At 65.5% G+C, this 54185-nt stretch carries 56 protein-coding genes, 1 pseudogene and 2 riboswitches; of the genes and pseudogenes, 48 read left to right on the top strand and 9 right to left on the bottom strand.

Features of this window, described 5'->3' with window-relative positions; translation table 11 throughout:
- The 7 genes from cysD to Q0105_RS16030 form a co-directional block, all read left to right on the top strand.
- Nucleotides 1-582 (top strand): sulfate adenylyltransferase subunit CysD (cysD, locus tag Q0105_RS16000; RefSeq protein WP_298213126.1); only part of this gene is annotated, 582 nt, incomplete at its 5' end.
- Nucleotides 582-1955: a GTP-binding protein gene (locus Q0105_RS16005; protein WP_298213127.1), complete on the top strand. Its 1374-nt coding sequence runs from the start codon at nucleotides 582-584 to the stop codon at nucleotides 1953-1955. The genes cysD and Q0105_RS16005, both read left to right, overlap by 1 nt.
- Nucleotides 1956-2072: 117 nt before the next feature.
- On the top strand, nucleotides 2073-2402 hold the full coding sequence (gene fdxA, locus Q0105_RS16010) for a ferredoxin FdxA (RefSeq protein ID WP_087745494.1): 330 nt from the start codon (nucleotides 2073-2075) through the stop codon (nucleotides 2400-2402).
- Nucleotides 2403-2517: 115 nt separating this feature from the next.
- Nucleotides 2518-3567 (top strand): NAD(P)/FAD-dependent oxidoreductase, encoded by a 1050-nt coding sequence (locus tag Q0105_RS16015; protein WP_298213128.1) that lies wholly within the window; start codon nucleotides 2518-2520, stop codon nucleotides 3565-3567.
- 97 nt (nucleotides 3568-3664) lie between these two features.
- Nucleotides 3665-4027 (top strand): nuclear transport factor 2 family protein, encoded by a 363-nt coding sequence (locus Q0105_RS16020; protein WP_298213129.1) that lies wholly within the window; start codon nucleotides 3665-3667, stop codon nucleotides 4025-4027.
- A 22-nt stretch (nucleotides 4028-4049) separates the two neighbouring features.
- Nucleotides 4050-4931, top strand: a complete 882-nt coding sequence (locus tag Q0105_RS16025) for a helix-turn-helix domain-containing protein (RefSeq protein WP_298213130.1) — start codon at nucleotides 4050-4052, stop codon at nucleotides 4929-4931.
- A 37-nt stretch (nucleotides 4932-4968) separates the two neighbouring features.
- A riboswitch (TPP riboswitch) is annotated at nucleotides 4969-5073 on the top strand.
- A gap of 74 nt (nucleotides 5074-5147) precedes the next feature.
- A complete protein-coding gene (locus tag Q0105_RS16030; RefSeq protein WP_298213131.1) occupies nucleotides 5148-6428 on the top strand; it encodes a cytosine permease in 1281 nt (426 codons plus the stop codon).
- An 83-nt stretch (nucleotides 6429-6511) separates the two neighbouring features.
- On the opposite strand, the gene thiD is transcribed toward Q0105_RS16030, so the two are convergent.
- Nucleotides 6512-7372 carry a bifunctional hydroxymethylpyrimidine kinase/phosphomethylpyrimidine kinase gene (gene thiD, locus Q0105_RS16035; protein WP_298213132.1) on the bottom strand — a complete coding sequence of 287 codons (861 nt, stop codon included), beginning with the start codon at nucleotides 7370-7372 and terminating at the stop codon, nucleotides 6512-6514.
- A gap of 68 nt (nucleotides 7373-7440) precedes the next feature.
- Nucleotides 7441-7591, top strand: a riboswitch (TPP riboswitch).
- Nucleotides 7592-7644: 53 nt separating this feature from the next.
- On the opposite strand from thiD, the gene thiO reads away from it, so the two are divergent.
- From thiO to thiE, 4 genes are all read left to right on the top strand, one after another.
- Nucleotides 7645-8760, top strand: coding sequence for a glycine oxidase ThiO (gene thiO, locus Q0105_RS16040; protein WP_298213133.1), 1116 nt, complete (start codon nucleotides 7645-7647; stop codon nucleotides 8758-8760).
- Nucleotides 8757-8954, top strand: a complete 198-nt coding sequence (gene thiS, locus Q0105_RS16045) for a sulfur carrier protein ThiS (RefSeq protein WP_298213134.1) — start codon at nucleotides 8757-8759, stop codon at nucleotides 8952-8954. Before thiO ends, thiS begins: the two co-directional genes overlap by 4 nt.
- Nucleotides 8955-9182: 228 nt before the next feature.
- On the top strand, nucleotides 9183-9992 hold the full coding sequence (locus Q0105_RS16050; protein ID WP_298213135.1) for a thiazole synthase: 810 nt from the start codon (nucleotides 9183-9185) through the stop codon (nucleotides 9990-9992).
- Entirely contained in the window at nucleotides 9985-10896 is a 912-nt protein-coding gene (gene thiE, locus Q0105_RS16055; RefSeq protein WP_298213136.1) for a thiamine phosphate synthase, read from the top strand. Before Q0105_RS16050 ends, thiE begins: the two co-directional genes overlap by 8 nt.
- A gap of 63 nt (nucleotides 10897-10959) precedes the next feature.
- Here the strand turns inward: thiE and Q0105_RS16060 are convergent, their stop codons facing one another.
- The gene (locus Q0105_RS16060; protein ID WP_298213137.1) at nucleotides 10960-13092 is read right to left on the bottom strand and encodes a hypothetical protein; all 2133 of its coding nucleotides are present in this window, start codon (nucleotides 13090-13092) and stop codon (nucleotides 10960-10962) included.
- Nucleotides 13093-13227: 135 nt separating this feature from the next.
- On the opposite strand from Q0105_RS16060, the gene Q0105_RS16065 reads away from it, so the two are divergent.
- The 5 genes from Q0105_RS16065 (at nucleotide 13228) to Q0105_RS16085 (ending at nucleotide 18845) form a co-directional block, all read left to right on the top strand.
- Nucleotides 13228-14751, top strand: coding sequence for a 3-hydroxyacyl-CoA dehydrogenase (locus Q0105_RS16065; protein WP_298213138.1), 1524 nt, complete (start codon nucleotides 13228-13230; stop codon nucleotides 14749-14751).
- A 21-nt stretch (nucleotides 14752-14772) separates the two neighbouring features.
- Nucleotides 14773-15552: an oxepin-CoA hydrolase, alternative type gene (locus tag Q0105_RS16070; RefSeq protein ID WP_298213139.1), complete on the top strand. Its 780-nt coding sequence runs from the start codon at nucleotides 14773-14775 to the stop codon at nucleotides 15550-15552.
- Between the two features lie 151 nt (nucleotides 15553-15703).
- The gene (locus Q0105_RS16075; protein WP_298213140.1) at nucleotides 15704-16423 is read left to right on the top strand and encodes a Crp/Fnr family transcriptional regulator; all 720 of its coding nucleotides are present in this window, start codon (nucleotides 15704-15706) and stop codon (nucleotides 16421-16423) included.
- A gap of 24 nt (nucleotides 16424-16447) precedes the next feature.
- Nucleotides 16448-17533 (top strand): phosphotransferase, encoded by a 1086-nt coding sequence (locus Q0105_RS16080; protein WP_298213141.1) that lies wholly within the window; start codon nucleotides 16448-16450, stop codon nucleotides 17531-17533.
- Nucleotides 17534-17570: 37 nt separating this feature from the next.
- Nucleotides 17571-18845, top strand: a complete 1275-nt coding sequence (locus Q0105_RS16085; RefSeq protein WP_298213142.1) for an acyl-CoA dehydrogenase family protein — start codon at nucleotides 17571-17573, stop codon at nucleotides 18843-18845.
- A gap of 39 nt (nucleotides 18846-18884) precedes the next feature.
- Here the strand turns inward: Q0105_RS16085 and Q0105_RS16090 are convergent, their stop codons facing one another.
- A complete protein-coding gene (locus Q0105_RS16090) occupies nucleotides 18885-19625 on the bottom strand; it encodes a hypothetical protein (protein WP_298213143.1) in 741 nt (246 codons plus the stop codon).
- Between the two features lie 188 nt (nucleotides 19626-19813).
- On the opposite strand from Q0105_RS16090, the gene Q0105_RS16095 reads away from it, so the two are divergent.
- Nucleotides 19814-20398, top strand: coding sequence for a hypothetical protein (locus tag Q0105_RS16095; protein ID WP_298213175.1), 585 nt, complete (start codon nucleotides 19814-19816; stop codon nucleotides 20396-20398).
- Nucleotides 20399-20485: 87 nt separating this feature from the next.
- On the opposite strand, the gene Q0105_RS16100 is transcribed toward Q0105_RS16095, so the two are convergent.
- A complete protein-coding gene (locus Q0105_RS16100) occupies nucleotides 20486-21415 on the bottom strand; it encodes an adenylate/guanylate cyclase domain-containing protein (protein ID WP_298213144.1) in 930 nt (309 codons plus the stop codon).
- 265 nt (nucleotides 21416-21680) lie between these two features.
- On the opposite strand from Q0105_RS16100, the gene Q0105_RS16105 reads away from it, so the two are divergent.
- Nucleotides 21681-22043 (top strand): hypothetical protein, encoded by a 363-nt coding sequence (locus Q0105_RS16105; protein WP_298213145.1) that lies wholly within the window; start codon nucleotides 21681-21683, stop codon nucleotides 22041-22043.
- Nucleotides 22044-22074: 31 nt separating this feature from the next.
- On the opposite strand, the gene Q0105_RS16110 is transcribed toward Q0105_RS16105, so the two are convergent.
- From Q0105_RS16110 to Q0105_RS16125, 4 genes are all read right to left on the bottom strand, one after another.
- Nucleotides 22075-23058 (bottom strand): LD-carboxypeptidase, encoded by a 984-nt coding sequence (locus Q0105_RS16110; RefSeq protein WP_298213146.1) that lies wholly within the window; start codon nucleotides 23056-23058, stop codon nucleotides 22075-22077.
- A gap of 55 nt (nucleotides 23059-23113) precedes the next feature.
- Entirely contained in the window at nucleotides 23114-24514 is a 1401-nt protein-coding gene (gene tadA, locus Q0105_RS16115) for a tRNA adenosine(34) deaminase TadA (RefSeq protein ID WP_298213147.1), read from the bottom strand.
- Nucleotides 24515-24571: 57 nt separating this feature from the next.
- On the bottom strand, nucleotides 24572-24823 hold the full coding sequence (locus Q0105_RS16120) for a hypothetical protein (RefSeq protein WP_298213148.1): 252 nt from the start codon (nucleotides 24821-24823) through the stop codon (nucleotides 24572-24574).
- 122 nt (nucleotides 24824-24945) lie between these two features.
- Complete coding sequence (locus Q0105_RS16125; RefSeq protein ID WP_298213176.1) at nucleotides 24946-26019, bottom strand: branched-chain amino acid ABC transporter substrate-binding protein; 1074 nt, start codon at nucleotides 26017-26019, stop codon at nucleotides 24946-24948.
- Between the two features lie 263 nt (nucleotides 26020-26282).
- Between Q0105_RS16125 and Q0105_RS16130 the strand changes: the two genes are divergently transcribed.
- The 13 genes from Q0105_RS16130 (at nucleotide 26283) to ccmI (ending at nucleotide 38559) form a co-directional block, all read left to right on the top strand.
- A complete protein-coding gene (locus Q0105_RS16130) occupies nucleotides 26283-28292 on the top strand; it encodes a U32 family peptidase (RefSeq protein WP_298213149.1) in 2010 nt (669 codons plus the stop codon).
- Between the two features lie 533 nt (nucleotides 28293-28825).
- Entirely contained in the window at nucleotides 28826-30448 is a 1623-nt protein-coding gene (locus Q0105_RS16135) for a cytochrome D1 domain-containing protein (RefSeq protein ID WP_298213177.1), read from the top strand.
- A gap of 91 nt (nucleotides 30449-30539) precedes the next feature.
- Nucleotides 30540-31133 carry a NapC/NirT family cytochrome c gene (locus tag Q0105_RS16140; RefSeq protein WP_298213150.1) on the top strand — a complete coding sequence of 198 codons (594 nt, stop codon included), beginning with the start codon at nucleotides 30540-30542 and terminating at the stop codon, nucleotides 31131-31133.
- Between the two features lie 71 nt (nucleotides 31134-31204).
- Nucleotides 31205-32032, top strand: coding sequence for an ethylbenzene dehydrogenase-related protein (locus Q0105_RS16145; protein WP_298213151.1), 828 nt, complete (start codon nucleotides 31205-31207; stop codon nucleotides 32030-32032).
- 60 nt (nucleotides 32033-32092) lie between these two features.
- Nucleotides 32093-32701 (top strand): cytochrome c biogenesis heme-transporting ATPase CcmA, encoded by a 609-nt coding sequence (gene ccmA / locus Q0105_RS16150; RefSeq protein WP_298213152.1) that lies wholly within the window; start codon nucleotides 32093-32095, stop codon nucleotides 32699-32701.
- Complete coding sequence (gene ccmB, locus Q0105_RS16155; RefSeq protein ID WP_298213153.1) at nucleotides 32698-33399, top strand: heme exporter protein CcmB; 702 nt, start codon at nucleotides 32698-32700, stop codon at nucleotides 33397-33399. The genes ccmA and ccmB overlap by 4 nt, the downstream gene beginning before the upstream one ends.
- The gene (locus Q0105_RS16160) at nucleotides 33396-34136 is read left to right on the top strand and encodes a heme ABC transporter permease (protein WP_298213154.1); all 741 of its coding nucleotides are present in this window, start codon (nucleotides 33396-33398) and stop codon (nucleotides 34134-34136) included. The genes ccmB and Q0105_RS16160 overlap by 4 nt, the downstream gene beginning before the upstream one ends.
- Complete coding sequence (gene ccmD, locus Q0105_RS16165; protein ID WP_298213155.1) at nucleotides 34123-34302, top strand: heme exporter protein CcmD; 180 nt, start codon at nucleotides 34123-34125, stop codon at nucleotides 34300-34302. Before Q0105_RS16160 ends, ccmD begins: the two co-directional genes overlap by 14 nt.
- On the top strand, nucleotides 34299-34736 hold the full coding sequence (ccmE, locus tag Q0105_RS16170) for a cytochrome c maturation protein CcmE (protein WP_298213156.1): 438 nt from the start codon (nucleotides 34299-34301) through the stop codon (nucleotides 34734-34736). The genes ccmD and ccmE overlap by 4 nt, the downstream gene beginning before the upstream one ends.
- Nucleotides 34737-34740: 4 nt before the next feature.
- Complete coding sequence (locus tag Q0105_RS16175; protein ID WP_298213157.1) at nucleotides 34741-36708, top strand: heme lyase CcmF/NrfE family subunit; 1968 nt, start codon at nucleotides 34741-34743, stop codon at nucleotides 36706-36708.
- Complete coding sequence (locus Q0105_RS16180; protein ID WP_298213158.1) at nucleotides 36705-37229, top strand: DsbE family thiol:disulfide interchange protein; 525 nt, start codon at nucleotides 36705-36707, stop codon at nucleotides 37227-37229. Before Q0105_RS16175 ends, Q0105_RS16180 begins: the two co-directional genes overlap by 4 nt.
- Nucleotides 37226-37696 carry a cytochrome c-type biogenesis protein gene (locus Q0105_RS16185; protein WP_298213159.1) on the top strand — a complete coding sequence of 157 codons (471 nt, stop codon included), beginning with the start codon at nucleotides 37226-37228 and terminating at the stop codon, nucleotides 37694-37696. The genes Q0105_RS16180 and Q0105_RS16185 overlap by 4 nt, the downstream gene beginning before the upstream one ends.
- Nucleotides 37693-38559, top strand: coding sequence for a c-type cytochrome biogenesis protein CcmI (ccmI, locus tag Q0105_RS16190; RefSeq protein WP_298213160.1), 867 nt, complete (start codon nucleotides 37693-37695; stop codon nucleotides 38557-38559). The genes Q0105_RS16185 and ccmI overlap by 4 nt, the downstream gene beginning before the upstream one ends.
- A gap of 242 nt (nucleotides 38560-38801) precedes the next feature.
- Here ccmI and cobA read toward each other — a convergent pair whose 3' ends face one another.
- A complete protein-coding gene (cobA, locus tag Q0105_RS16195) occupies nucleotides 38802-39608 on the bottom strand; it encodes a uroporphyrinogen-III C-methyltransferase (RefSeq protein ID WP_298213178.1) in 807 nt (268 codons plus the stop codon).
- On the opposite strand from cobA, the gene Q0105_RS16200 reads away from it, so the two are divergent.
- The 17 genes and pseudogenes from Q0105_RS16200 to Q0105_RS16280 form a co-directional block, all read left to right on the top strand.
- Nucleotides 39607-39744, top strand: coding sequence for a hypothetical protein (locus tag Q0105_RS16200; protein WP_298213161.1), 138 nt, complete (start codon nucleotides 39607-39609; stop codon nucleotides 39742-39744). The genes cobA and Q0105_RS16200 overlap by 2 nt on opposite strands.
- Before the next feature lie 131 nt (nucleotides 39745-39875).
- Nucleotides 39876-40208 carry a cytochrome c gene (locus Q0105_RS16205; protein ID WP_298213179.1) on the top strand — a complete coding sequence of 111 codons (333 nt, stop codon included), beginning with the start codon at nucleotides 39876-39878 and terminating at the stop codon, nucleotides 40206-40208.
- On the top strand, nucleotides 40205-41395 hold the full coding sequence (locus Q0105_RS16210; RefSeq protein ID WP_298213162.1) for a cytochrome D1 domain-containing protein: 1191 nt from the start codon (nucleotides 40205-40207) through the stop codon (nucleotides 41393-41395). Before Q0105_RS16205 ends, Q0105_RS16210 begins: the two co-directional genes overlap by 4 nt.
- A gap of 1 nt (nucleotide 41396) precedes the next feature.
- The gene (locus Q0105_RS16215) at nucleotides 41397-42392 is read left to right on the top strand and encodes an Lrp/AsnC family transcriptional regulator (protein ID WP_298213163.1); all 996 of its coding nucleotides are present in this window, start codon (nucleotides 41397-41399) and stop codon (nucleotides 42390-42392) included.
- Nucleotides 42379-42858, top strand: coding sequence for an Lrp/AsnC family transcriptional regulator (locus Q0105_RS16220; RefSeq protein WP_298213164.1), 480 nt, complete (start codon nucleotides 42379-42381; stop codon nucleotides 42856-42858). The genes Q0105_RS16215 and Q0105_RS16220 overlap by 14 nt, the downstream gene beginning before the upstream one ends.
- The gene (locus tag Q0105_RS16225; protein ID WP_298213165.1) at nucleotides 42848-43339 is read left to right on the top strand and encodes an Lrp/AsnC family transcriptional regulator; all 492 of its coding nucleotides are present in this window, start codon (nucleotides 42848-42850) and stop codon (nucleotides 43337-43339) included. Before Q0105_RS16220 ends, Q0105_RS16225 begins: the two co-directional genes overlap by 11 nt.
- A complete protein-coding gene (gene nirJ, locus Q0105_RS16230; RefSeq protein ID WP_298213166.1) occupies nucleotides 43332-44567 on the top strand; it encodes a heme d1 biosynthesis radical SAM protein NirJ in 1236 nt (411 codons plus the stop codon). Before Q0105_RS16225 ends, nirJ begins: the two co-directional genes overlap by 8 nt.
- 76 nt (nucleotides 44568-44643) lie before the next feature.
- Entirely contained in the window at nucleotides 44644-46179 is a 1536-nt protein-coding gene (locus tag Q0105_RS16235; RefSeq protein WP_298213180.1) for a cytochrome D1 domain-containing protein, read from the top strand.
- Nucleotides 46176-46751: a cytochrome c oxidase subunit 3 gene (locus Q0105_RS16240; RefSeq protein ID WP_298213167.1), complete on the top strand. Its 576-nt coding sequence runs from the start codon at nucleotides 46176-46178 to the stop codon at nucleotides 46749-46751. The genes Q0105_RS16235 and Q0105_RS16240 overlap by 4 nt, the downstream gene beginning before the upstream one ends.
- A gap of 170 nt (nucleotides 46752-46921) precedes the next feature.
- Nucleotides 46922-47194 carry a cytochrome C oxidase subunit IV family protein gene (locus tag Q0105_RS16245; protein WP_298213168.1) on the top strand — a complete coding sequence of 91 codons (273 nt, stop codon included), beginning with the start codon at nucleotides 46922-46924 and terminating at the stop codon, nucleotides 47192-47194.
- A gap of 177 nt (nucleotides 47195-47371) precedes the next feature.
- The gene (locus Q0105_RS16250; protein WP_298213169.1) at nucleotides 47372-47806 is read left to right on the top strand and encodes a cytochrome c; all 435 of its coding nucleotides are present in this window, start codon (nucleotides 47372-47374) and stop codon (nucleotides 47804-47806) included.
- A 15-nt stretch (nucleotides 47807-47821) separates the two neighbouring features.
- On the top strand, nucleotides 47822-49273 hold the full coding sequence (locus tag Q0105_RS16255; protein ID WP_298213170.1) for a cbb3-type cytochrome c oxidase subunit I: 1452 nt from the start codon (nucleotides 47822-47824) through the stop codon (nucleotides 49271-49273).
- 22 nt (nucleotides 49274-49295) lie between these two features.
- Nucleotides 49296-50102 (top strand): CbbQ/NirQ/NorQ/GpvN family protein, encoded by an 807-nt coding sequence (locus Q0105_RS16260; protein ID WP_298213171.1) that lies wholly within the window; start codon nucleotides 49296-49298, stop codon nucleotides 50100-50102.
- A gap of 9 nt (nucleotides 50103-50111) precedes the next feature.
- Nucleotides 50112-51131, top strand: a complete 1020-nt coding sequence (locus tag Q0105_RS16265; RefSeq protein ID WP_298213172.1) for a 4Fe-4S binding protein — start codon at nucleotides 50112-50114, stop codon at nucleotides 51129-51131.
- A gap of 1 nt (nucleotide 51132) precedes the next feature.
- Nucleotides 51133-53022 carry a VWA domain-containing protein gene (locus Q0105_RS16270; protein ID WP_298213173.1) on the top strand — a complete coding sequence of 630 codons (1890 nt, stop codon included), beginning with the start codon at nucleotides 51133-51135 and terminating at the stop codon, nucleotides 53020-53022.
- Nucleotides 53023-53165: 143 nt separating this feature from the next.
- The gene (locus Q0105_RS16275) at nucleotides 53166-53909 is read left to right on the top strand and encodes a Crp/Fnr family transcriptional regulator (RefSeq protein WP_298213174.1); all 744 of its coding nucleotides are present in this window, start codon (nucleotides 53166-53168) and stop codon (nucleotides 53907-53909) included.
- Between the two features lie 139 nt (nucleotides 53910-54048).
- A pseudogene (locus tag Q0105_RS16280) lies at nucleotides 54049-54185 on the top strand (PLP-dependent transferase); the annotation flags it as partial.

Below are 54185 nucleotides of genomic sequence, written 5' to 3' on the forward strand. Positions count from 1 at the left end.
TCGCGCAACGTGCACCAGTCGGTCACGCTGCTCGAAGCGATTGAAGAGTTCCGCTTCGACGCGCTGATCGGCGGTGCCCGCCGCGATGAAGAAAAGGCCCGCGCCAAGGAGCGCATCTTCAGCCACCGCGACAGCTTCGGCCAGTGGCAGCCCAAGGCCCAGCGCCCCGAACTGTGGACGCTGTTCAACACCCGCCTGCAGCCCGGCGAGCATTTCCGCGTGTTCCCGATCAGCAACTGGACGGAGCTCGATGTGTGGCAATACATCGACCGCGAGAACATCGCCCTGCCCTCGCTGTACTACACCCACCAGCGCCAGGTGGTGGAACGCAAGGGCCTGCTTGTGCCCGTGACCGAACTCACCCCGCCGCGCGATGGCGAGCAGGTTGAAACCCGCCAGGTGCGCTTTCGCACCGTGGGCGACATCACCTGCACCTGCCCGGTGGAAAGCCCTGCCGCGTCTGCCGCCGACATCGTGATCGAAACCCTGGCCGCCGACGTGAGCGAGCGCGGCGCCACGCGCATGGACGACAAGACCTCAGACGCCTCGATGGAAAAGCGCAAGAAAGATGGGTACTTCTGATGACCACTATTAATTCGATAGCTGCTAGCGCTTATCCAACAAGCGCTACAGGCATAAATGACCACAAATCCGCCCTCAAATTCATCACCTGCGGCAGCGTGGACGATGGCAAGAGCACGCTGATCGGCCGCCTGCTGGTGGACAGCCGCGCGGTGCTGCAAGACCATCTGGCGGGCGTGCAGCGTGGTGGCGAGACCGACCTGGCCCTGCTGACCGACGGCCTCAGCGCCGAGCGCGAACAAGGCATCACCATCGACGTGGCCTACCGCTACTTCGCCACCGAAGAGCGCAAGTTCATCATCGGCGACGCCCCCGGCCACGAGCAGTACACCCGCAACATGGTCACCGCCGCCAGCAGCGCCGACGCCGCCGTGGTGCTGGTCGATGCCACCAAGCTCGACTGGAAGAACCCGCACCTGGCCCTGCTGCCGCAAACCCGCCGCCACAGCCTGCTGGCGCATTTGCTGCGCGTGCATTCGCTGGTGTTTGCCGTGAACAAGCTCGACGCGGTGGAAGACCCCGTGCTGGCCTGGAAACACATCCAGGGCGCGCTGCAGTCCTTCGCCCAGGCGGCCGGCATCACCGTGCGCGCCACCGTGCCGGTCTCTGCCCTCAAGGGCTGGAACGTGGTGGATGCCCACCACGGCTGGTGCGGCTACGAAGGCCCCACGCTGCTGCAGGTGCTCGAAGCCCTGCCCAACACACCCGCCGACACCGCGCTGCCGCTGGCCTTTCCGGTGCAATGGGTTGAGAAATTCTCGTCCTCGTCCGACACCACCCAGGGCCGCCGCGTGTTCTGGGGCCGCGTGGCGGCAGGCAGCGTAGCGCCCGGCACCGCCGTGCAGGTTTTCCCCAGCGGCCAGCTCGCCACCGTGGCCCAGGTGCTCGACCATGCGCGCCGCCCCACCGGCGTGCCCGCAGGCACCAGCGCGGGCATCATCCTCGACCGCGAGGTGGACGTATCGCGCGGCGACTGGATTCTGGCAGCGCCCACCACGGCCGCTGCAGCCCCTGCCGACGACGACTTTGGCGACACTCCCGCCGCCACGCCCGCCTGGCCCGGAAGCCGCGAGCTCGCCACCACCGTGGCCTGGATGGACGACGAACCCCTGGTCGCGGGCCGCGTGTACTGGGCGCTGCACGGCCACCGCTGGGTCAAGGCCAAGGTGAAAGCCGTGGTGCACAAGCTCGACGTCAACACCCTGGCCGAAGAAGCCGCCACGCAGCTCGACCCCAATGCCATCGGCCATGTCCAGCTCGTGCTGCAAGAGGCCATTCCGGCCGCGGCCTTCAGCCAGGCCCGCGTGCTGGGCTCGCTGATTCTGGTGGACACCGCCAGCCACAAAACCGCTGGTGCGGTGCTGGTGAACTGATCCAGATCAGCCCAGCCAGGCCCAGACACCCCTCTTGCGAGAGGGGCCCTGTAACCAATCGTCGGTGAAAGCTTCTAAAATCAAGGGTTTTCACCGACCCACACAACAATCCCTCCCATGACCCACGTCGTCTCTGAAAATTGCATCAAGTGCAAGTACACCGATTGTGTGGACGTGTGCCCCGTGGACTGCTTCCGCGAAGGCCCGAACATGCTCGTCATCGACCCTGACGAATGCATCGACTGCGCCGTCTGCATCCCCGAGTGCCCGGCCAACGCCATCTTTGCCGAAGAAGACCTGCCCGCAGACCAGATCGCCTTCATCAAACTCAACGCCGACCTGGCTTTTGCCGACGGCTGGAAGAGCATCACCAAGCGCAAGCCCGCCCTGCCCGACGCCGACGAGTGGAACGGCAAGCCCGGCAAAGTCAACGACCTGGTTAAGTGATCTTCCACCCCCACCAACCGTTCACGCTGAGCCTGTCGAAGCGCTGCGCAGGGCTTCGACAAGCTCAGCCCGAACGGTGTTGGCCCATGGGCGCCGCAAACCTGATGGCGCAAAAATGATCCAAGAAACCGACGCCGTCGTCATTGGCGCAGGCCCTGTGGGCCTGTTTCAGGTCTTCCAGCTCGGGCTGCAGGGCATCACCGCCCATCTGATTGATGCCCTGCCCCACGCGGGCGGCCAGTGTGTCGAGCTGTATGGCGACAAACCCATCTACGACATTCCGGGCGTCCCGGTGTGCACCGGGCGCGAGTTGGCGGATTTGCTGCTCCAGCAGATTGCGCCCTTCAAAACCCATTGGCATCTGAACGCGCTGGTGGCGGCGCTCACCGCACAGCCCGACGGACGCCTGCTTGTCGAAACGTCGCAAGGCGCGCAGCTTTTGGCCCGCAGCGTGTTCATCGCCGCAGGCGTGGGCGCTTTTGTGCCGCGCACGCTCAAAATCGAGGGCATCGAGCGTTTTGTGGGCGCGCAGGTCCACTACCAAAACATCCCCGCCAACGTGGACCTGACCGGGCGCCATGTCGTCGTGCATGGCGGCGACGAGCCCGCCGTGGCCCGCGCCGTGGAACTGGCAGAACAAGGCCAGGCAGCCCGCGTCAGCCTGCTGCACCGCCGCGATGTATTCCAGGCCCCCGACGCGCTGCTGCAACGCCTGCAGCAGTTGCGCGACGCAAAACGCATCCATGTCGAAACCGCGCAGATCACCGGCATTGAAGCCCCTGGCGACCGGCTGATGGCCTTGCAGGTGGTGGATGCCGATGGCAACACCCGCGCCTTGCCGCTGGACCTGCTCATCCCCGTGCTCGGCATCTCGCCCCGCCTCGGCCCCATCGCTGATTGGGGCCTGGCCATGGACCGCAAACAACTGGTGGTGGACACCGAAGCCTTCCGCACCAGCGTGCCCGGCATCTACGCCGTGGGCGACATCAACACTTACCCCGGCAAACGCAAGCTCATCCTGTGCGGCTTCCACGAGGCCACGCTGGCCGCGTTTGGCGCGGCCGAGGCACTCAAGGGCGACAAGGTGGCACTCCAATACACCACCACCAGCCCGCGCCTGCACCAGTTGCTGGGCGTGGCGCCCATGCCTTCCGCTCAGGCGTAGCCGTTGGGCGTTGCGCCCACAAAAAAGCACAAAATGTCAAAAGGGCGCATGGGCGCTCGGCACGATGGTGTCTCCATTCACCCATCAGGAGCACACCATGAGCCAACAACATTCCCTTCAAGCCATCTGGGACACCTACACCGCGTCGTGGAAGGCAGAATCGGCCGCAGACAAGGAGGCCTTGTTTGCCCAGTCCCTCGACCCTGCCTGCACCTACAACGACCCGTTGACCGCCGCTCAGGGCTGGGCACAATTGACCGCCTACATGGACGACTTCCACCGCCAGGTGCCCGGCGGCCATTTTGTGACCCACTACTTCGCCAGCCACCACCAGCAGAGCATCGCCAAATGGAACATGGTGGACGGCAGCGGGCAGGTGATCGGGGAAGGTGTGAGCTATGGCCGGTACAACGACCAGAACCGGCTCGTTGCCATGACTGGTTTCTTTGAAACCCCTTGAGCGCCAGTGGACTGAAACAACCGTGCTTTATCTCCGGCAAATACAGGAGGGCATCGATTTCATCGAAGCGCACCTGGAATCCGATATTCAGCTGTCCGAGGTAGCACGGGCGGCAGGCATGAGCCAGTGGCACTTCCAGCGGATCTTCAAGGCGCTCACTAACGAAACCCTCAAAACCTACATCCGCTCGCGCCGATTCGCTCGCGCGCTGGAGCAGTTGACCAACACGCGGCTGAGCATGCTCGACATCGCGCTGACGGCGGGGTACGAGACACAAGAGAGTTTCACGCGCGCGTTCAAGGATTGTTTTCGGCTCACGCCGTCGCAGTACCGCAAGATGGGCAATCGCTCGCTGTTCGTGCGCAAGATCAGGCTGGACGAAAGCTACCTCGCGCACCTGCGCCACAACATCTCCCTGGTACCCGACATAAAGGAGCAGCCCGCCATGCAATTGGTGGGGCTGCCTACGCATTACTACGGCATCGATTCTGAAAAGAACAACCTGGGCGAGAAACTGCCGCCCTTGTGGGCCAACTTTCTGCCCCGGTTGGAAGAGATTCCCGACACCGTGCCCGGCGTCTGCTACGGCGTCGTGGCACCGGCAGGGCCACACACCGAAGAGCTGCGCTACCTGGCATGCATCGAGGTGCAAAGCCTCGGCACGCTGCCACCGGGCATGGTGGCCATGGAAATCCCCGCATCGACCTACGCGCGTTTTACCCACCGGGGGCCTGCGCAGAATGTCAATGCGACGGTGAACTACATCTATTCGAACTGGCTGCTGTCTGCCAACCAATCGCACACCCAGGGGCCGGATCTGGAAATCTATGACTCGCAGTACCACCCGACGGCCGACGACTCCGTGATGCACTACGCCATCCCCATCACCCTCGCCGGGCGCTGACTCGCCCCCTACAATGGGCACCGCGCTCCTTCGGGTGCGCCACCGCTAGGGGTGTCGAAACCGGCCCGCCGGAGTCGACTGAGAGAGTCCCTTTGAACCTGATTGAGATCATCCTCGCGCAGGGAAGCAAGTCCGCCAACGCCATGCCCTGGGCCTCGATGCCGGGCACCAGCCCTGCGGGCGGCCCCTGCTCTGTACCAACTTACGGAGCCTTCCATGACCCTTTCCACCGCCGCGCCCGCCGCCAACGAAGCGCTGGCCCCTATCTCGCCCGACCGCCGCGTCTTCCAGTGGCACGACCACGCCTCGCTCTGGTTCAGCCTGGGCGTGGGCCTGTTGGTCATGCAGGTGGGCGCCTACCTGATGCCCGCGTTGGGCACCAAAGAGGCGCTCATCGCCATCGTCTGCGGCTCCATCGTGGGCGCGGGCCTGCTGGGCTGGGTGGCCAAGCTGGGCTGTGACAGCGGCCTGGCCAGCGCGGGCCTGATGCACGCCGTGTATGGCCGCACATTCGCCAGCTTGCCCATCATCCTGAACATCGTGCAACTGGTGGGCTGGGGCACGTTTGAGCTGGTGGTGATGCGTGATGCCACGGTGGCCATCGGCCAGCAGTCAGGCAGCATGGCCGGTGCGCATTGGCCGGTGCTGGCCACGCTGCTGTGGGGCGGCGTGGTGATGTTGCTGATCAGTGGATCGATGGTGCAACTGGTGCGCAAGGTGATCGCGCGCGTGGCGCTGCCGCTGGTGGTGCTGTCGCTGCTGTGGCTCTCGTGGCAGTTTTTGTCGCTGGCGCAGGCGCAAGGTTTTGAAGCGCTGTGGACGCGCAAGGGCGAAGGCGGCATGGGCGTGTTGCCCGCACTCGACCTGGTGATCGCCATGCCCATCTCGTGGCTGCCCCTGGTGGCCGACTACGCGCGCCACGGCAAAAACGGCAGCTCGGCCCTGCGCGGCACCTGGCTGGGCTATGCGCTGGCCAATATGTGGTGCTACACGCTCGGTGTGCTGGTGGCGCTGACCTTGCCCAGCAAAGACCTGGTGCAGGCCCTGCTGCTGGCCCAGGGCGGGCTGATCGCGTTGTCGCTGATCCTGATCGACGAGGTGGACAACGCCTACGGCGACACTTACTCAGGCGCCGTGTCGGCCCACAGCCTGCTGCCGCGCTGGGGTGTGCGCGCCTGGGGCCTGCTGGTGGCCGCGCTGTGCACCGGGCTGGCCCTGGTGCTGCCCATGCACAGCCTGGAGCCCTTTTTGCTGCTGCTCAGTTCGGTGTTCGTGCCACTGTTCGGCGTGATTCTGGGGCGCCTGGCCTTTGGCACGGATGCGCCCGCGCTGTTGGCCAAGGCGAGCAAGGTGAATGCCGTGCCTGTGGCGATCTGGCTGGCGGGCATCGCCATGTACCACCTGGCGCCCAAGCTGCTGCCGGGCGCAGGCTCGGCCCTGCCCGCGCTGGCGTTCAGCTTTGCGTTGGCCTGGGGCACGCGGCCGCGCGCAAGCTGATGCGGGAATCAATTGCTATATTTTTTATAGCTGCTAGCGATTGATGAATAAGCGGTAGCAGCCAAAAATACCAAAACTTTCGGCTACAAAAACACCCGCTGCGCCACGGGCGCATGGCCATGGTTGAGGGGGCCGTGCCCCTTTCCGGTGGTCACATCCGCCCCTGCGGCAATGGCGCCGAGGATGTAGGCGCGGGCTTGCTCCACCGCCTGCGCCAGCGGCAGGCCCAGCGCCAGGTGTGCGGCAATGGCGGACGACAGGGTGCAGCCCGTGCCGTGCCCGTTGTGGGTGGCAATGCGCTGCGATTGCAGCCGGTGACCCAGCGGGTTGCCCTGCACCGCCAGCACATCCACCACCCAATCGCCTGGCAGATGCCCGCCCTTGAGAAGCGCGGCGCGGGCGCCCAGGCGCAGCAGGTCTTGCGCGGCCTGCTCCAGCGCATCCACGCCGCCAATGCTGCGGCCCAAAAGCCATCCTGCCTCGTCCAGGTTGGGGGTCACCACCTCGGCCAGCGGGAACAGCTCCTTCACCAACACGCCCACCGTTTCCTGGGCGATCAGGCGGTCGCCGCTGGTGGCCACCATCACCGGGTCGAGCACCACATGCGGCAGCTGGTAGCTGCGAATGGCGTCGGCCACCACGTGCACCACCTCGGGCGAATGCAGCATGCCGATCTTGACGGCATCGACGCCGATGTCTTGCACCACGGCGTCGATCTGGGCCTTGAGCATCTCGGGCGGAATGCCGTGAATGCCCGTGACGCCACAGGTGTTCTGCGCCGTGATGGCGGTGATGGCCGTCATGCCGTAGCAGCCCAGGGCGCTGAAGGTCTTGAGGTCGGCCTGGATGCCCGCGCCGCCTCCGCTGTCGGAGCCCGCGATGGAGAGCACACGCGCATAGCGGCGTGTGGATGTTGCGGTGGGCGGCGAGGTCAAAGAAGTCATGGCAAAAATTATGGCCTATGCGCTAGCGCAAAAAGAGCGGCGCGGGCTTGTGCTGTAATTGATTTTTCCGGACGAAACAGGGGTGTCCCGCCAACATGGTCACGAATCATGCATGGGACTGAGAAATACCCTGGGGCCGCGCAACACACTGATTGCTTGCCAATGGCCCCGCTACCCGATCCAGGTCATGCTGGCGTGGGGAGTTTCCTAGAGCGGCACAGCCCCGTTTTGTCCATTGTTGCCTGCCAGCACACGGACACACCGACGGACTTATGCCACTTCAACCCTCTTCTTTTGCCATTCTGGGCGCGGGCCTCATGGGTCGGCTGCTTGCCGTGGAACTGGCCCGCCAAGGCCACCGGGTCACCATTCACGACGCTGGCAGCCCTGCGGCCGAAGGATCTGCAGCCACAGTGGCCGCCGCCATGCTGGCCCCGCTGGCCGAATCCGCCATCACCGAGCCCGGCGTGGTGCGCATGGGGCACCACGCCCTCAGCCGCTGGCCCCAGTTGCTGGCCACGCTGGCCGAGCCCGTGTTCTTCCAGCAGGCGGGCACGCTGATTGTCTGGCACCGCCAGGACGCCGCCGAAGCCCAGCGGCTGACCCGCCAACTGGAGGCCAACCAGCGCACCGTGCCCGAACTACCCGCCCTGCAAAAGCTCGGCAGCGATGCCCTCGCGCAGGCCGAACCCACGCTGGCCCACCGCTTCGCACAGGGCCTGTACCTGCCCGGCGAAGGTCAGCTCGACAACCGCCAGTTGCTGGCAGCGCTGGTGGTGGAGATGGAGCGGCTTGGCGTGCGCACGCATTGGCACAGCCCCCAATCGCCCGACACTTTTACCCCTGGCACCCCCGGCCAGCCCGACTGGGTGCTGGACTGCCGAGGCCTGGGCGCCAAGCCTCAGTGGCCCGCACTGCGCGGAGTGCGCGGCGAGGTGGTGCGCATCCATGCGCCCGACGTGACACTGCAGCGCCCCACACGGCTGGTGCACCCGCGCTACCCCATCTACATCGCACCCAAGGAAGACCACCTTTTTGTGATCGGCGCCACCGAGATCGAGTCGGACGACCTCTCGCCCGCCAGCGTGCGCTCTACGCTGGAGCTGCTCAGTGCCGCCTATGCCGTGCACCCCGGCTTTGCCGAGGGCCGCATCCTGGAGCTGGCCACGCAGTGCCGCCCCACACTGCCCGACAACCTGCCCGCCATCCGCCAGACACGCAAGGGGGTGCTGGAGATCAACGGCCTGTACCGCCACGGCTTCATGATTGCGCCCGCAATGCTCGACGTGACCCTGCAAGTGCTGAACGCGGGACAATCGGAGCTTTCGCAACGTTTTGACCTTGCGCTAGACCTGGAACCCGCCAGCGCAGCCACCGCCCTCGCATGAACATTTCCATCAACCAGATTCCGCACGAACTGCCCGAAGGCGCCACCGTGGCCGATGCCGTGGCGGCCATCGAGGCCCGACCGCCTTTTGCCGTGGCGGTCAACACCACCTTCGTGCCCAACACCCGCTACGCCGCACAGGCCCTGCAGCCCGGCGACCGCGTGGAAGTCATCTCGCCCGTGACGGGTGGCTGACCTCCTTCCAGACCATTTGAAAGCAACAGGCCTGACCATGTACATGTCTCAGACACCTCTCCCAAATCCGTTCGGGCTGAGCCTGTCGAAGCCAGGGCGCCCCTTGCCAACAGCCCTTGGACAGGCTCAGGGCGAACCGGTCTATCCGAGATAAGTATCCAATCAGGGAAATATGCCTCTAGCGCTTATTCATCAAGCGCAAGCAGCTATCAAAAACATAGTAAACACATGACCACACCGACGCCCCAAGACCCCCTGGTGCTGTACGGCCAGCAGTTCGCCAGCCGACTGCTGCTGGGCACCTCCCGCTACCCCTCGCCCGCCGTGCTGGAGGCCGCCGTGGTCCGCGCCCGGCCAGCCATGGTCACCGCATCGCTGCGCCGCCAGGGCAGCAACCCGGCCGAGAGCGGCAGCAGCTTCTGGGAGCTGCTGCGCAAGCTCAACGTGCCCGTGCTACCCAACACCGCGGGCTGCCACAGCGCGCAAGAGGCCATCACCACCGCACAGATGGCACGCGAGGTGTTCAACACCCCCTGGATCAAGCTGGAGCTGATCGGCGACGACTACACCCTGCAGCCCGACACGCTGAACCTGGTGGGTGTGGCCGAACACCTCATCAAAGAGGGTTTTCAGGTACTGCCCTACTGCACCGAAGACCTGGTGTTGTGCCAGCGCCTGGTCGATGTAGGCTGCCAGGCCGTGATGCCCTGGGCGGCGCCCATCGGCACAGGGCGCGGCCCCGTCAACCCCTATGCGCTGCAAACGCTGCGCGAGCGCCTGAATGTGCCGCTGCTGGTGGATGCGGGCCTGGGCCTGCCATCGCATGCCTGCCAGGTGATGGAATGGGGCTTTGACGGCGTGCTACTCAACACCGCCGTTGCCCTGGCACAAGACCCGGTGGCCATGGCTGGGGCCTTTGCCGACGCAGTGAACGCCGGGCGGGCAGCGCGCCAGGCGGGTGCTATGACGGCGCAAGATTCCGCCCAACCCAGCACCCCTGTGCTGGGCACCCCTTTTTGGCACCACGCCCATGCATGACACCGCCACCCTAGCGCAAGCCATCCTGAACCACCACGCGGCCAGCTTCGCGGGTTTCTCGCCAGAGCCCGTGCCCGCGTCCACCTCCACGGAGCCAGCCTATCTTGCTGCCCTGCAAGCCTGCAGCGCGCTGGGGTTCATCGCACACGACGCCGAATGCCTGGCCCGCGCCTGGCAGGCGCGCACGCTGCGCGCGGGTGTCTTCGATGCGCAAGAGTGGCCGAGCGAGCCACAGGATTTTGGCCTGCAGCCCCTGCCACGCAAGCGGCAATTTGCCCCCTGCCCCGAGCACCTGGGCCTGTACGCGGTGCTGCCCGACGCCGACTGGGTGGGCCGCATGGCACGCGCCGGGGTGCCCACGGTGCAACTGCGCTACAAATCCACCGACGCTGAGGCGATCCGGCAGGAGGTGAAAGCCGCCGTGCAGGCGGTGCAAGGCACGGGCGCGCTTTTGTTCATCAACGACCACTGGCAAGTCGCCATCGAGGCGGGCGCCTACGGCATCCACCTGGGCCAGGAAGACCTGGACGCACTGAGCGCCCAGGAGCTGCAGACGCTGCACGGCTCGGGCCTGCGCCTGGGTGTCAGCACCCATGGCTACGCAGAAATGGTGCGCGCAGACGCCGTGGGCCCCAGCTATGTGGCCATGGGCGCCGTGTTTCCTACCACGCTCAAGAAGATGGCCACGGCCCCACAGGGCGTTGGAAGGCTGGGGGTGTATGCGCGCCTGATGTGCCACTACCCACAGGTGGCCATCGGTGGCATTGGGGCCGAGCAGTTTTCCGAGGTGCTGGCCACGGGCGTGGGGTCGATCGCCGTGGTGAGGGCCCTTGTCAACGCGCCCCACCCCGAAGACGCCGCCACACAACTGATGCAGTGCATGGCTGCGACTGCGCCACCCTGATTCTTTATTGGCAGCGGACCGCTACACGCTGCTATCTATCTACCTCTTTACCTATCTATCGATTTATTTGTTGCGGTCCGGCTTGTCCTTCATCTGCTCCAGCTCCAGGCGCAGTTCCATCAGATCGTTCTCCATGCCAAAACCCACGGGCTGTCCCGCTGGTGGTGGTGGGGTCGCGGGAACCGGTGGCAAATCGCTGAGGGTCAGGTGCAGAGGCTGTGACAGGTCCAGATCCAGGTCCAGCGGGCTGCTGGCGCTGTCTGCACCGATCGCTGCGGGCGCCGTGGTGACAGGCGCAGCGGGTGCCGGGCGCGATGGCGCCAGGTCAAAGTCGAACTCCAGGCTGGCAGCCAGCGAATCCAGATACTGCTCGTCCTGCGTTGCCGCGGGGGGCGGTGGCGGGGCCACGGCCATCAGCGCTTCGGCAGGGGGTGGCGCCAGAGGGGTCGTTCTCTTTCGGGGGGGCGGCTCGCCCCGCGCGCTTGCTGGCGTTGTCTGCGCAATGGCCAGCAGCAGCAGCAAATCGTCGTAGGCTGCCAGGTCGAACGGCTCCACGGCCTCGTCCCCCGTGCGGCGGAACAACAACTTCTCCAGCACCGGCAGCACCACAGGCGTGGTCCACTCGGCCTCGATGTCGGCCAGCGCATCGGTGTAGTGGTACAGCGCACGCCCCGTGCGGTGGAACCCCGAGAAATCAGGCACCTGCGCGTTGAAGGACTGCATGAACTGCTCGCGCAACTGCGCAAATTCTTCGACCCGGCCCAGCGCGTGGTACAGCCGCAAAAGCTCCAGATAGGCCAGCGGCGAGGTTTCGCTGTGCTCGGCGATATAGCTCTTCAAGACCTCGATGGCTTGCTGATGCTCTCCCACCGAGACAAAAAAATCGGCCTGCTGCTGGATGTCGAAAAGCTCTTCCGGGTTAGCAATGTGCAGCGCCGGTGACGGAGCCACGGCAGCGGGCTTTTTTGGCGCGGGTATTGCGGCAGCGCTGACCACGGGGCGGCTCGCGGTATGAGCAACCGCCGCAGGCGCGGGCACGGGCGCCGCAACAACCGCAGGGGCTGGGGCTTTCGCTGCCGGGGCTTCGTCGGGTGCGGGGTGAAGGTCGGGCGGCGCCCAGGTGTCTCCGGGATGCGGCTCCAGGTCCAGGGCCTCCTCATGGCCCGGCGCTGGATGGCGTCCCAAGGCTACGGATTCGTCCCATGCCCGCAGGGCCTGCTCGGACGCGCTGCGCAGCCGAACCCAAAGCCACGCGACCAGCAGCAACGCCAAAAGCGCCAGAGCCCCCAGTGCATACACGACGGAGGCTGGGAAACGCTCTTGCTCGACCACCACCAGTTGCTGCTGCAGCTGAGCCGCCGCCGCACGGTCTTTTTCAGCCTGCGCGCGCGCGGCTGCAGCCTCGGCCTCCAGGGCCTTCAGGCGCTCGCCGTCCTTGCGCAGCTCTTCTGGCTGCGCGTTCAAGGATTTCCACAGCGCAATGGCTTGCGCACGTTGCTCCGACATTTCTTCTGACGGCGTGGCCGACAACTCTGGCGTTGCACGCAACGGAACCGGGCTGTCCAGCCAGATATCGAGGGGCTCCACCACCAGGCGCGAACGGGCCGCGCGGGAGGCCTCGGCCTTCACCGGCGCTTTGGCGGGCGCTTGGACGCGCGCCGGGGGGCGCGCAGGCGCGGGAGCCGCTGGCCGCGCCGCCACCGGCGCGCGCGGCACTGGCGGCGGATTGCTGGCTTGGCCGGACGGCACTGCCTGTGGCGCGAAGCGGCTGTCTGCCTCTTTCGACTGGGGCCGGGTCGGCGCCACCGCAGCAGCCCCTGCAGCCCCTACGGCCGACGGCAGGCGCGACAGATCGACCGGTTGCGCGGACAAAGAACGTGGCGTGTTGGTGGGAAGATCAGAGAGAAACGTGTAGGTGCGCGTGGTCTGGCCCGTGCATCCCGCAGAGAGCGTGACCGTGAGCACGGGCTCATCCAGCGCGATCGAAGCCATCACGCGGACCCCTGAAGGGCGCCCCCGCACCTCGGGCAACGGAATGACGCGCACCTTGCTGTCGCCGATCTGATTGTCACCAGCGACCAGCTTGGCGGTAACGCAGGACGAAGCCACATCAGACCCAGGGTCTGGCTGCAGTTCAAACGCCAAGTCCACGGGAGCGCCCAGCACCACCTTGCCGCTGCCGCTTCCCAAAGACAACGCCCAGGCTCCCGCTGTCAACACCCACAGCCCTGGTCCAAAAATAGCGTTACGAATTTTCACAATGAGTTCTGTTTCTTGTCCGAGGCATTCTTGCACATAAGTTATAGACAAGGCCAGAGCCATAATGGCGCTATGAAAATTCAGTTTCACAACGTTGCCATCGTGGGCACCGGCGCCATGGGCCGGGGCATTGCTCAAATCGCTGCCCAGGCTGGCAGCCAGGTTTTTCTGCTGGATGCCAACCCCGGCGCCGCCGATGCGGCCAAGGTAGCACTCCAGGAGCAATGGGCCAAGCTGGCTGCCAAAGGTCGAATTGATTCAGATCAAGAAAATATCCTGGCGGCGCGGCTGCATCCCGTGCAAGCCGTGGCCGACCTGGCCGCTTGCGACCTGGTGATCGAAGCCATCGTCGAGCGGCTGGATGTGAAAAAAGCGCTGTTCGCCGAGCTGGAAGCCGTGGTGCGCCCGGATGCCGTGCTGGCCACCAACACCTCGTCCCTGTCCGTCACCGCCATCGGCGCAAGCCTGCAGCACCCCGAGCGCCTGGCGGGCTTCCACTTCTTCAACCCCGTGCCGCTCATGAAGGTGGTCGAGGTGATTGCAGGCCTCAAGACCGACCCCGCCGTTGGCGCCAGGCTGGCAGCCTACGCCAAGGAAATGGGCCACACCCCCGTGCAGGCCCAAGACACACCCGGCTTCATCGTCAACCATGCGGGGCGTGGCTTTGGCACCGAGGCCCTGCGTATCGTGGGCGAAGGCGTGGCCGATTTCGCCACCATCGACCGCATCCTGCGCGACCAGGTGGGCTTCAAGCTCGGGCCCTTCGAGTTGATGGACCTCACGGCGCTCGATGTATCGCACCCCGTCATGGAGTCCATCTACCGCCAGTTCTACGACGAGCCGCGCTTTCGCCCCAGTGTGATCACGGCGCAACGCCTGGCCGGCGGCATGGTGGGCAAAAAGGTGGGCGAGGGCTTTTACCGCTATGTGGACGGCGTGGCACAGGTGCCCGCCGAACCGCCTGTGCCCGTGGTTAACGAAATCCCCCCCGTTTGGGTGTCGCCCCGCGCGGCACGGCGCGCCGAGCTGTACCAGTTGCTCAAGGACCTGGGCGCCACCATCGAGACGGGGCAATCGCCCTCGCCCCACGCCATCACGCTGGTGGCCCCGCTGGGCTTTGACGTGACCACGGTGGCCGTGGTCGAGCGCCTGGACCCGGCCCGCACCATCGGCATCGACATGCTGATCGACGATGTCGCCACCAAGCGCCGCGTGCTGGCCACCAACCCCGCGACACGCGTAGACATCCGCAATGCAGCGCATGCGTTGTTTGCACGCGACGGCAAGGCCGTGAGCGTGATCCGCGACAGCGGTGGCTTTGTCACACAACGCGTGGTAGCCACCATCGTCAACATCGCAGCCGACATCTGCCAGCAAGGCATCTGCTCGCCCAAGGACCTGGAAACCGCCGTGACCCTGGGCCTGGGCTATCCGCTGGGCCCGCTGGCCATGGGCGACCGCTGGGGCCCCACCAACATCCTCGAAGTGCTGTTCAACATGCAGACCGTGTACGGCGACACCCGCTACCGCCCCAGCCCGTGGTTGCGCAGGCGCGGCGCCATTGGCCTGAGCCTGACGCATGTAGAAGAAAACTGAACGCCCGCACCAAGGCCACACATGCCCGCAGAACTCCAAAGCACCAGCCAGGGTCAGACCCTGATCCTGACCCTTCGCAACCCCGAGTTGCGCAACGCCATCGACCCGGTGATGTACGCAGCGGGCGTGGAGGCGCTGGGCGTGGCCGAGCGAAGCCCCGACATCCGCAGCGTGGTCATCACGGGCGCCGATGGCATGTTCTGCGCGGGCGGCAACCTGCAGCGGCTGCTGGCCAACCGGCAGCAGCCGCGTGAGGTGCAGGCACAAAGCATCGAAGGCCTGCACAACTGGATCGAAACCATCCGCACCTACCCCAAGCCGGTGATTGCGGCCGTGGAAGGCGCAGCGGCGGGCGCGGGCTTTTCGCTGGCGCTGGCCTGCGACTTCATCGTGGCGGCCCGCAATGCGGTGTTCGTGATGGCCTACAGCAACGTGGCGCTGTCCCCGGATGGCGGCGCGAGCTGGAGCCTCTCGCAAGCCCTGCCCCGCCAGATCGCCACTGAAATCCTGATGTGCGGCGACCGCATCGGCGCCGAGCGCCTGCACGCGCTGGGCGTGGTCAACCGTATTGCCGACCCGGGCAGCGCGCTCGATGCAGCCCTGGCGCTGGCCGAACAGCTCAATGCGCGCGCACCCAACGCACTGGCCAGCATCAAGGAACTGCTGAACGATGCGCCCCACGCCCACCTCACACACCACCTGAACCAGGAACGCGATCACTTCGTGAAAAACCTGCACCACGCCAACGGCGGCGCAGGCATATCGGCCTTCCTTGAAAAGCGCACACCGCGCTACGAATAAACCACTTCCGCATTCGCGGCAAAAAGCCCCTGGCAGCCCGCGTGGCCGCCAGGGGCTTTTTGCCGTCAGACACTCAGGTGACAACCCTGACCTGGCACGCCGGTCCCTGACGCGACAATGGACCCGTTTCCAGTCACACAAAAGACAGACCATGGACGACCCGATTCTTACTATTGAAGAACGTGAAGCGATCAATTCCGGTCGCTGGTTTTCTTCTCTCTCACCCTCACTACGGCACGACATCCTTCGATGTGCATACGTCAAACGTTTCAAGGACGGCAGTCTCATCTGCGCACGCGGCGACCCGCCCGAGGAGTGGATTGCCTGCGCCAAGGGCGCAGTGCGGGTGAGTTCCACCTCCATCTCGGGCAAGCAGATCACGCTGACCTACGTGGAGCCGGGCATCTGGTTCGGCGACGTGGCGATCTTCGACGGGGACCGGCGCACGCACGATGCCTATGCACATGGCGACACCACCATCCTGTGCGTGGCCAAGGCCGACTTCAAGAAGATCCTCGACTCGCACGTGGAGTTCTACGAAGCCATGCTGCGCCTGCATGCGCGGCGCATTCGCCAGCTCTACGGCCTGGTGGAAGACCTCAACACCCTGCCCCTGCGCGCACGGCTGGCCAAGCAACTCGTGCACCTGATGCGCAGCTACGGCATTCCCAGCCTGTCGGATGGCAGCGAGACACGCATTGGCCTGCAACTGGCGCAAGAGGAGCTGGCCCAGTTGCTGGGTGCATCGCGCCAGCGGGTGAACCAAGAGCTCAAGACCATGGAGCGCGAAGAGGCCATCCGCATCGAGCCGGGCGGCCTGGTGGTGCGCGATCGCGACGCGCTCATGCGCATTGCTGAAGCCGACAACTGACACGCAGCCCTACTCCATTCCGCCATGAGCAACTTTGACCATTTCGTCGGCACCCGCCCCGTTTCTGACCAGCATGCATTCGACATCGCCACGCTGAGCACCTGGCTCACGCAGAACATGGAGGGCTTTGCCGGCCCCCTCACGGTGGAGATGTTCAAGGGCGGGCAGTCCAACCCTACCTACAAGCTCATCACGCCCAGCATGAGCTACGTGATGCGCTCCAAGCCCGGCCCCGTGGCCAAGCTACTGCCCTCGGCCCACGCCATCGAGCGCGAGTTCGCGGTGATGAGCGGCCTGTATGGAACCGACGTACCCGTGCCGCGCATGTTCGTGCTGTGCGAGGACGAATCGGTGATCGGCCGCGCCTTCTACGTGATGGAGTGTATGGAGGGCCGCGTGTTGTGGGATCAGTCCCTGCCCGGCATGGCGCCCGCCGAGCGCGGCGCCATCTATGACGAGATGAACCGCGTGATCGCCGCGCTGCACACCGTGAAGTTCGCCGACCGGGGCCTGGCCAGCTACGGCAAGCCCGGCAACTACTTCGACCGCCAGATCGGCCGCTGGAGCAAGCAGTACGTGGCCTCCATCACGCAGCCCATCCCCGAGATGGACAAGCTCATGGAATGGCTGCCCGCGCACATGCCCGCCAGTGCGCGCGACGAGAGCCAAGTGTCCATCGTGCATGGCGACTACCGGCTCGACAACCTCATGTTCCACCCCACCGAGCCCCGCGTGATCGCCGTGCTTGACTGGGAGCTGTCCACCTTGGGCCACCCCCTGGCCGACTTCAGCTACCACTGCATGAGCTGGCACATCCCCGCCGCCATGGGCCGAGGCATTGCGGGCCAGGACCTGGCCGCGCTTGGCATCCCCAGCGAAGACAGCTACATCCGCCTGTACTGCGAGCGCACCGGCATCGCCACGCCCGAAGCGCTCGCCGCCGACTGGAATTTTTACCTCGCCTACAACATGTTCCGCATCGCGGCCATCCTGCAGGGCATTGCCAAGCGCGTCGAAGCGGGCACTGCCTCCAGCGCGCAGGCCAAGGCCTCGGGCGACACCGCGCGGCCCATGGCCGAACTGGCCTGGTCGTTTGCGCAGCGCGGCTGAAGCAAACGGCCCATCGATTACCAAAGGAGAAGAACCCATGGACTTTGACTACTCGCCCAAAACCAAGCAACTGCAGGCCAAGCTGCTCCAGTTCATGGACGACCACATCTACCCGAACGAAGCCAGCTACACCGCCGAACTGGCGGCCAACACGGCAGCGGGCAAGCGCTGGAGCGCGCTCAAGACCATCGAAGACCTCAAGCCCAAGGCCCAGGCTGCAGGCCTGTGGAACCTGTTTCTGCCGGTGGACAGCGCAGCCGCATCGGGCTACGACGGCGCGGGCCTGACCAACCAGGAATATGCCCCCCTGGCCGAAATCATGGGCCGCGTGCCATGGGCCAGCGAGGTGTTCAACTGCTCCGCACCCGACACCGGCAACATGGAAACCATCGCCCGCTACGGCGACGAAGCCAACAAGGCCCGCTGGCTCAAGCCGCTGCTCGAAGGCAAGATCCGCTCGGCCTTTGCCATGACCGAACCCGACGTGGCATCCAGCGACGCCACCAACATCGAAACGCGCATCGAACGCCAGGGCGACGAGTACGTGATCAATGGCCGCAAGTGGTGGATCTCTGGCGCGGCCGATCCGCGCTGCGCCGTGTTCGTGACCATGGGCAAGACAGACCCCGAGGCCCCCAGGCACTCGCAACAAAGCATGGTGCTGGTGCCCGCCGACACCAAGGGCATCACCATCGTCCGCCCGCTCAACGTGCTGGGCTATGACGACGCACCCCACGGCCACGTGGAGATGACGTTCGAGAACGTGCGCGTGCCCGTCTCCAACATCCTGCTGGGCGAAGGCCGTGGTTTCGAGATCGCACAAGGGCGCCTTGGCCCCGGCCGCATCCACCACTGCATGCGCCTCATCGGCCTGGCCGAGCGTGCGCTGGAGCTGATGTGCAAGCGCGCCAGCTCGCGCATTGCCTTCGGCAAGAGTGTGGCCCAGCAGACAGTGACGCAGGAGCGCATTGCCGAAGCGCGCTGCAAGATCGACATGGCCCGCCTGCTCACGCTCAAGGCCGCCTGGCTGATGGACGTGGCTGGCAACAAGGTCGCCAAGACCGAGATCGCCATGATCAAGGTGGTGGCCCCCAGCATGGCCTGCCAGGTGATCGACTGGGCCATGCAGGTGCATGGCGGCGGCGGCATGTGCGACGACTTCCCGCTGGCCTATGCCTACGCTGGCGCACGCACGCTGCGTTTTGCCGACGGCCCGGACGAAGTGCACCGCAACGCCATCGCCAAGTGGGAACTGGGCAAATACGGCGCCTACGGCCGCGATGCCGCAGTGCCGGTGACGCGCGGCGGCTGATCACAAGGGCTGCTGGCGGCTTGCCGCCCGTCGCATGGGCTAGGCCTGTTGTGGCGGTTGCGGCGGGTCTGCCTCGTCCATCGGCGCGGACAGTTGGGGTGGCTGCAGGTTCAGCAGCGCCCCCTGGGCCGCTGCCAATAACAATTGCGTGGCCTGGGCGATTTCGGGCAGGCTGCGCTGCGTATGCTCCATGCGCAGATAGACCTTGCCACGCACCAGCATCAACAGCAGGGGTGACTGCGCCCGCAGCGCCCCGCCCTCACCTTCCACGATGTTGAGCAACTGAGATACCACCGGCGCGAGAACCCAGCGCTGCGCTGGCTCGATCCGCTCCGCCACCACCGCAAAATGCTGCCGAAACGACGTTGGCAGGCCGGGCCAGGTCACCTCTTCATACATCGCGAGCCAGCGCATTTCCTCGGGCAGGCTGTCGCTCACTGTGGTCTGCATGGTGTCGGTGATGGCGCTGTAAGCATTGCCCTCCAGCGCCTCCTGCAGCGACCGGTTGAGCACCATCACCGCCGCATCGGGGTCGGCCGCCACATCCGCGCGGCCCCGCAGCTCCAGGCCGCGCACATAGTCCCGCGTGGGGGTTCCGCACTCCAGCCGCCAGGGATGGCCGTTCAGGTCGCCGCCCAGGTCGAAATGCCCCTCCACCGCCTGGGGCACGATGGCCAGACGCTGGGTGGCGGCCCACCGGACCACCTCCTGGTTGGACACCGGCCGGGCCGCCGTTGGGCTGCCCGACGGACTGAATGCTTTGCGGAGGCGGTCAAACATGGTGATTCAAAGCAGTGCGCTTCGCGTAAGTCAGGGATGAAGGCATTATTGAGGGCATTGGCCGCCGCAGCAAACCGTTGGATCAATCCTTGATGACCGTCAGTTCCTCCCACCGCACCGCTCACCCCCCATCTACCCTGCCGCGCCGCCGCTGGCTGGCGCAGGCTGCCGCAGTGGCCTGCGCGCTGATGGCTGCGGCAGCGGCACCAGCCCATGCCGCCCAGTGGGCAGATGCCACCCCCTCGGCCCAGCGCCTGGTGCGTTGGGCCCGCGAAACCCGTGACCACCAGGGCCTGCCTTTTGCCGTCATCGACAAGCCCGCCGCGCGCATCCATGTGTTTTCTGCCAGCGCGCAGTGGCTGGGCAGCGCACCGGTGCTGCTGGGCGCGGCGCTGGGCGACCGCTCAGCGCCCGGCATCGGTATCCGGCCGCTATCGCAAATCCGCCCGCAGGAACGCACCACCCCCGCAGGCCGCTTCGTGACCGAACCCGGCCGCAACCTGCGGGGCGAAGACATCGTGTGGATCGACTACGAATCCGCCGTGTCACTGCACCGGGTTCGCAGCGTGCACGCCGCAGAACGCCGACACCAGCGCCTGGCCAGCCAGGGCACGCGCGACAAGCGCATCAGCTACGGTTGTGTGAACGCACCCGAAGCGTTCTACGACCAGTTCATCGCACCCTTGTTCGGCCAGTCGGCCGGGGTGGTGTACGTGCTGCCAGATACAGAATCGTTTGCTACTATTTTTATAGCTGCTAGCGCTTATCCATAAAGCGCCAGGTGCCAATTTTTCTCAAATCATTCGCATAGTTCAAGCACGGGCTGACTACAGCTTGAAGACCGGTGTCCAGCGCGAGGTTCAGCCCAGGTGAACGCTGGTCCCCACCACCTGAAAATTCATGACCGGAGCGCTGGGTTCGGAGAATGACACCCCAAGGGCAATCTTCCCGGAGCCGTGCAGGATGCAAGCGTCCCGGCGCAACCGCACGGGTGCGTCGCTTCCATCAAACCGCACCCAGGTGCCAAAGCTGCTCAGGTCGGTAAGCACAAAGCCGCTGTTGCGCCAGTCGATGCGCGCATGCAGGCGCGACACGCGGGGGTCGTTGACGCACAGTTGCACATCCGTGGCCCGCCCCACGTGGACCGGTGCGTCCGACGATGAGAACGACAGGTTCACGCCATGCCATGAGAACTGGATCTGCCCCAGGATCGAATCCATCGGCGCATAGTTGCTGACCAGGGCAGCCTGCATGGTGAGAGAGTCCGGTTCCTGGTTTTCGCGCCACTCCACCTGGTAGAGCATCAGTGAATCTGCCTTGCCCCGGATTTCCATCAGGCCCAACTTGCGGTACCGGGCATCGGACGCATCCCCCGCCTGCAGCACGGTGGCTTCGGTGGCCCAAATTTCGGCCGGGCCGGCCCTTTCGCACAGGCGGGAAGCCACGTTGACCGCATCGCCATAACAGTCGCCGTCCACATCCACCACTTCGCCCGTAGATACGCCCACGCGGATTTCCATGCGCAGCGGTTGTGGCCAGCGGCTCAGCCGCGCTTGGTGCAAGCGCTGCATGGCGGTGGTGGCCGCCACGGCGCTGGCCGCATCGCCGAAGACGCACAGGGCTCCGTCGCCCAGCTTCTTGACCACCCGCCCGCCATGGGACTCGATGGTGTCGCCTATCCACTGGGTGACCTGGGTCACGACTTCCGTGGCCCGCTCGTTGCCCAGCGTTTCATACAACGACGTGCTGCCCGAGATGTCCGCGAAGACCACCGTTGACAACAAGCTCATGAACGATAGTTTCTTAATAACATCATGCGGCGCAGTTTAGTGCAAGCCGAATGAACTCGCATTAATCCAATGCGCAGGTGTCTTTCGCCAAGGCGGGTGCCTGGCAGACACCCCTGAGAGAAACAGGGTAAGCGCGTAAAAATTCGCGAAAAAACCCATCCAGCGTGTTGTCTTTATGCAAAAACAGGAGCACTGCCCTTGCACCGTTCCTTGCGCGCGCTTATTTTGACTGGCTCTGCTACAAAAAGGTGTTTTGCCGCCCGCCATGCGCTGGAACAAACCCAATCTTCGCAACAACCTGCACGACCTCCTGGGCCGCGATAAGCCGTCCTCGACGGCCTGGGTGTGCGACCAGGGCCTGGAGACCGTCCGCCGGGCCATGCTGCAAAGCCTGATTGGCCTGTCGGGCTGCGAAGTGGCGCGCATGGGCATGCGCTTGCGCTATGCGGGTGACATCGAGGCCCTGTGGTACCTGCGCACTGACCTGTTCAACACCCTGGTGCCCTTGCGCGGCGAGGTCTCAGCCCAGAACGTGCTGGAGGCGGTCACTCCGATGTTCCAGGGGCAGTTGCCCCTGTCCCTGCGCATGCCGCTGGCGCCCCCGCCGCCCCACGCACGGCGCTTCTGAGCGGCCCGCCCGCAGCGCAGCGCCAAGCGTCTCAGTGCTGGTGCCCCCAGTAAATCAGTGCATCCCGCGCCTCCACCGACAACGACACCGTTGCGCCCACCGGCAAGAGCACCTTGGTCTCGACATGGCCGAACGGCAGGTTGGTCAGCACCGGCGCCTTGATCTGGGTGCGCAGCCAGTCCACCACCGACTGCAGCTTGTAGCCCTTGTCGTGCGGCGCCAGCTTGAAGTTGGTGAACTGCCCCAGCACCACAGCCTTTTGCTGGGCCAGCACACCCGCATGCAGCAGCTGGGTGAGCATGCGCTCAACGCGATAGGGGTGCTCGTGCACGTCTTCCAGAAACAGCACACCACCCTTTACCGCCGGGAAATACGGCGAGCCCACTAGCGAGGCCAGCACCGACAGATTGCCGCCCCACAGCGTGGCGCTTTTCACATACACGTTGGGCACGGCAGGCTTGCCGTTGGTGGCGTTGGGCTTTTCGTTGTTCATGCGCCAGCCCGTGCCTTCGCCGTGGCCGGTCAGCAGGTCGTCGAAGCAGGCTTCCATGATGTCGTCGGGCTCGCCCGCCACGCCAAAGTCGGCGCCCACCGAGGGGCCGGCCCATGACGTAGCACCTGTCTTGGCCAGCAGGGCGAGCTGGAAGGCGGTGAAGTCGCTCACACCGATAAAGTGTGTCCCTTTTTCAATCGCCTTGGCCACCGCCTTGTAGCGGATGCCCGGCAGGATGCGCGACAGGCCGTAGCCGCCGCGCGAGATCAGAGCCACATCGGCACCGCTGGCGGCTGCGCGGTGGATGGCGGCCAGGCGCGTGGCGTCGTCGCCTGCAAAGCGGGTGTGAGTGGCCAGGGCGTCGGCGTCCACTTCCACCTCATGGCCCAGGGCCTTCAGGCGGGCGATGCCGCGCTTGAAGGCCGCCTTGTCGCGCACGGCGCTGGAGGGCGAATAAATGTAAATGTGCTTGGGACCGTGGTCGTGGTCGCACTGGGAATGGTCGTGATGGTGATCGTGCAAAGCGCTCAGGCCCCGAGGGGGCCTGCTCCGTCAAAATGAGAAATCCGGCAGCCCGTCAGTCGCCAGAGGACGAGAAGTATTCCACAGCCCGCGCGGCGATCGCCGCGCCGTGCTCCTGCACAAAGTGCCCGGCCTGCGGCAGCACGATGGGCTCGGGGCAGCCGCGTATGTCTTGCCGCAGCGCCTGCATGGTGGGCAGGCCCAGCACCGGGTCTTGCGCGCCCACCACCATCAGGCTCTGGCCTTGCCACTGTTGCCGCCAGAAGTCGCGGGCTGCGCGCGACAAAGCCGCGCCTTGATCATCGGTGGTGGCGGGCACGCGCTCGGGGAAAGCCCGCAGCGCCGCGCGGTAACCCCGGTCGGGGAACGGCGCATCATAGGCCGCGCACTCGGCGGGCGATAGCTGCGGATTGCCGCGCGCAAGCAGCCGCCCTACCCCGTACAACGGCTTGTCCCGGCACATCGCGCGCCATTGCACAAAACCCGGCGGCAGCGGCGCATCGCCAGTGGCCAGCACGGTGTTCATCACCAGCAGGCCCGTAAAACGCTCCGGGCAGTCCATGGCCAGCGTCAGGCCCAGGATGCCACCCCAGTCCTGCACCACCAGCACCACGCGGCGCAAATCGAGCCGCTCAATCAGCTCCAGCAGCACCTGGCGGTGCCATTCGAATTGGTGCACGCCCTCTTTCTTGGGCTTGTCGCTTTTGCCAAAGCCGATCAAGTCGGGCGCCACCACACGGTCGCCCGCCGCCACAAAAACGGGCAGCATGTGGCGGTACAAATAGCTCCAGGCCGGGTTGCCGTGCAGGCACAGCCAGGTGCGCGGCGCATCCTGCGGGCCTTCGTCGAGGTAATGCATGCGCAGCCCCGCCAGGCTGGGCAGGTCGCTCACGTAGCGGGGTGCCCAGGGGTAGCCGGGCAGATCGGCAAACGCGGCCTCGGGTGTGCGCAGCGCATCGTCACGCAGTGGGTGGCGGGCCAGTGCATCGGTGCGTTGCTGGTAGCGGCGCTGGCGGAAGAAGCCACTGAGCAGGCTGCCGCACTCATCGGCCAGCACCCCGCCCAACACCGTTGTCTGGTGGTTGATCTCGGCATGGCCGAACAGGTTGAGCACCGAGCCTGCCGCGCCGGTTTTGGGCTCTGCCGCGCCATACACCACCCGCGCCAGGCGCGCATGCAGCATGGCCCCGCTGCACATGGCGCAGGGCTCCAGCGTGACGTACAGGCTGCAGCCGTCGAGCCGGTAGTTGGAGAGGCGCTGCGCTGCGGCGCGCAGGGCCACGATCTCGGCATGGGCCGTGGGGTCATGGCCTTCCACCGGGGCATTGCGGCCTGTGGCAATCACCTGGCCGTCCTTGACCACAATGGCGCCCACCGGCACCTCGCCCGCCTGTGCGGCGGCTTGCGCCTCGGCCAGGGCCAGGCGCATCCAGTGCACATCGGCATCCATATTCATACTATTAAATTGATAGCTGCTTGCGCTTATAAATCAAGCGCTAGAGGCGATTTTTATTCAATTTTTAGGTTCCTCGGGCATGGGCCGGGCCTGCTGCATCAGGGCTTCCATCTGCTGCTTGACCTGTTGCTGCACCTGTTGGCTCTGCTCGCGCACCGTGCCCGAGGCGGCCGATGCAGGCGCTGCGGCGCCGGTGGCCGTGGGCAGCGCGGGCACCGGCGCGCGCGTGGCAGACAGCTGCTTCTTGGCCAACAGACCCACGATGGCCAGCACCACCACCAACCCGACCAATCCAAACAGTGCGCGCATACCCTTGCTCCTTGCCGGGCACAGGCTGCCCGCTTGCCACGGACCTGACTGTAAAGCCAAACCCCGGACACAAAAACGGCCGCTCGCGGCGGCCGTCAGGTACAGCACGGAGGCCGTCGGCTTTAATTGAGCGCCACGCGGCTGCCGTCCTTGAAGGTATAGAGCGTCACAGCGGGTGTGGTCAGCTCGCCCTTGGCCGTGAAGGCGATGTTGGCCGTCACGCCCTTGTACTCGGTCTTGGCGAGGAAGGCGGTGAACACCTTGGGGTCTACCGAGTTGGCGCGCTTCATGGCGTCGGCCAGCACCATGGCGGCGTCATAAGCGTAGGGGCTGTAGATCTGGAACTGGCCGGGGAACTTGGCGTCGTAGCGCTTTTTCCACTCCACGCCGCCCTGCATCTTGTCCACCGATGCGCCGCCCGTGGCACAGGTCACGTTCTTGAGCGCCGGGGTCTTGCCCGACAGCTCGGGCAGCTTTTCGGTGCACAGTGCGTCGCCACCAAAGAACTTCACGTTGCCCAGGCCCAGTTGCTCCATCTGGCGCAGCATGGGGCCAGCTTGCGCGTCCAGGCCGCCGTAGAAGATCGCGTCGGGCTTCTTGTTCTTGATGGACGTGAGGATGGCCATGAAATCGGTGGCCTTGTCGTTGGTGAACTCCTCGCCCACCACCTTCAAGCCCTTTTGCAGTGCGGTGGCCTTGAAGACAGACGCTACGCCCTGGCCGTAGGCCGTGCGGTCGTCGATGATGGCCACACTCTTGAGCTTGAGGTGGTCGGCACCAAACAGCGCCAGCGCCGCGCCCAGCGCGTTGTCGTTGGCAATGAGGCGGAAGGATGTCTTGTAGCCAGGCTTGGTCAGGTCGGGGTTGGAGGCCGATGCCGTGATGTGTGGCAGGCCACACCTGTCATACACCGACGAAGCCGGGATGGACGTGCCCGACTGCAGGTGGCCCACCACACCCGCCACCTTCTGGTCGCACAGCTTTTGCGCCACGGCAGTGGCCTGGCGCGGGTCGCCCGCGTCGTCTTCGGCCGCGATCACGAATTGGATCTTCTTGCCGCCGATCACGAGGTTCTGGGCGTTGAGGTCGTCAATGGCCAGGCGCACGCCGTTTTCGGTGTCCTTGCCGATGTGGGCAATGCCGCCCGACAAAGGACCGGCATGGGCGATCTTGACGGTCTGCACGTCCTGGGCCATGGCACTGGCCGGGGCCAGCGCGCAAGCGACCAAGGCGGCCAGCGAAGAGAGCGAGAAAAGGGGCGAAGAAGGAAGAAGGCGCAGCACGGTGAAGAACTCCAAAGTCAGTAAACGCGGCCCTGCAGCGCACCCATTGAATGAGCAGCAAGGCCCCGCATCCTAGCCACCCTTGCTTCTGTTTGATGGAACTGCTATGCAAACATAGCAATTTGTCCGGCCATTAATTTCGCTAATGCGGAAGGCCAGGCTGGGATAATCTCCCCATGTCTCTCCTGCCCCACCAGCTCGAACTGCTCTCGCCCGCACGCGACGCCGACATTGGCATCGAAGCCATCAACCACGGCGCCGACGCCGTCTATATCGGCGGCCCCGCCTTTGGCGCACGGGCCAGCGCGGGCAATGACATCCGGGGCATCGAGCGCTTGGCGCGCCACGCGCACCGCTTCAACAGCCGCATCTTCATCACGCTCAACACCATCCTGCGCGACGACGAACTGGAGGCAGCGCGCCAGATGGCCTGGCAGGTCTACGAAGCGGGCGCCGACGCGCTCATCATCCAGGACATGGGTCTCTTGGAAATCGACCTGCCGCCCATCCAGCTGCACGCCAGCACCCAGACCGACATCCGTACGCCCGAAAAAGCGCGTTTTCTGCAAGACGCAGGCCTGTCGCAGATCGTGCTGGCGCGCGAGCTGACGGTGCAGCAGATCGCCGCCGTGCACAAGGCCCTGGGCCCGGTGGATGCGCCGGGCCGCGCCAACATCGAGTTTTTCATCCACGGTGCGCTGTGTGTGGCCTACAGCGGCCAGTGCAACATCAGCCATGCGCAAACTGGCCGCAGCGCCAACCGGGGCGACTGCAGCCAGGCCTGCCGCCTGCCCTACCAGGTGACCGACGCGCAGGGCCGCTTCATCGCCCACGACAAACATGTGCTGAGCATGAAGGACAACAACCAGAGCGACAACCTGCGCGCCCTGATCGACGCGGGCGTGCGCAGCTTCAAGATCGAGGGGCGCTACAAGGACATGGGCTACGTGAAGAACATCACCGCCCACTACCGCACGCTGATCGACGAAATCCTGGAAGAGCGCGACAGCGCCGGGCGGCCGCTGGCACGCTCGTCCAGTGGCAGCACCACCTTCACCTTCACGCCCGACCCGCTGCAAAACTTCAACCGCGAGTTCACCGACTACTTCGTGACGGGCCGCAAGGAAGACATCGGCGCCTTCGACACGCCCAAGAACCCCGGCCAGGCCATCGGCTGGGTGACCAAGGTAGGCCCCGACTTTGTGGAGCTGGAGCTGAGCGACCCCAGCATGGTGCTGCACAACGGCGACGGCCTGTGCTACTACGACCTGCACAAGGAGCTGATCGGCATGGCCATCAACGTGGCCGAGCCCGCGTCGGCCCGCAGCGTAGGCCAGTGGCGGGTGTACCCCAAAGACCCCATGGACGGCTTCAAGGACCTGCGCAAGGGCACCGAAGTCAACCGCAACCGCGACATGGACTGGGTGCGCACGCTCGAGAAAAAATCCAGCGACCGCCGCATCGGCCTGTGGGCGCACCTGAGCGAAACACCTTCAGGCTTCAGCCTGATGCTGACCGACGAGGACGGCAACGTGGGCTGTGCGGACGTGCGGCACGCCCACCAGGCCGCCACCGATACCGCCAAGGCCGAGGCCAGCCTGCGCGAACAGCTGGGCCGCTTTGGTGCCACCATCTTCGCGGTGCACGACATTGCGCTGCAGCTCTCGCAGCCCTGGTTCGTGCCCGCATCGGTGCTCAACGCGCTGCGCCGCGATGCGCTGGCCGAGTTGGAAACCCAGCGCGCACGCAACTTTGTGCGCCTGCAGCGTGCCACGCCAGTGATGCCCCCCGCACCCTACCCCGACGACACGCTCTCGTTCCTGGGCAACGTGTTCAACCACAAGGCGCACGACTTTTACGTACGCCACGGCGTGAAGGTGATCGACGCCGCCTACGAAGCGCACGAGGAAGAAGACGAAGTCAGCCTCATGATCACCAAGCACTGCGTGCGCTTTTCGATGAGCCTGTGCCCCAAGCAGGCCAAGGGCGTGACGGGCGTGCAGGGCACGATCAAGGCCGAGCCGCTGATGCTCATCAACGGCAAAGAAAAACTCACCCTGCGCTTTGACTGTAAGCCCTGCGAAATGCATGTGGTGGGCAAGATCAAGCGCCAGGTGCTGAACCAGGCGCACGGCACGCCGCTGACCTTCTACCGGACCCGGCCCACGCCAACGCCTCAGCGCTAAGAGTCGGCGCGGCATCACAGGCCCCGCGCAATCCGAAACCCATCACACAGGCGGTGCACGACATGTCGCACCGGCGCAGCCATGGGCGGGCGCTGCGCAGGCCCACGGGCTTTGATGCACCCCATGTTGGCCAACGCCTCGCCACGTCACGTCACGGTGGGCCGCTTCGGCAAGAACCCTGTCCCGGACATTGTCGACCGGCATTCGCCTGCGCTCCCTGCCCTGCGCTCTGTTGGGGGCGTCTTATCAGCTGGACAAATAAACAGGTCAAACCGCAGATCCGCCTTGACAAAATCAATTACTCCGCACTATTTACACCGTCAATTTGAAATCTTAAACCAGGTTAAGTTATTAATAACCCGCTTGGCTATGATGAATTTAACCGGATCGACTTGTTGTGGCCGTCACCGGATTTTGATTGCCGCCTCTGGGCGGATTGGCTGCAAGGTACCTATGGAGTAAGCACGATGAAATTCCCCCACCTTTCGAGCATTGCAGCAGTGGTGATGCTGACGGGTTTTGCAGGTCCCACAATGGCTCAGAATATCAAGGCTGAAGCGCCCGCCATGACGATTGCCGAAAAAGAGGCTGCCAAGAAGATCTACTTCGAGCGTTGTGCTGGCTGCCACGGTGTTTTGCGCAAGGGAGCCACTGGCAAAAATCTCGAACCGCACTGGAGCAAGACCGACAAGGACGGCAACAAGACCGAAGGCGGTACGCTGGCTCTGGGCCAATCGCGTCTGGAGAAGATCATCGGTTACGGCACCGATGGCGGCATGGTCAATTTCGACGACATTCTGACCAAGGAAGAGCTGACGCTCATGGCCAAGTACATCCAGAACACCCCGGATGTACCGCCCGAATACAGCTTCAAGGACACCATGGATTCCTGGAAGCTCATGGTGCCGGTCGACAAGCGTCCGACCAAGCAGATGAACAAGATCAACCTGCAGAACGTGTTCTCTGTCACCCTGCGCGATACCGGCGAAGTGGCCCTGATCGACGGCGACACCAAGGAAATCGTCAACATCGTCAAGACCGGCTACGCCGTGCACATCTCGCGCCTGTCTGCCTCTGGGCGCTATGTGTATGTGATCGGCCGCGACGGCCGCCTGTCGCTGATCGACCTGTGGATGGAAAAGCCTGCCGTGGTGGCGGAGCTCAAGATCGGCTACGACGCACGCTCGGTGGACACCTCCAAGTTCAAGGGTTTCGAAGACAAGTACGCGATTGCAGGCTCCTACTGGCCGCCGCAGTTCGTGATCATGGACGGCGACACGCTCAAGCCCCGCAAGGTGGTGGGCACCCGCGGCATGACGGTGGACGGCGAATACCACCCCGAACCCCGCGTGGCCTCGATCGTGGCTTCGTTCATCAAGCCTGAGTGGGTGGTCAACATCAAGGAAACCGGCCAGATTCTGCTGGTCGATTACTCCGACATCGAAAACCTGAAGACCACCACGATTGCTTCCGCCAAGTTCCTGCACGACGGCGGCTGGGATGCTTCCAAGCGCTACTTCCTGGTCGCGGCCAACGCCTCGAACAAGATCGCCGCGGTGGACACCAAGACCGGCAAGCTCGCGGCCCTGGTGGACACGGCCAAGATCCCCCACCCCGGCCGTGGCGCGAACTTCGTGCACTCCAAGTTCGGTCCCGTCTGGGCCACCGGGCACCTGGGCGCCGATGTCGTGACGCTGATCTCCACCCCTTCGGAAGACCCGAAGCACAAGCAGTTCAAGCAATACAACTGGAAGGTGGTTCAGGAAATGAAACACGTTCCCGGCAACCTGTTCGTGAAGACCCATCCGAAGTCCAAGCACTTCTGGGCTGACGCTCCACAGAACCCCGACAAGGATCTGGCCGAGTCCGTGGTGGTGTGGGACATGGCCGACCTGTCCAAGCCCAAGGCCGTGCTGAACGTCGCCAAGGATTCAGGACTGCCCGAAACCAAGGCCGTCAAACGTGCCGTGCACCCCGAGTACTCGGCAGACGGCAAGGAAGTCTGGATCTCCCTGTGGGGCGGAAAGACCGACCAGTCCGCCATCGTGGTGTACGACGACGCAACGCTGAAAGTGAAAAAGGTAATCACCGATCCCAAAATGATTACCCCCACCGGCAAGTTCAATGTGTACAACACACAGCACGACATCTATTAATTAGAAAGTCTTGACCTGAAGCAATAATCCGAGGGACCTTTCCCTCGGATTACATGCCGTCGTGCCAAAATAAAAAGCGGGAACCATTGCAATGGCTGGAAAAATATCAACCCTATGGGGAAAACTAAAAAAGCCGAGCGCTAAATATTCCCTCATTGGCCTGCTAATGACGGGATTTATCTCCGGCATCCTGTTTTGGGGTGGTTTCAACACCGGGATGGAGGCCACCAACACGATGGATTTCTGTATCTCCTGCCACGAGATGCATGACAACGTCTATCAGGAATACAAAAAAACGATCCACTACAGCAACCGCACAGGTGTGCGTGCCGCCTGCTCGGACTGCCACGTGCCCAAAGACTGGACGCACAAGGTGGTACGCAAGATCCAGGCCAGCCGCGAGGTATGGGGCAAGCTGACAGGTTCCATCGACACCAAGGAAAAATTCGAGGCCAAACGACTGGTTCTGGCGGAACGGGAATGGGCCCGGATGAAAGCGGCCGATTCGCGTGAATGCCGCAATTGCCACAGCTTTGAAGGCATGGACACCGAGAAGCAAAAGATGCGTGGCGCAAAGATGCACAAGATCGCGCAGGAAGAAAAGCAGACCTGCATCGACTGCCACAAGGGCATTGCGCACACCAAGCCCAAAGGCATGAAGGAAGACACAGACGAAGACCTGTGAGCTTGCGCTTGTACGGGGTGACTGGTCCTGGCTGGGTCAGCTCCCTCCAGAACACCTACTAGGAGTTATCGATGAAAAAATCCTCCCTTTCCATGTTGCTCTTGGGTTCGCTGCTGGCCCTGGGCACGCAGACCGCTTTTGCCGCACCCGATTGGGCCAAGGTTCCCAAACGCGACATCCAAGTTTTCCATCCCGGTGTTTCGCCCATGGAGTGGGTGGGAAAAAAATCCGACCACAGTGGCACGGCTGGCCTCAAAAAGGGCGAAACCTGCATCGGCTGCCATGAAGAGAAGGGTTCGCTGAACTTCGACTTCAAGCGCCTGGCAGGCAAGGACATGGAGCCCAAGGGCGCGCCCAAAACCATGACCTACCCCGTGGCAGTGCAAGCGGCTTACGACGCCAGCAACCTCTACATCCGCCTGACCTTCAAGGCCCCCACCGGTGGCGCTGACCAAAGCGACAAAGACAACGAGGTCAAGGCGACCGTGATGTTCCCGGATGCGCAGGTGCAATTGGCCAACCAGGCCGGCTGCTGGGCGTCTTGCCACAATGACGCCCGCACCATGCCGGGCGCCGATGACAAGAAGACCAAGTACACCAAGGCGGGCTCGTACCAACTGATGCAGTGGAAGAGCACCAAGGGCGCCAAGGTGGCCAACGGGTCCGTGACCACTGATCGCAAGATGGACGGCGGCACCCTGGGCGCGCAAGCCGAGGGCGCCAAGGCGGGCGATACCTACACCGTCACGTTCACCAGCAAGAACCCTGGCGAAGGCAAGGCCGTGCCGTTCGGGATCGCTATTCACGGCGACCATGCGTCCGGCCGCTTCCACCACGTATCCCTGGGCTACACGCTGGGCCTGGGCGTGGATGGCGACGTCAAAGCGCTCAAGCAGTAGCGGTTGGCGCCTGGCCTGCGACTGGAGAGCTACACATTGAAAGCAGAGCCACCCCTTGCCTTGGACAATGTCGGTTGCAGCAAAGGCGGCCGCCCCCTGTTCCAGGGCATCCAGTGCACCCTGCATTCCGGTCGCTGGCTGCACGTGGCGGGCGCCAACGGCATAGGCAAGACCAGTTTGCTGCGCATGCTGTGCGGCCTGGCCCCGATCGAATCGGGAGACATCCTCTGGAATGGCCAGCCCATCCGCACCCAACGCACCGCATTCCAGCAAGACCTCTGCTATCTGGGGCACCTCAACTGCCTGCAGGAGTCCATGACGGTGCTTGAAAACCTGGCATTCGCCACCGCCCTGCGGGGCCACGCCGCCGACCCAGCGCAGATGTCCGACACCTTGGCCCGCTTTGGTGTAGCCGGGCGGGGCCAGCAGTTGGTGCGCCATCTTTCCCAGGGGCAAAAGCGGCGCGTCGCGCTGTCCAAGCTGGCACTCGCGCCCGCAAAGCTATGGGTGCTGGACGAACCCTTCGTGGCCATGGACGATGCGGGCATCCACATGCTGGCGGAGTTGATCACCGAGCACCTGGACCACGGCGGACTGGCCGTGCTGACCAGCCACCAGCCGGTGAACATCGGCACCACACCCGCGCAGACGCTGGAGCTGCGCGCATGAAGCCCCCGAACCCGCCCCGCCCCCTCGGGACAGGTGCCGTCCTGCTTGCCATGCTGCGGCGGGAAATCGCCCTGGCCCTGCGCCAAAAGGGTGAGGTGCTGACGCCGCTGGTGTTCTTCATCGTCATCGCCAGCCTGTTCCCGCTGGGGGTGGGCCCCGAATCGAGCTTGCTGCAGCGCATGGCACCCGGCGTGCTGTGGGTCAGCGCCTTGCTCGCGGCCATGCTGTCGCTGCAGCGCATGTTTGCCAGCGACTATGCCGACGGCTCGCTAGAGCAGATGCTGCTGTCGCCCACGCCCCTGGCGCTGCTGGTGGCCGCCAAGGCGCTCTCCCACTTCGTGCTGTCGGGCCTGCCACTGGTGCTGGTGGCGCCGGTGCTCGGCCTGCAGTTCGGGCTCGATGGCCAGTCCCTGGGCATTCTGATGCTCTCGCTTTTGCTGGGCACGCCCACGCTGAGCCTGGTCGGCAGCATCGGGGCCGCGCTGACCTTGGGTGTGCGCGGCGCAGGGGTTCTGCTTTCGCTCTTGGTCCTGCCGCTCTACATCCCCGTGCTGATCTTTGGCGCGGGCGCCGTGGAGGCTGACGCCTCCGGCCTGGGCGCCAGCGGCCATTTGTCTTTGCTGGCCGCGCTGCTGGTGCTTTCCATCTTCTTCGCGCCGCTGGCCACCACGGCGGCTTTGAAAATTTCCCTCGAATGAAAACACCCGGCTTTTCGTGGTTCAAATATGCCGCCCCCCAGAACTTCTACTTTCTGGCGGGACGGATGTGGCCCTGGTTTGCCGCCCTGTCGGCCGTGCTGATGGTGGCGGGCCTGTGGGTCTCCTTCTTTGTCGCGCCCGTCGATGCCCAGCAGGGCCAGGGCTACCGCATCATCTTCGTGCATGTCCCGACATCCCAGATGTCGATGTTCATCTACCTGGTGATGGCCGGATGGGCCGCCATCGGCCTGGCCTTCAATACCCGGCTGTCCGGCATGATGGCCTCGGCGCTGGCGCCCACTGGCGCCCTGTTCGCCTTCCTGTCGCTGCTCACGGGTTCGCTGTGGGGCAAACCGATGTGGGGCACCTGGTGGGTCTGGGATGCACGGCTCACGTCCGAGCTGATCCTGCTGTTTTTGTACCTGGGGTTCCTGGCGCTGCAATCGAGCATCGACGACCCGCGCCGCGCCGACAAGGCCTGCGCCGTCCTCGCGCTGGTCGGCGTGGTGAACGTGCCCATCATCTATTTCTCGGTGACCTGGTGGAACACCTTGCACCAGGGTGCCTCGGTCTCGCTGACCAGCGCGCCCTCGATGGCCGTGCCCATGCTGTCGGGCATGTTGATCATGGTGCTGGCCTTCTGGATGTACGCCATCGCCGCCGCACTGGCCCGGGTGCGCAACATCATTCTCGATCGGGAACGCCATACCGAGTGGGTGAAACATGCAATGGAATAGCTTTTCAGAATTCTTCGCCATGGGCGGCTACGCCGTCTACGTCTGGGGCAGCTTCGGGGCCACGGCCCTGGTGATGGGGGTGGAGTCACTATTGATCCACATCAAGCGCAAGGAAATGCGACGAAACCTTCGCGCCGAACTCCAACCCAACGGCCTCCAACCATGAAACCACGTCACAAACGCGCCGCCATCATCGCCGGTGGGCTGGCCGCAATCTCCCTGGCCGCCTTTCTCGTGCTCAACGCATTCGAGAGCAATCTGGTCTTCTTCTTCAGCCCCAGCCAGGTGGCTGCGGGCGAAGCCCCCAAGAACCGAACCTTCCGCGTGGGCGGCATGGTCAAGGTGGGCTCCATCGTGCGCAAGGACCTGACCGTCTCCTTCATCGTCACCGACACAGCCCAGGAGATGCCCGTGACCTACACCGGCATCCTGCCGGACCTGTTTCGCGAGGGCAAAGGCGTGGTCGCCCAGGGCAAGCTGAACAACGATGGTCTCTTCACCGCCGCCGAAGTGCTAGCCAAGCACGACGAGAACTACATGCCGCCCGAGGCCCAGCACGCAGTTGACCAAGCCCAGAAAACCATCCAGACGCTGAAGTAATTCCATGATTCCCGAACTAGGCCATTTCGCGCTGATCCTGTCCGTCTTCGTCGCGCTGGTGCTGGGCATCCTGGGCCTGGCGGGCGGGCAGACCGGGCGCCGCGACTGGATGGCCCTGGCACGGCCCGCGACGCAGGCGCTGTGGCTGCTGACCGCCTTTTCCTACGGCTGCCTGACCTACGCCTTCTATACCAACGACTTCTCGGTCGTCTACGTGGCGCAGCACTCCAACTCCAGCCTGCCCACCATCTACCGGATCGCCGGGGTCTGGGGCGGGCACGAGGGCTCGCTGCTGCTCTGGCACTTCATGCTGACCACCTGGATGCTGGCCGTATCGCTGTTCTCACGCCAGTTGCCCGACGCCATGGTCTCCCGCGTGCTGGGTGTGCTGGGCCTGGTGGCCGTGGGTTTTCTGCTGTTCATGCTGGTCACCTCCAACCCCTTCCTGCGGCTGATCGAGGCGCCAGCGGACGGGCGCGACCTCAACCCGCTGCTGCAAGACCCCGGCCTGGTGTTCCACCCCCCCATGCTGTACATGGGCTATGTGGGCCTGGCCATTCCCTTCGCCTTCGCCATTGCCGCCCTACTCAACGGGCGGCTGGATGCCGCCTGGGCGCGCTGGTCGCGCCCCTGGGCCACCACGGCGTGGATCTTCCTCACGCTGGGCATCGCCCTGGGCTCGTGGTGGGCCTACTACGAGCTGGGCTGGGGCGGTTGGTGGTTCTGGGACCCGGTGGAAAACGCCTCCTTCCTGCCCTGGCTGGTGAGCGCGGCGCTCATCCATTCGCTGGCGGTCACGGAAAAACGCGGTCTGTTCCGCAACTGGACCATCGTGCTGGCCATCACCGCTTTCTCGCTGAGCCTGCTGGGCACCTTCCTCGTGCGCTCGGGCGTACTCACGTCGGTGCACGCCTTTGCCACCGATCCACGGCGTGGCGTGTTCATCCTGATCTTTTTGTGCGTCGTGGTCGGCGGCTCGCTCACGCTGTTTGCCATGCGCGCCAGCAAGGTCCGCTCTAGCGGCAGCTTCGCACTGCTCTCGCGCGAGACCTTTCTGATGCTCAACAACGTGCTGCTCACCACCGCTGCGGCCGCCGTGCTGCTGGGCACGCTGTACCCGCTGCTGGTGGATGCGCTCAACCTGGGCAAGCTGTCGGTGGGGCCGCCCTACTTCAACGCCGTGTTCGTGCCCATCATGGTGCCGGTGCTGCTGTTCATGGTGGTCGGCACCTACGCCCGCTGGAAGAGCGACAGCCTGGCCGACCTGGCCCGCAAGCTCGGTGGCGCGGCGCTGGTTTCGCTGCTGCTGGGCTGCGGCCTGCCGCTGCTGGCGGGCCGCTGGTCCGCGATGGCCGCACTGGGCCTGAGCCTGGCGCTGTGGATCGTGCTGACCTCGCTGCAGCAGATTTACCGGCAACTGCGCGACACCCTCCACTGGAAAAGCACGCCCTGGTCGTTCTGGGGCATGCACATCGCACACATCGGCATCGCCGTCAGCGTGGTGGGCGTCACCATGGTCAAGGGCTACGAAACCGAAAAGGACGTGCGCATGGGCGTGGGCGACACCGTGGCCGTGGGCGGCTACACCTTCAAGCTCACCGGCATCCGTGAAGCCAAGGGCCCGAACTACAGCGCCGACGTGGGCGATGTGGAGCTGAGCCAGGGTGGCCAGGTGCTGCGCACGCTGCACCCGGAAAAGCGGACCTATTTCTCATCCACCATGCCCATGACCGAAGCGGCCATCGACACGGGCCTGACCCGCGACGTGTATGTCTCGCTGGGCGAGCGCCTGCAAGGCGGCGACCACCCGGCCTGGGCCATGCGCGTTTACTACAAGCCGTTTGTGAGCTGGATCTGGGGCGGTTGCCTGCTGATGGCCATGGGTGGCGCCCTGGCAGCGCTGGACCGCCGCTACCGCAAGAAGCGCGCGGTCGTTGCCTCGGGGGTGCAGATCAAGGGCGTGACAGCATGAAAAAGGCGCTCATCCCATTGGGTGTATTTCTGGTCTTGGCCGTGTTCCTGGCCATCGGCCTGACGCGCGATCCACGCACCGTGCCCTCGCCGCTGATCGGCAAGGACGCCCCCGCCTTCACTGCCCCCCTGTTGTTCACCCCCGACAAGCCGTTTGCGGCGCAAGACATGCGGGGCAAGGTCTGGCTGCTCAATGTCTGGGCCTCCTGGTGCACAGCCTGCCTGCAAGAGCACCCGGTGCTGATGGAATACGCCAAGCGCAAGAACATCCCCCTCATCGGCCTCAACTACAAGGACCAACCCACCAACGCCCTGAAGTGGCTGGCGCGCCAGGGGGACCCTTATGACCTGTCCGTCATCGACCAGGACGGGCGCATCGGCATCGACTTCGGCGTCTACGGCGTGCCCGAGACTTTCCTGATCGACCAAGCCGGCAAGATCCGCTTCAAGCAGATCGGCCCCGTCACCGAGGAAGCGCTGGAAAAGGACATCCTGCCCCTGATCCGGGAGCTGCAGAAATGAAGTTCTGGCTTGCCCTTGTGCTGGCGCTGCAATGCGCCCTGGCCGCGCATGCCGGTGAGGCACAGCCCCTGGCCGAGGACCCGGTGGTCGAACAGCGCATGGTGCTTATCTCCGAAGAACTGCGCTGCCTGGTCTGCCAGAACGAGTCGCTGGCGGGCTCCCGGGCCGACCTGGCGATGGACCTCAAGCGCGAGATCCGTACCCTTATCCAATCGGGCAAAACCGATTCGGAAATCATGGACTTCATGGTCAGCCGCTACGGCGACTTCGTGCGCTACCGCCCCCCCGTCAATCCCGTCACCTGGCTGCTCTGGTTCGGCCCCTTTCTGCTGTTGGCTGGCGCCGTCTTCGCGCTCGTGCGCGTGGTGCAGAGCAGCCAGCACGCCAATGCGGCGCCCCCCGTGCTCGACGCCGCCCGGCGCGCCAAGGCGCAGTCTCTTCTTCAGGATCCGGATAACCTTCCATGAGCATTTTTATTGCGATTGCAGCGGCGCTGACGCTGCTGGTCATTGCCTGGCTCGTGCTGCCCCTGCTTCGGCCAACCCCGTCGGATGGCGTGTCCAGCCAGCGCCTGAACGCAGCCATCTACCGCGACCAGTTGGCCGCACTCGACCAGGACCTGGCCCACGGCGCCATCAGCCCCGCCGACCACGAAAGCACACGCGACGAGCTGCAATTGCGCCTACTCGACGACACCGCCGAACCCGATGCGCCCACCCCCAGCATCAACCTCCCATTCCGGTCGGCGCGCCGCACGGCGCTTTTGATTGCCCTCACGCTGCCGCTGCTGTCGGCCGGCATGTACCGCTGGCTGGGCAACCCGGCTGCGCTGGACCCTGTGGCAGCAAAAAGCGCAGCCAATGAGCAGGTCGTACAAATGGTCGAATCCCTGGCCGCCAAGCTGCAGGCCAACCCCAACAACCCCAAGGGTTGGGCCATGCTGGCACGCTCCTACAAGGTGATGGGCCGCCTGGATGAAGCTGAGCAGGCCTACGACAAGGCCACCGACGCCATCAACAACCACCCCGACCTGCTGGTCGACTTTGCCGAGCTGCTGGCCTTGCGATCCCACAACCGCATGGAGGGCCGCCCCACGGCGCTGGTCCGCCAGGCCCTGGCCATCGACCCCGAGCACCCCAGCGCGCTGATGATGTCTGGCGTGGCGGCGTATCAACAGGCCGATTTCGACGGCGCCGCGCGGGAATGGGAAAAGCTCTTGTCCCTGCTAGAGCCCGGTTCCGAAGATGCCAAGCTGACCCAGGAGAACCTGGACGACGCACGCGCCCAAAGCGCCATGGCAAAGAAGCAGAAAGAGAAAGTCCGGCCCTGATGGTTTAACTATTGATACCAATGCGCCTTCAAAAATATAAATCCGTTCACGCTGAGCTTGTCGAAGCGCCACGCGAGGCTTCGACAAGCTCAGCCCGAACGGTTCTGATCGATTGAACGCGAATCTGTATGAGTAGTCGGCATCAACCAGCGTGAAGCCGTTCACTCTGATCCGGTCGAAGCGCTGCGCGAGGCTTCGACCGGATCAGCACGAACGGGTGTTTCAAGTTTCAAGATGCCGACTCAATACACCGGCACCAGCGTCTGCGCCAGCACGGGCTGCAGCGCCACCACCTCGCCCACGATCACCAGCGCGGGCGCCTGCACCTTCTGGGCTAGGGCCAACGCGGGCAGCGTGTCCAGGGTGCCGGTGATGCAGCGCTGGCCGGGCATGGTGGCGCGCTCGACAATGGCCGCCGGGGTGCGGCCCGGCAAGCCATGGGCCTGCAGTTGCGCACAAATGGTGGGCAGTGTGGCCACGCCCATGTAGAACACCACCGTCTGCCGGGGGCGCGCCAATAGCGGCCAGTCGAGCGCGGCCTCGTGCTCGCCGCGCAAGTGGCCCGTGGCCAGCACCAGCGTGCCCGCGTGGTCGCGGTGAGTCAGCGGTATGCCTGCGCAAGCCCCCGCGCCCTGCGCGGCCGACACGCCCGGCACCACCTCAAACGGAATGCCCGCCTGCGCCAGCGCCACGGCCTCCTCGCCGCCACGGCCAAAGATGAAGCTGTCGCCCCCCTTGAGCCGCACCAGCGGCGTGCCCGCGCGCGCCATCTGCAGCATCAGGGCAATGATGTCGGCTTGCGGCATGCTGTGGCAGGCCGATTCCTTGCCCACATAGATGCGCTGGGCACAAGGCCCCAGCAAAGCCAACACCTCGGCGCTGACCAGGTGGTCGTACAGCACGGCCTGGGCCTCGCCCAGCACACGTGCCGCGCGCACCGTGAGCAGATCCACCGGCCCCGGCCCCGCCCCCACGAGCGTCACTTTGCCAGGCTGGCCGCTGCCCTCGGGTGCGGCGGGTACAGGTTCAAACCTGCGGAAGTCGTCCATGAAGCTCATCGTGGCGCTTTCTTGTGTCGGCGGTGAGATGGCCCATTGTTCAAATACCAAGCTCTGCGCGTCCTTGAACCAGTTCAAGGACAGGCACGAAGGCACGCACGACGATGCTCATGCCCGCACGAAATGAAAGATGCAAGCGTTGCTCCACAACGCAGAGAACCGATGATGAAGCAGAACAAGAACGGTCGGCCGGTGCGTGAACGACGGGATTTGTGCCGTGAAATTCATCCCGGAGTTTTGAACGCCCTGCCACGCGCGATGGCAGGCCTGCTGTGCACCCTGGCCTGCGCCAGCGCCCTGGCCCAGGCCGCGCCACCATCCACCGATCGCCAGCAAGCGCTTGTGCGCATGGTGCGGCAAGACTGCGGCTCGTGCCACGGCCTGCACCTCACGGGCGGGCTGGGGCCACCCCTCACACCGGCGGCCCTGGCGGACAAGCCCACGTCTTCCATGGCCGCCACCATCTTCCACGGCCGCCCCGGCACCCCCATGCCCGGCTGGAGCGGCCTGCTCACCGAAGCCGAGGCGCAGTGGATTGCAGAGCAACTGCTGACCCGCTTTCCCAACGAAGCCCCCCGGACCACACCATGAAACGACGCGCCCTGCTCTCCTCCCTCGCCGCAACGCCCTGGCTGGCCACAGGCTGCGCCACCGCCGTGCAGACTCCGACCCTCATGGGCACGGGCGACCTGGGCGTGGTCATCGAGCGCGCCAACGGCAGCGTGCTCATCGTCAACACCAGCCAGCACCGCACCCTGGCGCGCGTGGCCGGGCTGGGCGACCTGTCGCACGCCTCCGTGGTGTTCTCGCGCGACGGGCGCAGCGCCTATGTGTTTGGGCGCGATGGCGGCCTTACACAGATCGACCTGCTCACCCAGCACATCGCCGCGCGCGTGATGCAGGCGGGCAACTCCATCGGTGGCGCCATCAGCGCCGATGGCGCACTGGTGGCCGCGCAGAACTACCAGCCCGGCGGCGTGAAGGTGTTCGACGCGCGCACCCTGGAGCTGCTGGCCGACCTGCCCGCCACCACGCAAGACGGCCGCCCCTCGCGCGTGGTGGGCCTGGCCGACCTGCCGGGCCGCCGCTTCATCTACAGCCTGTTCGACGCCGATGCGATCTGCATCGCCGACTGCAGCAACCCGCGCAAACCGCAGGTCACGCGGCTCGACGGCATCGGCCACCAGCCCTACGATGCACTGATCACCCCCAACGGGCGCCACTACATCGCCGGCCTGTTTGGCGAAGACGGCCTGGCCCTGGTGGACACCTGGGCACCCACACCCCAGGCACGCCGCATTCTGGCGGGCTATGGCCGGGGCGAAAAAGCCCTGCCCGTGTACAAGATGCCGCACCTGCGCGGCTGGGCCGTGGCCGGGCGCCATGCCTACTTGCCCGCCATCGGCCGCCACGAGGTGCTGGTGGTGGACACCACCACCTGGGCCGAGGTGGGCCGCATCCCCGTGGCAGGCCAGCCGGTATTCGTGATGGCGCGGCCCGACGGACGGCAGGTGTGGGTGAACTTCGCCGTGCCCGACTACCACCGTGTGCAGGTGATCGACACAGAGGCCCGACGCGTAGCCGCTACGCTGGAGCCCGGCAAGGCCGTGATGCACATGGAGTTCACGCCCCGCGGCGAGTCCGTGTGGATCAGTTGCCGCGACGACGACAAGGTGCAGGTGCTGGACACCGCCACGCTGGCCACCCAGGCCACGCTGCAGGCCCAGGCCCCCAGCGGCATCTTCTTCACGGCGCGTGCCCAGCGCATGGGGTTCTGACATGCTGGCCCATGGCGGCGACTTGCCGCTGCTCAACGCCTGGCAACGCGGCTTTCCGCTGTGCGCCGAGCCCTTTGCCGTGCTGGGCCACACGCTGGGCCGCTCTACCCATGATGTCCTTGCGGCGCTGCTGCGGCTGCAGCAGTCGGGCGTGCTGGGGCGCATTGGCGCCGTGTTCGCACCGGGCGCGGGGGGCGCGGGCATGCTCGCCGCCCTGGCCGTGCCGCCCGAGCGGCTGGATGCGGTGGCGACCTTCGTCTCCAGCCACGCCGGTGTCAACCACAACTACGAACGCGAGAACCCGCTCAACCTGTGGTTCGTCGTCACCGCGCAGGACCATGCCGCGATGGAGCAAACGCTCGCGCGCATCGAGCAAGGCACGGGCCTGCCCGTGGTGCGCCTGCCCATGCTGCGGCCCTATCGCATCGACCTGGGGTTCGACCTGGAACGCAGCACGGCCGCCGCAGGCGGCACCACGTCCACAGCGGCCATTCCTGTGGCCGATGCCGAAGTCGGCCTGGCCGCGTTGGCCGAGCAGGGGCTGCCCCTGGTCGCGCAGCCCTATGCAGCCTGGGCGCACGCGCTGGAGTGGCCCCAGGAGCGGGTGCTGGCCACCCTGGCGCGCTGGCTCGCACAGGGCACGCTCAGCCGCTTTGGCATGGTGGTGCGCCACCACGAGGTGGGCTACACCGCCAACGCCATGACGGTATTCGATGTGCCGGACGACCAGGTGGATGCCTGCGGCGAGGCGCTGGCCCGCCAGCCGGGCATCACGCTGGCCTACTGCCGCGCGCGCTCGGAGCACTGGGCCTACAACCTGTACTGCATGGTGCACGGCCGCGAGCGCGGCGAGGTGCTGGCGTTGATCCAGCAAGCCGCGCAGCAGGCCAACGTCGCCCACCGGCCCCGCGAGGTTTTGTTCTCGCTGCGCCGCTTCACCCAGCGGGGGCCACGCCGCTTCGCCACGCCCCGAAAGAGCGCCTATGCCCAAGCCTGACCAACTGCGGCTCGTGGAATACCTGCACGGCGGCTTTCCCCTGGTGGATCGCCCCTTCGCCGCCGTGGGCACAGTCCTGGGGTGGAGCGAGGAACGCGTCATCGAATGCCTGCGCCACCTGATTTCGCAGGGCGTGCTCACCCGGTTCGGCCCGCTGTTCCAGATCGAGCGCGCTGGCGGGCAGTTCATGCTGGCGGCGCTGGCCGTGCCCGAGGACCGCTTCGATGACGTCGCGACACAGGTGAACGCCCTGCCGGAGGTCGCGCACAACTACCGGCGCGACCACCCCTTGCTGAACATGTGGTTTGTGCTGGCCGCCGAATCCGCCGAAGGCGTGGCCCAGGCGGCGCGGCGCATCGAGGCGGACACGGGCCTGCCCGTGTACCTGTTTCCCAAGGAGCGCGAATACCACGTCGAGCTGCGCCTGCCGCTCTCCACCGATACCGGAGCCCCCCATGGCGCTTGATGCCTTCGACCGCACGCTGATCGCCGCCGTGCAAGGCGGCCTGCCCCTGGTGACCCGCCCCTACGAGGCCATTGGCGCCATGCTGGGCGTGGATGGTGAGCGCGTGCGCGCCCGCCTCGCATCCATGCTGGACGAAGGCCTGGTGCGCCGCATCGGCGCCGTGCCAAACCACTACCGCCTGGGCTTTACCGCCAACGGCATGAGCGTGTGGGACGTGGACGACAAGCAGGTGGACGCCCTGGCCGCACAGGTGGCACGCCTCACAGGCGTGAGCCACTGCTACCGCCGCACCCGCAGCCTGCCCACCTGGCCCTACAACCTGTTTGCCATGCTGCACGGCCGCACCCGCGCTGAGGTCGAACGCCAGGCCGACGTGGTGGCCGCGCTGCTGGGCACCGCCTGCCGCAGCCGCGACATCCTCTATTCCACGGCCATTCTCAAGAAAACAGGCCTGCGCCTGAAAGGCACGCACGATGTTTAGGATCAGCCAATACATGCGAGAGCTTGCCGCTGCCGAGGCAAGCGGCACCTACCCCAGCGTTCGCGACCGGAAACCCAAAGGGCCGGTGGTGATCTGGAACCTGATCCGCCGCTGCAACCTCACCTGCAAGCACTGCTACGCGCTCTCGGCCGACCACGACTATGAGGGCGAGTTGTCCACACAGGAGGTGTTCGGCGTGATGGATGACCTGCGCGCCTATGGCGTGCCGGTGCTCGTCCTCTCGGGCGGCGAGCCGCTGATGCGCCCGGACCTGTTCGACATCGCCGCGCGCGCACGCGATCTCGGCTTCTACACCGGCCTGTCCACCAACGGCACGCTCATCGACGAGCCCATGGCCGAGCGCATCGCGGCCATGGGGTTCGAGTACGTGGGCATCAGCCTGGATGGCCTGCGGGACACTCATGACCGCTTCCGGCGCATGCAGGGCGCCTTCGACAAGAGCTTGGCCGCCCTGCGCATGCTGCGAGCGCGTGGCGTGAAGGTGGGCATGCGCTTCACCATGACGGCGCTGAACGCGCACGACCTGCCAGCGCTGCTGCAATTGATGCGCGAAGAGCAGGTCGACAAGTTCTACTTCTCGCACCTGAACTACGCGGGCCGGGGCAACATCCACCGCGGCAAGGACGCGCAGTTCCAGGCCACGCGCGATGCGCTGGACATGTTGTTCGAGCGCGCCTGGCAAGCCGCGCTGGACGGACAGCCCGAGGAGTACGTCACCGGCAACAACGATGCCGACGGCCCCTACCTGCTGCAATGGGTGCAGGCACGTCTGCCGCGCTGGGCCGCCCACATCGCGCAGCGCCTCGCTGCATGGGGCGGCAATGCCAGCGGCCTGAACGTGGCCAACATCGACAACCAGGGCCTGGTGCACCCCGATACCATGTGGTGGCACCACACGATTGGCGACGTGCGCCAGCGCCCGTTCTCCAGCATCTGGAGCGACACCTCCGACCCGCTCATGGCGGGCCTCAAGCACCAGCCGCGCCCGGTGCAGGGCCGCTGCGCCGAATGCCGCTACCTGGCCCTGTGCGGCGGCAACACGCGCGTGCGTGCCCAGCAACTCACCGGCAACGCCTGGGCCGAAGACCCCGGCTGCTACCTGGAGGACGACGAGATCGGCCTGGCGCACCCCGCCCTCGCTGCAGGCACCCACGCACCCGCGCGCCAGCGCATCACCATTCCCATCCGCGAGCAGATCCATGCCTGACAACCGCCCTCCCTCTTCCTGGCGCGCGCTGCTGGCCAACGCGGGCCGCGCGGCCCTGGCCGCCGGGCTGTGCTGGATGGGCTACGACCTGGCACAAGCCCAGGCCGCCACGCCCACAGCCTCTCCCGCCGCCCTGTATGCCACCCACTGCGCCAGTTGCCACGGCGCGCAGCGCACCGGCGGCATGGGCCCCGCACTGCTGGCCGAAAGCCTGAGCAGGCTGCCTGCGGCCCAGGCCACGAAGGTGATTGCCCAGGGCCGCCCCGCCACACAAATGCCTGCGTTCGAAACGCTGCTGGCAGCCGCGGACATAGAGGCCTTGGCGGCCTACATCCGCACCCCCGTGGTGCCCGCCCCGCGCTGGACGGATGCCGACATCCGCGCCTCGCGCACGTTTCACACCACGCCCGACCGGACCGGACCAGTGTGGAAGGCCGACCCCATGAACCTGTTCGTGGTGGTAGAAGGCGGCGACCACCACGTGAGCCTGCTCGACGGCGACCGCTTCGAGGTCATCGCCCGCTTCGCCAGCCGCTTCGCCCTGCACGGCGGCCCCAAGTTCACGCCCGACGGGCGTTATGTGTACTTTGGCTCGCGCGACGGCTGGATCACCAAATACGACCTGTGGAGCCTCGCCGTGGTGGCCGAGGTGCGCGCCGGGCTGAACATGCGCAACGTGGCCGTGAGCGCCGATGGCCGCTGGGTGATGGCCGCCAACTACCTGCCCCACACGCTGGCGCTGTTCGACAGCGATCTGCAACTGGTGCGCACCTACGATGCGCGCACGCTCGACGGCAAGGCCAGCTCGCGCGTGTCGGCCGTGTACGACGCAGCGCCGCGCCAGAGCTTCGTGGTGGCGCTCAAGGACATTGCCGAGATCTGGGAAATATCCTACGACCCGAAGGCCGCTCCCATCCACGACGGCCCGGCGCACGAAGACAAGGTGGGCGAGGCCACCACCACGCCCAGCTACCAGGGCGTGCGCCGCACGCCGCTGTCCGAGCCGCTGGACGACTTCTTCTTCGACCAGAGTTACCGCCATGTGCTGGGGGCCACGCGCCCCAAGTCCGGCCAGGGCGACGCTACAGCCCAGGTGGTCAACCTTGACCAGCGCCGCAAGATCGCCGACCTGCCCATCGCGGGCATGCCGCACCTGGGCTCGGGCATCACCTTCGCGTGGAACGGCACCACGGTCATGGCCTCGCCCAACCTCAAGGACGGCAGCATCGATGTGGTGGACATGAAGACGTGGAAATCGGTGGCCAGCATCCCCACCCCAGGCCCTGGCTTCTTCATGCGCAGCCACGAGAAAACGCCCTACGCCTGGACGGACTCCATGATGAGCCCCACCGCCAAGGACACGCTCACACTCATCGACAAGGCCACCCTGAAACCCGTGGCCAGCCTGCGCGAGCCGGGCAAGACGCTGGCCCACATCGAGTTCACCCGCGACGGCCGCTACGCCCTGGCCAGCGTGTGGGAGATGGACGGCGCCCTCATCGTGTACAACGCCACGACCCTCAAGGAGGTCAAGCGCCTGCCCATGAGCAAGCCCGTAGGCAAATACAACGTGTGGAACAAGATCACGCGCTCGGAGGGCACCTCGCATTGAGCAGCAACGCAAAGCCAGCGCCGCGCCTGGCGGGCGACCTGGTGGTCTGGCTGCTGGTGCTGGCCGAACTGCTCACCTTCGGCATCCTGTTTGCCGCATTTGCGGTCACCCGCGTGCGCGAGGCCTCGCTGTTCGCTGCCGGGCAGGCCACGCTGGAGCTGTCCACGGGCGCCATTAACACCGTGCTGCTGGTGTCGGCCAGTTGGTGCGCAGCGCGCGCCGTGCATGCCGTGCGCGCCAACGCGTCGCGGCAGGGTGCGCGCTGGCTGCTGGGGGCGCTGGCCTGCGGCTGCGGCTTTTTGCTGCTCAAGAGCCTGGAATACCTGCACAAGTGGCACGAAGGCATCGACGTGGCCGAGAACAGCTTTTACCTGCTGTACGTGATGCTCACGGGCTTTCACTTCCTGCATGCCGCCGTGGGCTGCATCATCTTCGCCGTGCTGTGGCAGCCCACACGGCGCGGTGCCTATGGCCCCGGCAACTGCCACGCGCTGGAGACCGGTGCGGTCTTCTGGCACATGGTGGACCTGTTGTGGATGGTCCTCTTCCCCCTGGTGTACGTGCTGCGTTGAGATGAAACGACACCCCCCTGTGGCGCTTCGCGCCTTCCCCCCGCTCTCGCGCTACGCGCGGGCAGGGGGACGACGCCCTCGCTGCGGGGCGGCCCTTGCTTGGCGTCCCTCGCTTTGGCCGTGCCAGTTTCATGGGCGGTGAGTGGCGCACAGCGCCGTGGATAACTGACATGAGAAAAAAACTGCTGCATATCGACTGGATCTGGCTGGCCCTGCTGGCAGCCACCGCCATCACCTGGTGGGTGGGCGAGCACCCCGGCCCCACGGGCATCGGCCGGGGCGCGGCCTTGGCGGTGCTGGGCCTGGCGCTGGCCAAGGGCGTGCTCATCGTGCTCGACTACATGGAGCTGCGCCATGCACCCGCGCTGTGGCGGCGGCTGCTGCTGGGCTGGCTCGGCCTCACCCTGCTCATCGTCCTGGTGGCAACACTATGGCCTCGCTAGATTTACTATCAAATCTATAGCTACTTGCGCTTGATACAAAAGCGCCAGGTGCCAATTTAGTCATCAACTCACCCGCAACACGGGCATTGGCACCAGCGCTTTCCTTGAACCGGTTCAAGGAAAAAAACCCAGCAAATTGGGAGGATATGCCCCTCACACTCGAAGGAGGGCTTACGAATGAGCCAGGTACAAAGCGGATTTACCAAGCAGATGGCCCGCAACATGTTCTATGGGGGCACGGTGTTTTTCGCCTTGCTGTTCGCCGCCATAGTGTTCGACAGCGAGCGCCGCATTCCCGAGCGCTCCAACGCCCAGGCCATCACACCGGCGGTGGTAGCGGGTAAAAAAATCTGGGAGACGCGCAACTGCATCGGCTGCCACACGCTGCTGGGCGAAGGCGCGTACTTCGCGCCCGAACTGGGCAACGTCTACAAGCGCCGCGGTGGCGACTTCATCAAGGTCTGGATGAAGGCCCAGCCCACCGGCGCACCCCACCGCCGCCAGATGCCGCAGTTCAACCTCAGCGACCAGCAGCTCAATGACCTCGTCGAGTTCCTCAAGTGGACGGGCGAGATCAACACTGAAAAGTGGCCACCGAACATCGAAGGCTGAGAGAGGAACAACACCATGCATATCTCCACACTCAAATACCAGAGCCAATCGGTCTCGAAGCTCTATTTCATCGCGGCCATGGCGCTGTTCGCAGGCCAGGTGATCTTCGGCATCACCCTGGGCCTGCAATACGTCGTCGGTGACCTGTTCTTCCCCTACATCCCGTTCAACGTGGCGCGGATGGTGCACACCAACCTGCTCATCGTGTGGCTGCTGTTCGGCTTCATGGGCGCGGCCTACTACATGATTCCCGAAGAGGCCGAGACCGAGCTGCACTCCGTGCTGCTGGCCAAGGTGCTGTTCTGGGTCTTCCTCGCGGCGGGCGCGCTCACCATCGTGGGCTACCTCGTTGTGCCCTACGCCAAGCTGGCCGAGCTCACGGGCAACGACCTGCTCATGACCATGGGGCGCGAGTTCCTGGAGCAGCCCCTGCCCACCAAGGTCGGCATCGTCGTCGTGGCGCTGGGCTTTCTCTACAACATCAGCATGACGGTGCTCAAGGGCCGCAAGACGGCCATCAGCCTTGTGCTGCTGATGGGCCTGTGGGGCCTGGCGCTGATGTTCCTGTTCAGCTTCGTGAACCCGCACAACCTGGTGCGCGACAAGATGTACTGGTGGTTCGTGGTGCACCTGTGGGTGGAAGGCGTGTGGGAGCTGATCCTGGGCGCACTGCTGGCCTACGTGCTGGTCAAGACCACAGGCGTGGACCGTGAGGTCATCGACAAGTGGCTGTACGTGATCATCGCTTTCGCGCTGATGACCGGCATCCTGGGCACGGGCCACCACTTCTACTTCATCGGCCTGCCTGGCTACTGGCTCTGGATCGGCAGCATCTTCAGCGCGCTCGAACCCATCCCCTTCTTCATGATGACGGTGTTTGCCTTCAACATGGTGCAGCGCCGCCGCCGCGAACACCCCAACCAGGCCGCCGTGTTGTGGGCCGTGGGCACCGCCGTGCTGGGTTTCCTGGGTGCCGGTCTGTGGGGCTTCATCCACACGCTCAGCGCCGTGAACTACTACACCCATGGCTCGCAACTCACCGCCGCCCACGGCCACCTGGCCTTCTACGGGGCCTATGTGCTCGTGGTCATCACCATCATCAGCTATGCCATGCCCACCATGCGCGGGCGCCTGGCCAACAGCAAGAAGGCCCAGAACGTCGAGATGTGGAGCTTCTGGACCATGACCCTCGGCATGGCCATCATGGTGCTGGCACTCACGGGCGCGGGCGTCTTGCAGGTGTGGCTGCAGCGCATCCCCGAGGGCAGCAATGCCATGGGCTTCATGGCCACACAAGACCAGTTGCGCTTCTTCTACTGGACCCGTGTGGGCGGTGGTGTGATCTTCCTGCTCGGCCAGCTGCTGTACTTCGCCAGCTTCTTCATCGGCGGTGACCCCGTCACCGAAGAAACCGCTGGCGGCAACGGCAAGGGCGTGTTGCGCGCCCAGTCGCTGCAAGCCGCCTGAACCGTTTTGCACGGACCCGCCCATGGACCACAGTGAACAGCAGCGCATCGCCCAGGCGGCGCTGCCTTTCTATGCAGAACAAGGCGGCGAGGCCGCCTTGTTCGAAAGCGCCTGGCGCCAGCGCCTGCCGCTGCTCATCAAGGGCCCCACGGGCTGTGGCAAGACGCGTTTTGTGGAGCACATGGCAGCCCGCCTGCAGCGCCCACTCATCACAGTGAGCTGCCACGACGACCTCTCGGCCGCCGACCTGGTGGGCCGCCACCTGCTGGGCCACGACGGCACCGTGTGGGCCGATGGCCCCCTGGCACGCGCCGTGCGCCAAGGCGCCATCTGCTACCTGGACGAAGTGGTGGAGGCCCGCAAGGACACCACCGTGGTGCTGCACCCGCTGGCCGACGACCGGCGCGTGCTGCCCATCGAGCGCACGGGCGAACTGCTCGTAGCGCCCCCCGAATTCATGCTGGTGATTTCCTACAACCCCGGCTACCAGAGCCTGCTCAAAAGCCTCAAGCCCAGCACGCGCCAGCGCTTCGTGGCGCTCAACCTGGGCTACCCGGCCGCTGCGGTGGAGCAGACCATTTTGCAAACCGAAGCCGGTGCCAGCCCCGCGCTGGCCGCCACCCTGGTGCGCCTGGGCGCGGCACTGCGCAAGCTCACCGACCACGACCTCGAAGAAGTGGCCAGCACCCGCCTGCTGGTGATGGCCGCACGCCTGGCCGCAGCGGGCGTGCCGCTGGCCCAGGCCTGCCGCGCCGCCATCGTCGATGCCCTCACGGACGACGCCGACACCGCCGCCGCGCTGGACGAGGTGATCTGCGCGCTCCTGTAGCGCTTCTTCATGCAACGCCAGCGCCGCGCCTTCCAGATCGGTTTTTTTGCGCTGTTTTTGTGCGCGCCCGCGCTCAACCTGCTGCGCTTTGACGTGACCGAGGTACAACTGTGGGTGCTGGGCCAGCGCTGGAGCCTGGGGCTGGATGCGTTTCGCCAGGGGCTGATTACACCGACCGAGATGGCGCTGCAACTGGTGCTGCGCGCCTTTGTGCCTGCCATTGCGCTCGTCGGCCTGTTCCTGGCCGTGGCCTGGCGCTACGGACGGCTGTACTGCGGCTGGCTCTGCCCACATTTCTCGCTGGTAGAGCTGCTCAACCACGTGCTGCAAAAAGCCTGCGGCCGCCTGTCGCTGTGGAACCGCAAGCCCACGCCCAAAAACGGCCTCACGCCCGACCGCCGCTGGTGGCCGGTGTTCGTGCTGCTGTGCCTGGTGATGGGTTTTGTGTGGGCCATCACCCTGCTCACCTACCTGCTGCCCCCGGCGGACGTGTGGGGGCGGCTGCTGCGCGGCGAATCGACACTGGGGCAAGCGCAGTTTTTGGCCGTTTTCACTGCCGTGTTCACGGCCGAATTTCTGTTTGCGCGCCACCTGTTTTGCCGCTTTGGCTGCGCGGTGGGTTTGTTCCAAAGCCTGGTGTGGATGGCCAATCCGCGCGGGCGCGTGGTGGGTTTTGCACGCGACGGCAAACGCCCCGTGCCGACAACCGCCAGCGGCCTGCAGGCCGCCCACCCCTCGCACTGCCGCAGTTGCGACGCACCCCACGGCAACGCCTGCGACCGCGCCTGCCCCATGCATCTGCCGCCACGCAACTTCAAGCGGCGCAAGTTCTCGTGTGTGCAATGCGGGCTGTGCGTGCAGGCCTGTGACACATCTCAATCGGCGCAGCAGCGCGAGCCGCTGCTGCAATGGCGCATCGGCGTGGACGCGCTGCGTGAATCGCTGCATGCGCCGCAGCCAGACCCCGCAGCACCATCCCGCCGCCCGGCGGCCATCGCCAGCGCCATGCCCACCCCCCAGGAAAGCTGACATGGAAGAGTGGATCGGCCAGCAATGGCACCGCCTCATCACCCGCTGGGCCGCCCAGGGCCACCCCGAGGCGGCCGTGACGCTCGAAGAGGTGCGCAAGCCCCTGGGCCTGCTGTTTCGCTGCGGCGGCGGGCCAGCGGCCATGCGCATTGCCCCCGTGGCCGAGCGCAGGCACGGCGGGCCGCGCGGCTGGGTGCAGCGCGTGGCGGGCGCTGGCACGCACGCTGCGCTGCCCGAGCTCCAGCCCGACGTACTGGCCCTGCCCGCATCGCTGGCCGTTTTTCCCGAGCGCGCGCTCAACCGCGACCTGTACCTGTGGCTCGCGACCGTGGGCTCGCAATGGAACACACCCCATGCCGCCGAATACGCAGGCACCGGCTGGCTGGCGCACAACCTGGCCGCCGCCCGCGCGGCGCGCCTGGCCTTCCCTGGCCTGGCGCCCGCGCACGACCGGCTGCGCGCGGCCCAGCTTGCACTGCGCCCGCCGCTGGCACAGCTGCGCGGCCCCGCCGCCGAGGCCGAGGCCTGGGTGCAGCGCGCGCTGCGTGGCGAGCTGGACCACATGCAGGACGATGCCCCTTGGCCGCCCCTGGCGCCGTCGCAGGTCGCACCCGTGTGGCTGTGGCTGGATGGCGGCCAGCCCCAGCTCCCCGCCACTGCCCGCAGCGCCCAGCCTACCGAGCCGCCCGAAGGCCGCGAGGCCGCAGCCCCCACGCCCGGCGACGACGCACGCCGCCGCGCCCAGCGCGTGCGCGATGACCGCCACGCCGCGCCGCTGATGCTGTTCTTCCGCGCCGAATCCATCCTCTCGTGGGGCGAATTCACCAAGGTGCAGCGTGCCGACGACGACAGCGACGACGGCAATGCCCTGGACGCCGCCCGCGACATGGACGTGCTGGCCATCGCCGAAGACCCCGGCAACGCGCGCCGCCTGGCATCGCGCGTGCGTTTCGACCTGGACCTTCCCAGCGCCAGCGCCGACGACATGCCCCTGGGCCCCGGCGAGCCCCAGCCCGAGTGGGACTGGAAAGCAGGCCTGCTGCGCCCCGCCCACTGCGCCGTGCAGCGCATGGTGGCGCGCGAGACCACACCCTTCACGCCCGACGCCCGGCTGCGCGCCACTGCGCGGCAGGTGCGCAGGCGGCTGGAAGTGCTGCGCGCAGCCCCCCTGCGCGCCCACGCCCAGCCTGACGGCGACGAGCTGGACCTGGATGCCTGGGTGCGCCACGCCACCGATGCCGCTGCATGGCACAGCGAATCGCCCGCCGTGTGGCAGCGCCGCGTGCGCGCCGAGCGCAACCTGGCCACGCTGCTGCTGGCGGATCTGTCGCTGTCCACCGACGCGCATGTGGGCGGCGCGGGCCAGCCCATGCGCGTGATCGACGTGATCCGGGACGCGCTCTACGTGTTTGGCGAGGCCCTGGCTGCCGGGGGCGACACCTTCGAGATGCTGGGCTTCAGCTCGGTGCGGCGGCAGAACGTGCGCATCCAGCACCTCAAGGGCTTTGACGAAGCCTGGGCCGTGCCCACACGCGCACGCATCAACGCCATCAAACCCGGCTACTACACCCGCATGGGCGCCGCCATCCGCCACGCCACGGCGCGGCTGGCCGCACGGCCCGAGCGCCAGCGCCTCTTGCTGCTGCTGACCGACGGCAAGCCCAACGACCTGGACGTGTACGAAGGCCGCTACGGCCTGGAGGACACCCGCCACGCCGTGCAGGCCGCGCGCGCTCAGGGCCTTACGCCTTTTGCCGTGACCATCGACGACGCGGGCCACGACTATCTGCCCCACCTGTTCGGCCAACAAGGCTATGCCTTGGTGCACCGCCCGCGCGACCTGGCCCAGCGGCTGGCGGCGGTGTACGCACAGATCACACGGCAGGGCTAGGGCCTGGGTTTCATACACCCGCAAAAATCCGGGTTAACCCTTTGATGCGCCGCACCACGATCGTTTGACTTCGGTCATAACGTGCATCTGACACTCCTATTTAATAAGGGAAACTACCAATACACAACAAAGCAGGCCCCACCATGGACATCCGGCAATTTGACATTCCGCGCTACCTATCGGCCCTGCCCCTGTTTCAGGAGTCAACCCCCGATGAATTGGAGCGACTGGCCCAGGGTTGCCGCCTGCGCCGTTTCGCGCGGGGCGACAGCGTTTTTCGCGTGGGCACACCTTGCGAAGAGTTCCACGTCACGGTGCTCGGCCAGGTCAAGCTCTTCGCGCTGTCGCCTGCGGGCCAGGAGAAGGTGATCGAGCTCGTGGGCCCCGGCAGCAGCTTTGCCGAGGCGCTGATGTTCACCGGCAAGCCCTACATCATCAACGCCCAGGCCCTGGCCGACACCTTGCTGCTGAGCGTGGACAAGGCCACCGTCGAGCGCGAAATCCAGGCCGACCCCAAATTCGCCATGCGCATGCTGGCAGGCATCTCGCGGCGGCTGCACGGCCTGGTGCATGACGTGCAGACCTACACCCTGCACAGCGGCATGCAGCGCGTTATCGGCTACCTGCTGCGCGACCTGCCCGAGGACTCCAGCGATGCCGCAGCCATCGCCCTGGCCTGCGCTGGCTGCGGCGAGCCGCAAGCCCCCGGCGGCCTGAACGTGACACTGCCGGTGAGCAAAGCCACCATTGCCTCGCGCCTGTCGCTCACGCCCGAATATTTCTCGCGTGTGCTGCACGAGCTGGAGGAAGCCGGGCTGATTCATATGGACAAGCGCGACATCCACATCCCCGACGCGGTGCGGCTCGCTGGGCACACGGTGGGATGAAGCGGTAGAGTGCAGCCTGCGCGAGCCGCATAAGCTCATCACGAACGATTCGATGCCCTGCGGGCGCAGCGCTGCAAGAATGCCTGCAGCGGCCATCGGCCGCGGCACCATCATCATCACCGAGAAGGACACGCTCACCATGAAGATCGAAACCCTGGCCGTCCACGCAGGCTACAGCCCCGACCCCACCACCAAGGCCGTGGCCGTGCCCATCTACCAGACGGTGGCCTATGCCTTCGATAGCGCCCAGCACGGCGCCGACCTGTTCGACCTGAA

This window comes from Acidovorax sp. (genome assembly GCF_027492855.1).
Taxonomy (GTDB): domain Bacteria; phylum Pseudomonadota; class Gammaproteobacteria; order Burkholderiales; family Burkholderiaceae_C; genus Acidovorax.

Excerpts from the sequence above, each read along its gene's own strand:
- tadA (WP_298213147.1), bottom strand. The coding sequence starts at position 24,514 with ATGAATATGGATGCCGATGTGCACTGGATGCGCCTGGCCCTGGCCGAG.
- Q0105_RS16020 (WP_298213129.1), top strand. The coding sequence starts at position 3,665 with ATGAGCCAACAACATTCCCTTCAAGCCATCTGGGACACCTACACCGCG.
- Q0105_RS16260 (WP_298213171.1), top strand. The coding sequence starts at position 49,296 with ATGGACCACAGTGAACAGCAGCGCATCGCCCAGGCGGCGCTGCCTTTC.
- Q0105_RS16225 (WP_298213165.1), top strand. The coding sequence starts at position 42,848 with ATGGCGCTTGATGCCTTCGACCGCACGCTGATCGCCGCCGTGCAAGGC.
- Q0105_RS16145 (WP_298213151.1), top strand. The coding sequence starts at position 31,205 with ATGAAAAAATCCTCCCTTTCCATGTTGCTCTTGGGTTCGCTGCTGGCC.
- Q0105_RS16015 (WP_298213128.1), top strand. The coding sequence starts at position 2,518 with ATGATCCAAGAAACCGACGCCGTCGTCATTGGCGCAGGCCCTGTGGGC.
- Q0105_RS16135 (WP_298213177.1), top strand. The coding sequence starts at position 28,826 with ATGGCTCAGAATATCAAGGCTGAAGCGCCCGCCATGACGATTGCCGAA.
- Q0105_RS16265 (WP_298213172.1), top strand. The coding sequence starts at position 50,112 with ATGCAACGCCAGCGCCGCGCCTTCCAGATCGGTTTTTTTGCGCTGTTT.
- thiD (WP_298213132.1), bottom strand. The coding sequence starts at position 7,372 with ATGACTTCTTTGACCTCGCCGCCCACCGCAACATCCACACGCCGCTAT.
- Q0105_RS16120 (WP_298213148.1), bottom strand. The coding sequence starts at position 24,823 with ATGCGCGCACTGTTTGGATTGGTCGGGTTGGTGGTGGTGCTGGCCATC.
- Q0105_RS16175 (WP_298213157.1), top strand. The coding sequence starts at position 34,741 with ATGATTCCCGAACTAGGCCATTTCGCGCTGATCCTGTCCGTCTTCGTC.
- Q0105_RS16220 (WP_298213164.1), top strand. The coding sequence starts at position 42,379 with ATGCCCAAGCCTGACCAACTGCGGCTCGTGGAATACCTGCACGGCGGC.
- Q0105_RS16005 (WP_298213127.1), top strand. The coding sequence starts at position 582 with ATGACCACTATTAATTCGATAGCTGCTAGCGCTTATCCAACAAGCGCT.
- Q0105_RS16160 (WP_298213154.1), top strand. The coding sequence starts at position 33,396 with ATGAAAACACCCGGCTTTTCGTGGTTCAAATATGCCGCCCCCCAGAAC.
- Q0105_RS16275 (WP_298213174.1), top strand. The coding sequence starts at position 53,166 with ATGGACATCCGGCAATTTGACATTCCGCGCTACCTATCGGCCCTGCCC.
- ccmI (WP_298213160.1), top strand. The coding sequence starts at position 37,693 with ATGAGCATTTTTATTGCGATTGCAGCGGCGCTGACGCTGCTGGTCATT.
- thiE (WP_298213136.1), top strand. The coding sequence starts at position 9,985 with ATGCATGACACCGCCACCCTAGCGCAAGCCATCCTGAACCACCACGCG.
- Q0105_RS16050 (WP_298213135.1), top strand. The coding sequence starts at position 9,183 with ATGACCACACCGACGCCCCAAGACCCCCTGGTGCTGTACGGCCAGCAG.
- cobA (WP_298213178.1), bottom strand. The coding sequence starts at position 39,608 with ATGGACGACTTCCGCAGGTTTGAACCTGTACCCGCCGCACCCGAGGGC.
- Q0105_RS16030 (WP_298213131.1), top strand. The coding sequence starts at position 5,148 with ATGACCCTTTCCACCGCCGCGCCCGCCGCCAACGAAGCGCTGGCCCCT.
- ccmD (WP_298213155.1), top strand. The coding sequence starts at position 34,123 with ATGCAATGGAATAGCTTTTCAGAATTCTTCGCCATGGGCGGCTACGCC.
- Q0105_RS16130 (WP_298213149.1), top strand. The coding sequence starts at position 26,283 with ATGTCTCTCCTGCCCCACCAGCTCGAACTGCTCTCGCCCGCACGCGAC.
- thiS (WP_298213134.1), top strand. The coding sequence starts at position 8,757 with ATGAACATTTCCATCAACCAGATTCCGCACGAACTGCCCGAAGGCGCC.
- ccmB (WP_298213153.1), top strand. The coding sequence starts at position 32,698 with ATGAAGCCCCCGAACCCGCCCCGCCCCCTCGGGACAGGTGCCGTCCTG.
- Q0105_RS16205 (WP_298213179.1), top strand. The coding sequence starts at position 39,876 with ATGGCAGGCCTGCTGTGCACCCTGGCCTGCGCCAGCGCCCTGGCCCAG.
- Q0105_RS16250 (WP_298213169.1), top strand. The coding sequence starts at position 47,372 with ATGAGCCAGGTACAAAGCGGATTTACCAAGCAGATGGCCCGCAACATG.
- Q0105_RS16185 (WP_298213159.1), top strand. The coding sequence starts at position 37,226 with ATGAAGTTCTGGCTTGCCCTTGTGCTGGCGCTGCAATGCGCCCTGGCC.
- Q0105_RS16085 (WP_298213142.1), top strand. The coding sequence starts at position 17,571 with ATGGACTTTGACTACTCGCCCAAAACCAAGCAACTGCAGGCCAAGCTG.
- fdxA (WP_087745494.1), top strand. The coding sequence starts at position 2,073 with ATGACCCACGTCGTCTCTGAAAATTGCATCAAGTGCAAGTACACCGAT.
- Q0105_RS16100 (WP_298213144.1), bottom strand. The coding sequence starts at position 21,415 with ATGAGCTTGTTGTCAACGGTGGTCTTCGCGGACATCTCGGGCAGCACG.
- Q0105_RS16105 (WP_298213145.1), top strand. The coding sequence starts at position 21,681 with ATGCGCTGGAACAAACCCAATCTTCGCAACAACCTGCACGACCTCCTG.
- Q0105_RS16065 (WP_298213138.1), top strand. The coding sequence starts at position 13,228 with ATGAAAATTCAGTTTCACAACGTTGCCATCGTGGGCACCGGCGCCATG.
- Q0105_RS16200 (WP_298213161.1), top strand. The coding sequence starts at position 39,607 with ATGAAGCTCATCGTGGCGCTTTCTTGTGTCGGCGGTGAGATGGCCCAT.
- Q0105_RS16140 (WP_298213150.1), top strand. The coding sequence starts at position 30,540 with ATGGCTGGAAAAATATCAACCCTATGGGGAAAACTAAAAAAGCCGAGC.
- Q0105_RS16090 (WP_298213143.1), bottom strand. The coding sequence starts at position 19,625 with ATGTTTGACCGCCTCCGCAAAGCATTCAGTCCGTCGGGCAGCCCAACG.
- Q0105_RS16125 (WP_298213176.1), bottom strand. The coding sequence starts at position 26,019 with ATGGCCCAGGACGTGCAGACCGTCAAGATCGCCCATGCCGGTCCTTTG.
- Q0105_RS16180 (WP_298213158.1), top strand. The coding sequence starts at position 36,705 with ATGAAAAAGGCGCTCATCCCATTGGGTGTATTTCTGGTCTTGGCCGTG.
- Q0105_RS16095 (WP_298213175.1), top strand. The coding sequence starts at position 19,814 with ATGGCTGCGGCAGCGGCACCAGCCCATGCCGCCCAGTGGGCAGATGCC.
- Q0105_RS16075 (WP_298213140.1), top strand. The coding sequence starts at position 15,704 with ATGGACGACCCGATTCTTACTATTGAAGAACGTGAAGCGATCAATTCC.
- Q0105_RS16080 (WP_298213141.1), top strand. The coding sequence starts at position 16,448 with ATGAGCAACTTTGACCATTTCGTCGGCACCCGCCCCGTTTCTGACCAG.
- nirJ (WP_298213166.1), top strand. The coding sequence starts at position 43,332 with ATGTTTAGGATCAGCCAATACATGCGAGAGCTTGCCGCTGCCGAGGCA.
- thiO (WP_298213133.1), top strand. The coding sequence starts at position 7,645 with ATGCCACTTCAACCCTCTTCTTTTGCCATTCTGGGCGCGGGCCTCATG.
- Q0105_RS16235 (WP_298213180.1), top strand. The coding sequence starts at position 44,644 with ATGGGCTACGACCTGGCACAAGCCCAGGCCGCCACGCCCACAGCCTCT.
- Q0105_RS16255 (WP_298213170.1), top strand. The coding sequence starts at position 47,822 with ATGCATATCTCCACACTCAAATACCAGAGCCAATCGGTCTCGAAGCTC.
- Q0105_RS16215 (WP_298213163.1), top strand. The coding sequence starts at position 41,397 with ATGCTGGCCCATGGCGGCGACTTGCCGCTGCTCAACGCCTGGCAACGC.
- Q0105_RS16210 (WP_298213162.1), top strand. The coding sequence starts at position 40,205 with ATGAAACGACGCGCCCTGCTCTCCTCCCTCGCCGCAACGCCCTGGCTG.
- Q0105_RS16270 (WP_298213173.1), top strand. The coding sequence starts at position 51,133 with ATGGAAGAGTGGATCGGCCAGCAATGGCACCGCCTCATCACCCGCTGG.
- Q0105_RS16245 (WP_298213168.1), top strand. The coding sequence starts at position 46,922 with ATGAGAAAAAAACTGCTGCATATCGACTGGATCTGGCTGGCCCTGCTG.
- Q0105_RS16070 (WP_298213139.1), top strand. The coding sequence starts at position 14,773 with ATGCCCGCAGAACTCCAAAGCACCAGCCAGGGTCAGACCCTGATCCTG.
- ccmE (WP_298213156.1), top strand. The coding sequence starts at position 34,299 with ATGAAACCACGTCACAAACGCGCCGCCATCATCGCCGGTGGGCTGGCC.